59 protein-coding genes and 1 tRNA gene (1 of these 60 cut by a window edge) are annotated in these 52,505 nt (G+C 62.5%); 28 read left to right on the plus strand and 32 right to left on the minus strand.

Annotation, left to right across the window (positions count from 1 at the left end; all coding sequences use genetic code 11):
- Both Q0Y42_RS01550 and Q0Y42_RS01555 read left to right on the plus strand, forming a co-directional pair.
- Positions 1-153, plus strand: partial view of an aldehyde dehydrogenase family protein gene (locus tag Q0Y42_RS01550; RefSeq protein WP_297799414.1) — the end only. 1,323 nt of this gene lie to the left of the window's left edge; 153 of the gene's 1,476 nt are visible here — the last part of the coding sequence; its start codon lies off the left edge, out of view; its stop codon occupies positions 151-153.
- Between the two features lie 69 nt (positions 154-222).
- Positions 223-600 (plus strand): hypothetical protein, encoded by a 378-nt coding sequence (locus Q0Y42_RS01555; RefSeq protein ID WP_297799416.1) that lies wholly within the window; start codon positions 223-225, stop codon positions 598-600.
- Between the two features lie 48 nt (positions 601-648).
- Here Q0Y42_RS01555 and guaA read toward each other — a convergent pair whose 3' ends face one another.
- The 5 genes from guaA to guaB are packed head-to-tail and all read right to left on the minus strand — an operon-like array spanning position 649 to position 6,056.
- Positions 649-2,211 carry a glutamine-hydrolyzing GMP synthase gene (guaA, locus tag Q0Y42_RS01560; RefSeq protein ID WP_297799418.1) on the minus strand — a complete coding sequence of 521 codons (1,563 nt, stop codon included), beginning with the start codon at positions 2,209-2,211 and terminating at the stop codon, positions 649-651.
- Positions 2,208-2,921 carry a 5'-methylthioadenosine/S-adenosylhomocysteine nucleosidase gene (locus Q0Y42_RS01565; RefSeq protein WP_297799420.1) on the minus strand — a complete coding sequence of 238 codons (714 nt, stop codon included), beginning with the start codon at positions 2,919-2,921 and terminating at the stop codon, positions 2,208-2,210. The genes guaA and Q0Y42_RS01565 overlap by 4 nt, the downstream gene beginning before the upstream one ends.
- Complete coding sequence (locus Q0Y42_RS01570; RefSeq protein WP_297799422.1) at positions 2,918-4,189, minus strand: RsmB/NOP family class I SAM-dependent RNA methyltransferase; 1,272 nt, start codon at positions 4,187-4,189, stop codon at positions 2,918-2,920. The genes Q0Y42_RS01565 and Q0Y42_RS01570 overlap by 4 nt, the downstream gene beginning before the upstream one ends.
- Before the next feature lie 11 nt (positions 4,190-4,200).
- Positions 4,201-4,593: an MAPEG family protein gene (locus Q0Y42_RS01575; protein WP_297799424.1), complete on the minus strand. Its 393-nt coding sequence runs from the start codon at positions 4,591-4,593 to the stop codon at positions 4,201-4,203.
- 5 nt (positions 4,594-4,598) lie between these two features.
- Positions 4,599-6,056, minus strand: coding sequence for an IMP dehydrogenase (gene guaB / locus Q0Y42_RS01580; RefSeq protein WP_297799426.1), 1,458 nt, complete (start codon positions 6,054-6,056; stop codon positions 4,599-4,601).
- 215 nt (positions 6,057-6,271) lie between these two features.
- Between guaB and Q0Y42_RS01585 the strand changes: the two genes are divergently transcribed.
- Entirely contained in the window at positions 6,272-6,832 is a 561-nt protein-coding gene (locus Q0Y42_RS01585; RefSeq protein WP_297799428.1) for a DUF2061 domain-containing protein, read from the plus strand.
- A 6-nt stretch (positions 6,833-6,838) separates the two neighbouring features.
- On the opposite strand, the gene Q0Y42_RS01590 is transcribed toward Q0Y42_RS01585, so the two are convergent.
- Both Q0Y42_RS01590 and Q0Y42_RS01595 read right to left on the minus strand, forming a co-directional pair.
- A complete protein-coding gene (locus Q0Y42_RS01590; protein ID WP_297799430.1) occupies positions 6,839-7,891 on the minus strand; it encodes a DUF2332 family protein in 1,053 nt (350 codons plus the stop codon).
- Between the two features lie 9 nt (positions 7,892-7,900).
- Positions 7,901-8,623, minus strand: a complete 723-nt coding sequence (locus Q0Y42_RS01595) for an RlmE family RNA methyltransferase (RefSeq protein ID WP_297799433.1) — start codon at positions 8,621-8,623, stop codon at positions 7,901-7,903.
- Between the two features lie 73 nt (positions 8,624-8,696).
- Between Q0Y42_RS01595 and Q0Y42_RS01600 the strand changes: the two genes are divergently transcribed.
- Positions 8,697-9,158 carry a peptidylprolyl isomerase gene (locus Q0Y42_RS01600; protein ID WP_292051494.1) on the plus strand — a complete coding sequence of 154 codons (462 nt, stop codon included), beginning with the start codon at positions 8,697-8,699 and terminating at the stop codon, positions 9,156-9,158.
- A gap of 61 nt (positions 9,159-9,219) precedes the next feature.
- Here the strand turns inward: Q0Y42_RS01600 and Q0Y42_RS01605 are convergent, their stop codons facing one another.
- The 3 genes from Q0Y42_RS01605 to Q0Y42_RS01615 all read right to left on the minus strand — a co-directional run bounded on the left by Q0Y42_RS01605 (position 9,220) and on the right by Q0Y42_RS01615 (position 11,344).
- Entirely contained in the window at positions 9,220-9,705 is a 486-nt protein-coding gene (locus tag Q0Y42_RS01605) for a hypothetical protein (protein WP_297799436.1), read from the minus strand.
- Positions 9,705-10,325, minus strand: a complete 621-nt coding sequence (locus Q0Y42_RS01610) for an isoprenylcysteine carboxylmethyltransferase family protein (protein ID WP_297799438.1) — start codon at positions 10,323-10,325, stop codon at positions 9,705-9,707. The genes Q0Y42_RS01605 and Q0Y42_RS01610 overlap by 1 nt, the downstream gene beginning before the upstream one ends.
- 62 nt (positions 10,326-10,387) lie before the next feature.
- Positions 10,388-11,344: a M28 family peptidase gene (locus Q0Y42_RS01615; RefSeq protein WP_297799440.1), complete on the minus strand. Its 957-nt coding sequence runs from the start codon at positions 11,342-11,344 to the stop codon at positions 10,388-10,390.
- A gap of 134 nt (positions 11,345-11,478) precedes the next feature.
- On the opposite strand from Q0Y42_RS01615, the gene ligA reads away from it, so the two are divergent.
- The 4 genes from ligA (at position 11,479) to Q0Y42_RS01635 (ending at position 16,183) form a co-directional block, all read left to right on the plus strand.
- On the plus strand, positions 11,479-13,815 hold the full coding sequence (ligA, locus tag Q0Y42_RS01620; protein WP_297799443.1) for an NAD-dependent DNA ligase LigA: 2,337 nt from the start codon (positions 11,479-11,481) through the stop codon (positions 13,813-13,815).
- Between the two features lie 19 nt (positions 13,816-13,834).
- Entirely contained in the window at positions 13,835-14,722 is an 888-nt protein-coding gene (locus tag Q0Y42_RS01625; protein WP_297799445.1) for an exonuclease domain-containing protein, read from the plus strand.
- 17 nt (positions 14,723-14,739) lie between these two features.
- On the plus strand, positions 14,740-15,636 hold the full coding sequence (locus Q0Y42_RS01630; RefSeq protein ID WP_297799447.1) for an exonuclease domain-containing protein: 897 nt from the start codon (positions 14,740-14,742) through the stop codon (positions 15,634-15,636).
- Positions 15,637-15,760: 124 nt separating this feature from the next.
- Positions 15,761-16,183 (plus strand): DUF2147 domain-containing protein, encoded by a 423-nt coding sequence (locus tag Q0Y42_RS01635; RefSeq protein WP_297799449.1) that lies wholly within the window; start codon positions 15,761-15,763, stop codon positions 16,181-16,183.
- Positions 16,184-16,247: 64 nt separating this feature from the next.
- Here Q0Y42_RS01635 and Q0Y42_RS01640 read toward each other — a convergent pair whose 3' ends face one another.
- The 4 genes from Q0Y42_RS01640 to Q0Y42_RS01655 form a co-directional block, all read right to left on the minus strand.
- Positions 16,248-16,937, minus strand: coding sequence for an LrgB family protein (locus Q0Y42_RS01640; protein WP_297799451.1), 690 nt, complete (start codon positions 16,935-16,937; stop codon positions 16,248-16,250).
- Positions 16,930-17,295 carry a CidA/LrgA family protein gene (locus tag Q0Y42_RS01645; protein ID WP_297799453.1) on the minus strand — a complete coding sequence of 122 codons (366 nt, stop codon included), beginning with the start codon at positions 17,293-17,295 and terminating at the stop codon, positions 16,930-16,932. Before Q0Y42_RS01645 ends, Q0Y42_RS01640 begins: the two co-directional genes overlap by 8 nt.
- Positions 17,296-17,310: 15 nt before the next feature.
- Entirely contained in the window at positions 17,311-19,134 is a 1,824-nt protein-coding gene (locus Q0Y42_RS01650; RefSeq protein WP_297799455.1) for an aminopeptidase P family protein, read from the minus strand.
- 94 nt (positions 19,135-19,228) lie between these two features.
- On the minus strand, positions 19,229-20,098 hold the full coding sequence (locus Q0Y42_RS01655) for a 50S ribosomal protein L11 methyltransferase (protein ID WP_297799458.1): 870 nt from the start codon (positions 20,096-20,098) through the stop codon (positions 19,229-19,231).
- Between the two features lie 86 nt (positions 20,099-20,184).
- On the opposite strand from Q0Y42_RS01655, the gene Q0Y42_RS01660 reads away from it, so the two are divergent.
- Entirely contained in the window at positions 20,185-20,817 is a 633-nt protein-coding gene (locus Q0Y42_RS01660; protein WP_297799460.1) for a hypothetical protein, read from the plus strand.
- 73 nt (positions 20,818-20,890) lie between these two features.
- On the opposite strand, the gene Q0Y42_RS01665 is transcribed toward Q0Y42_RS01660, so the two are convergent.
- Complete coding sequence (locus Q0Y42_RS01665) at positions 20,891-21,097, minus strand: DUF3126 family protein (RefSeq protein WP_297799462.1); 207 nt, start codon at positions 21,095-21,097, stop codon at positions 20,891-20,893.
- 104 nt (positions 21,098-21,201) lie between these two features.
- Positions 21,202-22,035 carry a serine O-acetyltransferase gene (gene cysE / locus Q0Y42_RS01670; RefSeq protein WP_297799464.1) on the minus strand — a complete coding sequence of 278 codons (834 nt, stop codon included), beginning with the start codon at positions 22,033-22,035 and terminating at the stop codon, positions 21,202-21,204.
- 158 nt (positions 22,036-22,193) lie between these two features.
- Between cysE and Q0Y42_RS01675 the strand changes: the two genes are divergently transcribed.
- Positions 22,194-22,793 carry a nitroreductase gene (locus tag Q0Y42_RS01675; protein WP_297799466.1) on the plus strand — a complete coding sequence of 200 codons (600 nt, stop codon included), beginning with the start codon at positions 22,194-22,196 and terminating at the stop codon, positions 22,791-22,793.
- A 40-nt stretch (positions 22,794-22,833) separates the two neighbouring features.
- Here Q0Y42_RS01675 and Q0Y42_RS01680 read toward each other — a convergent pair whose 3' ends face one another.
- Complete coding sequence (locus tag Q0Y42_RS01680; RefSeq protein ID WP_297799468.1) at positions 22,834-23,700, minus strand: DUF817 domain-containing protein; 867 nt, start codon at positions 23,698-23,700, stop codon at positions 22,834-22,836.
- A 177-nt stretch (positions 23,701-23,877) separates the two neighbouring features.
- Between Q0Y42_RS01680 and Q0Y42_RS01685 the strand changes: the two genes are divergently transcribed.
- Positions 23,878-24,306: an SH3 domain-containing protein gene (locus Q0Y42_RS01685; RefSeq protein ID WP_297799470.1), complete on the plus strand. Its 429-nt coding sequence runs from the start codon at positions 23,878-23,880 to the stop codon at positions 24,304-24,306.
- A 79-nt stretch (positions 24,307-24,385) separates the two neighbouring features.
- Here the strand turns inward: Q0Y42_RS01685 and Q0Y42_RS01690 are convergent, their stop codons facing one another.
- The 3 genes from Q0Y42_RS01690 to queF all read right to left on the minus strand — a co-directional run bounded on the left by Q0Y42_RS01690 (position 24,386) and on the right by queF (position 26,377).
- Positions 24,386-24,724 carry a hypothetical protein gene (locus tag Q0Y42_RS01690; protein ID WP_297799472.1) on the minus strand — a complete coding sequence of 113 codons (339 nt, stop codon included), beginning with the start codon at positions 24,722-24,724 and terminating at the stop codon, positions 24,386-24,388.
- Between the two features lie 62 nt (positions 24,725-24,786).
- Positions 24,787-25,866 carry a ribosome small subunit-dependent GTPase A gene (gene rsgA / locus Q0Y42_RS01695; protein ID WP_297799474.1) on the minus strand — a complete coding sequence of 360 codons (1,080 nt, stop codon included), beginning with the start codon at positions 25,864-25,866 and terminating at the stop codon, positions 24,787-24,789.
- A gap of 49 nt (positions 25,867-25,915) precedes the next feature.
- Positions 25,916-26,377, minus strand: coding sequence for a preQ(1) synthase (gene queF, locus Q0Y42_RS01700; protein WP_297799477.1), 462 nt, complete (start codon positions 26,375-26,377; stop codon positions 25,916-25,918).
- 269 nt (positions 26,378-26,646) lie between these two features.
- On the opposite strand from queF, the gene Q0Y42_RS01705 reads away from it, so the two are divergent.
- The 4 genes from Q0Y42_RS01705 to Q0Y42_RS01720 all read left to right on the plus strand — a co-directional run bounded on the left by Q0Y42_RS01705 (position 26,647) and on the right by Q0Y42_RS01720 (position 29,633).
- Entirely contained in the window at positions 26,647-27,078 is a 432-nt protein-coding gene (locus tag Q0Y42_RS01705; RefSeq protein ID WP_297799479.1) for a hypothetical protein, read from the plus strand.
- 84 nt (positions 27,079-27,162) lie between these two features.
- Complete coding sequence (locus tag Q0Y42_RS01710) at positions 27,163-28,089, plus strand: nitronate monooxygenase (protein WP_297799481.1); 927 nt, start codon at positions 27,163-27,165, stop codon at positions 28,087-28,089.
- A gap of 40 nt (positions 28,090-28,129) precedes the next feature.
- Positions 28,130-28,822 carry a TorF family putative porin gene (locus tag Q0Y42_RS01715; protein ID WP_297799483.1) on the plus strand — a complete coding sequence of 231 codons (693 nt, stop codon included), beginning with the start codon at positions 28,130-28,132 and terminating at the stop codon, positions 28,820-28,822.
- Positions 28,823-28,940: 118 nt separating this feature from the next.
- Positions 28,941-29,633 carry a TorF family putative porin gene (locus tag Q0Y42_RS01720; protein WP_297799485.1) on the plus strand — a complete coding sequence of 231 codons (693 nt, stop codon included), beginning with the start codon at positions 28,941-28,943 and terminating at the stop codon, positions 29,631-29,633.
- A gap of 31 nt (positions 29,634-29,664) precedes the next feature.
- Here the strand turns inward: Q0Y42_RS01720 and Q0Y42_RS01725 are convergent, their stop codons facing one another.
- From Q0Y42_RS01725 to Q0Y42_RS01735, 3 genes are all read right to left on the minus strand, one after another.
- Positions 29,665-30,852, minus strand: coding sequence for a mechanosensitive ion channel family protein (locus Q0Y42_RS01725; RefSeq protein WP_297799487.1), 1,188 nt, complete (start codon positions 30,850-30,852; stop codon positions 29,665-29,667).
- 124 nt (positions 30,853-30,976) lie between these two features.
- The gene (locus Q0Y42_RS01730; RefSeq protein WP_297799489.1) at positions 30,977-32,140 is read right to left on the minus strand and encodes a cystathionine gamma-synthase; all 1,164 of its coding nucleotides are present in this window, start codon (positions 32,138-32,140) and stop codon (positions 30,977-30,979) included.
- A gap of 4 nt (positions 32,141-32,144) precedes the next feature.
- Positions 32,145-33,548: a cystathionine beta-synthase gene (locus Q0Y42_RS01735; RefSeq protein ID WP_297799491.1), complete on the minus strand. Its 1,404-nt coding sequence runs from the start codon at positions 33,546-33,548 to the stop codon at positions 32,145-32,147.
- Between the two features lie 110 nt (positions 33,549-33,658).
- On the opposite strand from Q0Y42_RS01735, the gene rnr reads away from it, so the two are divergent.
- Together rnr and Q0Y42_RS01745 are read left to right on the plus strand one after the other, a co-directional pair.
- Positions 33,659-35,974, plus strand: a complete 2,316-nt coding sequence (gene rnr / locus Q0Y42_RS01740; protein ID WP_297799493.1) for a ribonuclease R — start codon at positions 33,659-33,661, stop codon at positions 35,972-35,974.
- A complete protein-coding gene (locus Q0Y42_RS01745; RefSeq protein WP_297799495.1) occupies positions 35,971-36,675 on the plus strand; it encodes an NUDIX domain-containing protein in 705 nt (234 codons plus the stop codon). The genes rnr and Q0Y42_RS01745 overlap by 4 nt, the downstream gene beginning before the upstream one ends.
- A gap of 63 nt (positions 36,676-36,738) precedes the next feature.
- Here Q0Y42_RS01745 and Q0Y42_RS01750 read toward each other — a convergent pair whose 3' ends face one another.
- The gene (locus Q0Y42_RS01750) at positions 36,739-37,242 is read right to left on the minus strand and encodes a hypothetical protein (protein WP_297799497.1); all 504 of its coding nucleotides are present in this window, start codon (positions 37,240-37,242) and stop codon (positions 36,739-36,741) included.
- Between the two features lie 211 nt (positions 37,243-37,453).
- Between Q0Y42_RS01750 and rpmG the strand changes: the two genes are divergently transcribed.
- Positions 37,454-37,621, plus strand: coding sequence for a 50S ribosomal protein L33 (gene rpmG / locus Q0Y42_RS01755; protein WP_003164451.1), 168 nt, complete (start codon positions 37,454-37,456; stop codon positions 37,619-37,621).
- A gap of 106 nt (positions 37,622-37,727) precedes the next feature.
- On the opposite strand, the gene Q0Y42_RS01760 is transcribed toward rpmG, so the two are convergent.
- Together Q0Y42_RS01760 and Q0Y42_RS01765 are read right to left on the minus strand one after the other, a co-directional pair.
- Positions 37,728-39,089 carry a PleD family two-component system response regulator gene (locus Q0Y42_RS01760; RefSeq protein ID WP_297799499.1) on the minus strand — a complete coding sequence of 454 codons (1,362 nt, stop codon included), beginning with the start codon at positions 39,087-39,089 and terminating at the stop codon, positions 37,728-37,730.
- A gap of 3 nt (positions 39,090-39,092) precedes the next feature.
- Positions 39,093-39,461: a response regulator gene (locus Q0Y42_RS01765; RefSeq protein WP_297799501.1), complete on the minus strand. Its 369-nt coding sequence runs from the start codon at positions 39,459-39,461 to the stop codon at positions 39,093-39,095.
- Between the two features lie 125 nt (positions 39,462-39,586).
- On the opposite strand from Q0Y42_RS01765, the gene Q0Y42_RS01770 reads away from it, so the two are divergent.
- From Q0Y42_RS01770 to Q0Y42_RS01785, 4 genes are all read left to right on the plus strand, one after another.
- Positions 39,587-40,852, plus strand: coding sequence for a DNA polymerase IV (locus tag Q0Y42_RS01770; protein ID WP_297799503.1), 1,266 nt, complete (start codon positions 39,587-39,589; stop codon positions 40,850-40,852).
- 91 nt (positions 40,853-40,943) lie between these two features.
- Positions 40,944-41,402, plus strand: a complete 459-nt coding sequence (locus Q0Y42_RS01775) for a RidA family protein (protein ID WP_292051655.1) — start codon at positions 40,944-40,946, stop codon at positions 41,400-41,402.
- Positions 41,399-42,544, plus strand: coding sequence for a GNAT family N-acetyltransferase (locus Q0Y42_RS01780; protein ID WP_297799506.1), 1,146 nt, complete (start codon positions 41,399-41,401; stop codon positions 42,542-42,544). The genes Q0Y42_RS01775 and Q0Y42_RS01780 overlap by 4 nt, the downstream gene beginning before the upstream one ends.
- 83 nt (positions 42,545-42,627) lie before the next feature.
- The gene (locus Q0Y42_RS01785; RefSeq protein ID WP_297799507.1) at positions 42,628-42,933 is read left to right on the plus strand and encodes a CsbD family protein; all 306 of its coding nucleotides are present in this window, start codon (positions 42,628-42,630) and stop codon (positions 42,931-42,933) included.
- 63 nt (positions 42,934-42,996) lie between these two features.
- Here Q0Y42_RS01785 and Q0Y42_RS01790 read toward each other — a convergent pair whose 3' ends face one another.
- The 4 genes from Q0Y42_RS01790 to phaP all read right to left on the minus strand — a co-directional run bounded on the left by Q0Y42_RS01790 (position 42,997) and on the right by phaP (position 47,050).
- Positions 42,997-43,563, minus strand: a complete 567-nt coding sequence (locus Q0Y42_RS01790; protein ID WP_297799508.1) for a DUF4287 domain-containing protein — start codon at positions 43,561-43,563, stop codon at positions 42,997-42,999.
- Between the two features lie 108 nt (positions 43,564-43,671).
- The gene (gene clpA, locus Q0Y42_RS01795; RefSeq protein ID WP_297799510.1) at positions 43,672-45,978 is read right to left on the minus strand and encodes an ATP-dependent Clp protease ATP-binding subunit ClpA; all 2,307 of its coding nucleotides are present in this window, start codon (positions 45,976-45,978) and stop codon (positions 43,672-43,674) included.
- A gap of 12 nt (positions 45,979-45,990) precedes the next feature.
- Entirely contained in the window at positions 45,991-46,332 is a 342-nt protein-coding gene (gene clpS, locus Q0Y42_RS01800) for an ATP-dependent Clp protease adapter ClpS (RefSeq protein ID WP_297799512.1), read from the minus strand.
- Positions 46,333-46,579: 247 nt separating this feature from the next.
- Complete coding sequence (phaP, locus tag Q0Y42_RS01805) at positions 46,580-47,050, minus strand: TIGR01841 family phasin (protein ID WP_297799515.1); 471 nt, start codon at positions 47,048-47,050, stop codon at positions 46,580-46,582.
- Positions 47,051-47,361: 311 nt separating this feature from the next.
- On the opposite strand from phaP, the gene Q0Y42_RS01810 reads away from it, so the two are divergent.
- Positions 47,362-48,672: a D-alanyl-D-alanine carboxypeptidase gene (locus tag Q0Y42_RS01810; RefSeq protein ID WP_297799517.1), complete on the plus strand. Its 1,311-nt coding sequence runs from the start codon at positions 47,362-47,364 to the stop codon at positions 48,670-48,672.
- Positions 48,673-48,680: 8 nt separating this feature from the next.
- On the opposite strand, the gene Q0Y42_RS01815 is transcribed toward Q0Y42_RS01810, so the two are convergent.
- The gene (locus tag Q0Y42_RS01815) at positions 48,681-48,899 is read right to left on the minus strand and encodes a hypothetical protein (RefSeq protein ID WP_297799519.1); all 219 of its coding nucleotides are present in this window, start codon (positions 48,897-48,899) and stop codon (positions 48,681-48,683) included.
- A gap of 174 nt (positions 48,900-49,073) precedes the next feature.
- Here Q0Y42_RS01815 and Q0Y42_RS01820 point away from each other — a divergent pair, with 174 nt between their 5' ends.
- The 5 genes from Q0Y42_RS01820 to Q0Y42_RS01840 all read left to right on the plus strand — a co-directional run bounded on the left by Q0Y42_RS01820 (position 49,074) and on the right by Q0Y42_RS01840 (position 51,662).
- Positions 49,074-49,511, plus strand: a complete 438-nt coding sequence (locus tag Q0Y42_RS01820) for an HIT family protein (RefSeq protein WP_297799522.1) — start codon at positions 49,074-49,076, stop codon at positions 49,509-49,511.
- A gap of 57 nt (positions 49,512-49,568) precedes the next feature.
- A tRNA-Thr gene (locus tag Q0Y42_RS01825) sits at positions 49,569-49,643 on the plus strand.
- Between the two features lie 293 nt (positions 49,644-49,936).
- Complete coding sequence (locus Q0Y42_RS01830) at positions 49,937-50,863, plus strand: NAD(P)/FAD-dependent oxidoreductase (protein WP_297799524.1); 927 nt, start codon at positions 49,937-49,939, stop codon at positions 50,861-50,863.
- A gap of 65 nt (positions 50,864-50,928) precedes the next feature.
- The gene (locus Q0Y42_RS01835; RefSeq protein WP_297799526.1) at positions 50,929-51,249 is read left to right on the plus strand and encodes a 2Fe-2S iron-sulfur cluster-binding protein; all 321 of its coding nucleotides are present in this window, start codon (positions 50,929-50,931) and stop codon (positions 51,247-51,249) included.
- Positions 51,250-51,305: 56 nt separating this feature from the next.
- Positions 51,306-51,662: a hypothetical protein gene (locus tag Q0Y42_RS01840; RefSeq protein WP_297799527.1), complete on the plus strand. Its 357-nt coding sequence runs from the start codon at positions 51,306-51,308 to the stop codon at positions 51,660-51,662.
- A gap of 19 nt (positions 51,663-51,681) precedes the next feature.
- Here Q0Y42_RS01840 and Q0Y42_RS01845 read toward each other — a convergent pair.
- Positions 51,682-52,505, minus strand: an 824-nt coding sequence (locus Q0Y42_RS01845) for an FAD-dependent oxidoreductase (protein ID WP_297799529.1), incomplete at its 5' end; no start/stop codon positions are given.

The raw sequence follows: 52,505 nt of genomic DNA on the forward strand, positions 1-52,505 counted from the left end.
GATCAAGGCATCGCCGACGAGCCCATGGCCCCGTTCGGCGGCGTGAAGAACACTGGCTATGGCCGCTTCGGCGGTGACGCCGGCGTCGACGCCTTCACCGTCACGCGCTGGTTCACGGTTCAGGAAACCGGCCGCCCGCCGCAATACAACTAAGCCCTGAACAAAGACGCCCTCCGGAATGATCCGGAGGGCGTCTTTGTTACCGCCTGCTGACGCGCGCTTATGATTGACCCTACCCTGCTTGGCGTATTGAAGCTGTCGGCCCTTGTCGTTCTGTGGGGTCTGATGGCGGCGGCTGTCCTGCCGCTTGCCGCGCTCGGGATATATGTCGTCGCGGACAAACTGAAACTGCGCTGGCTTGCCGATCCGGTACAGAATGCGCTTGGACGCCTGCTTTCGCTCCAGCCACTGGCACGCATTGTCATGAACATTCAGGGCGGTGCTGCCCTGACGGTTCTGGGCCTGTGGTCCATTCTGGCCATGCAGGCAGGTGCCCCCATCGGCAAGGTGATCCTCGGCACTCCCCTTTTGATCCCCTTCGGACTTTGGCGCCTGTGGGTCGGCGTCGGCATGGCGCGACGGCTCAAAACCGACCGATAGGGTACAAAAAAGCCCGCATCGCTGCGGGCCTTCCTGTCGGATCGTGGATTATTCCCACTCGATGGTGCCGGGCGGCTTGGAGGTCACGTCGTAGACGACGCGGTTCACGCCGGGGACCTGATTGATGATGCGGGTGGCCGTGCGGGCCAGAACTTCCCACGGGAACTGGAAGAAGTCGGCGGTCATGCCGTCCGTCGAGGTGACCGCGCGCAGGGCCAGAACCTTTTCATAGGTACGGGCATCGCCCATCACGCCGACGGTCTTGACCGGCAGCAGGACGGCAAAGGCCTGCCAGATCTCGTCGTACAGACCGGCCTTGCGGATTTCGTCCAGATAGATGGCGTCGGCGTCCTGCAGGGTCGCTACGGCGTCCGGCGTGATCTCGCCCGGAATACGGATGGCCAGACCGGGCCCCGGGAAGGGGTGACGGCCCACGAAGGCGTCGGTCAGGCCCAGTTCGCGGCCAAGGGCACGGACCTCGTCCTTGAACAGCTCACGCAGCGGCTCGACCAGCTTCAGCTTCATATAGTCCGGCAGGCCACCCACATTGTGGTGCGACTTGATGACCTGCGACGGACCGCCCGAGGCCGACAGGCTTTCGATCACGTCCGGATAAAGCGTGCCCTGGGCAAGGAATTCCGCGCCTTCGATCTTGGACGACTCTTCATCAAACACTTCGACGAACAGGCGGCCGATGGTCTTGCGCTTGGTCTCGGGGTCCGAGATGCCCGCCAGCGCGCCGAGGAATTTCTCCGAGGCGTCAACGTGAACCAGCGGGATGTTGTAGTGCTCGCGGAACAGGGTCGTGACCTGCTTGGCCTCGTCCTTTCGCAGCAGGCCGGTGTCCACGAACACGCACGTCAGCTGGTCGCCGATCGCCTCGTGAATCAGGACCGCCGCCACCGACGAGTCCACGCCGCCCGACAGGCCGCAGATGACCTTGGCGTCGCCGACCTGTTCGCGGATCTTGGCGATCTGCTCGTCGCGATAGGCGGCCATGGTCCAGTCACCGGTCAGGCCAGCGATGTTGAACAGGAAGTTCTTCAGCAGTTGTGCGCCGTGCGGGGTGTGCGCCACCTCGGGGTGGAACTGCACGGCGTAGATTTTCTTCTCGGCGTTGGCGATGGCGGCATAGGGCGCGCCTTCCGAGGTAGCGATGACCTCGAAGCCTTCCGGAATGGCGGTCACGCGGTCGCCGTGCGACATCCACACCGGCTCTTGCTCGCCAGCGGCGGCGATGCCCTTGAACAGCGGGCTGTCCTTGACGATGCTGATGTCGGCGCGGCCGAACTCGCGGTGGTGGCCGCTTTCGACCTTGCCGCCCAGTTCGGCGCAGATCAGTTGCTCGCCATAGCAGATCCCGAAGATCGGCGCGCCGTATTCAAAGACCTTGTGGTCGACGCGCGGGCTGTCCGCTTCGGTGGTCGAGGACGGACCGCCCGAGAAGATGATGGCCTGCGGCTGCATGGCCTCAAGCGCGGTCGTCGCCTTGGTGTAGGGGTGGATCTCGCAATAGACGTTCAGCTCGCGCAGGCGGCGAGCGATAAGCTGCGTCACCTGACTGCCGAAGTCGACGATGAGCACCTTCTGGTGTTGGGTCGGCTGGGTCATGAATGCGAATCCGTTACGGGCGTTGCGGCGGGGTCTAGGCCGGATACGGCCTGTTGTTCAAGTGCGGGCATGATGGCGTTCAGGCCGTCGCGCTCCAGCGCGGCCACCAGCACATCCCATGCGTCGGCGAGATTGGCGTCCACCTGATCTAGCGTAGAGGTCCAGTCCTCCAGCTTGGTCAGTTCGGCCTTGCCGTCCGACACCCCGCGCAGTGCCAGCAGCGGCACGCAGAAGGTCTGCGTCGCACGCAGGAAGGCATAGGTTTCCATGTCCACCATATCGGCATCCAGCGCCTGATAGGCCTCGCCCGACACCACATTGGCACCGGTGGACAGGGTCGCGGTCGGCACACCCTCCAGACGGCACGGCAGCGGCAGGATCGCGGGCATGTCCAGCAGCGGCGTGATCCCCTTGGGGAAGCCCAGCGGGCTGGCATCCATGTCGCGGTAATCGACGGAGGTGACCTGATAGACGGCGGCGTGATCCAGCGTCGGCGAACCGGAACTGCCCAGCACCACCACCAGATCGGGCATGTCGCCCGTGGCCTCGCGCCGCGCCAGTTCGGCGGTCAGGGACACCGCCCCTTCCACCGGACCGATGCCTGTGATCAGCGGGCGGATACGCGCCTGAAGATTCTGGCCGTATTCGGCAGGTGCCGCCATCACCGGAAGGATGGCGACATCGCCGATGCGCTCGACCCGCGCCCTCATTCAGCGCGCTCGTACAGCGAGAAGAAGAAGCCGTCGGTATTGGTCGATGCGGGCGACAGGCGAAGCTGGTGGCCCTTGGCCTGCGCGGCGATGGCGTGGCCGGTCGTCTCGATAGCGACCGGCTTGAAGTTCGGATGAGCGGCCTCGAACACGGCGGCGGTGTCCTCGTTCTCACGGCTCAGCATCGAGCACGTGACATAGGCGATCCGGCCACCGACCTTCACCAGCTTGGCGGCCTGCGCCATGATGCGGGTTTGCAGGGCGTGCAGACGCTCGACCTCTTCCTCGGTCAGACGCCATGCGTCTTCCGGATGGCGACGCCACGTGCCCGTACCCGAGCAAGGCGCATCGACCAGAACCAGATCGGCCTCGTCGTTCAGGTCTTCCAGACCGCCGCCGTTCTGGCCGATCAGGACCAGTTCGGCCTCGACGCCCGCACGCTCCAGACGCGGACGGATGTTTTCCAGACGCTTGGCGACCACGTCAGAGGCGACCAGACGCCCCTGCCCCATCATCGACTGAGCCAGACCCAGCGTCTTGCCGCCACCACCGGCGCAATAGTCAACGACGGTCGTACCCGGCTTGGCGTCGGCCAGCGCGCAGATGATCTGGCTGCCTTCGTCCTGAATCTCGAAACGGCCTTCCTTGAAGCCTTCCAGCGCCTGAATGTTGGGCGGCGGCTCGGACGCCAGACGCAGGCCCAGTTCCGACCACGGCGTTTCTTCCGGCGACAGTTCGGCGGCGCGAAGCTCGCCCTCGACGTCCTCGCGGGTGGCCTTCAGGCTGTTGACGCGCAGGTCGATCGGCGCGCGCGGGGCCATCAGATCGTGGGCCTCGGTCTTCCAGTTGTCGCCATAGACCTTCTGGAAGTCGGTCATCACAAACTCGGGGATACCGGCGGCAACCCAGCCCGGCAGTTCGCCATCAGCGGCGGTGATGCGGCTGCGCTCCTGCTTGGACAGCGGACGCGGGCCATAGCCGTCACCGGTGTGCAGTGCCTCGATCTCTTCCAGCGACAGGTTGTCCAGCGCGTGCAGGCTGCCGATGACCAGAGCGCGGCCATCCTCGCGGCCACCCATGATCCAGCTCAGGCGGCCACGGGCGCGCAGCACCTTATAGACGCGGTCGGCGATGGCGCGGCGGTCTTTCGATCCGGCATAGCGGTTTTGCTGACCCCATGCCTTCAGCACGACCTCGGCGGGCTGGCGGCCCTGCGCGATGGAGTCGAGGATGGAAGCGGCGGCGGCGAGACGGGCGGCTGGGGTCAATGGACTTCAGTTCAGATAAACGGGGCCGCCAGCACCATGACCAGTCCCGCAAGCGAGACCAGCCACACCAGCGACCGGATAAAGGGGATGCCCAAGGCATAGAGCGGCACAAACACCACCCGCCCCCAGAAATAGAGCGCCGAGCCCCACGCTGTAAGTGCGCCATTGGCCGAAGCCACATGGGCGATCAGCACGGCACCGATAAACAGCGGCAGGGTCTCGAACAGATTGGACTGGGCCCGCTCGAGACGCCCCGTCAGAGGTTTCTCTGACTTGGGCGTCCCGTCACGCGGGCCCGCATTCCATTTCAGACCGAACTCCGCCGTCCTTGCTCCGGCGGGCAGGAAAATCTGCACCAGCGCCAGAACCAGGGTCAGGCTGAGATAGGTGAGTTCGGTCGTCATGATGATTACCCTTGGCGGTAGTTGGGAGCCTCGCGGGTAATCATGACGTCATGGACGTGGCTTTCACGCAAGCCAGCGCCCGTGATGCGGACGAAGCGGGCGCGCTTCTGGAACTCTTCGATGGTCGGACCACCGACATAGCCCATCGAGGCGCGCAGACCGCCGACCATCTGGTGGATGACCGGAGCGATCGGCCCCTTGTAGGCCGTCTGGCCTTCAATGCCTTCCGGCACCAGCTTCTCGGTCGAAACTTCCTTCTGGAAGTAACGGTCCGCAGAGCCAGCGCCCATGGCGCCGACCGAGCCCATGCCGCGATACGACTTGTACGAACGGCCTTGGTACAGGAAGACCTCGCCCGGCGACTCGTCGGTACCGGCGAACATCGAACCCATCATGGCCGCCGAAGCGCCCGCGGCGATGGCCTTGGCCATGTCGCCCGAATATTTGATACCGCCGTCGGCGATGACGGTCGCGCCAGTGCCTTGGGCGGCGCGAGCGGCGTCCATGATCGCGGTCAGCTGCGGCACGCCGACGCCAGCCACGATACGGGTGGTGCAGATCGAGCCCGGGCCGATGCCGACCTTCACAACGTCAGCGCCTGCATCGATCAGTGCGCGGGTGGCGTCGTAGGTGGCGACGTTACCGGCCACGATGGCGATGCGGTTGTTCTCGCGCTTGATACGTTCAACGACGGCGGCAACCGAGGCCGAGTGGCCGTGGGCGGTATCGATAACCACAAGGTCCGCACCGGCTTCGGCCAGCGCCATGGCGCGCTCATAGCCCGCATCACCGACGGTCGAGGCGGCACCGACCAGCAGACGGCCGTGGTCGTCCTTGGCGGCGTTCGGGAAGGCCTGCGCCTTCTCGATGTCCTTCATGGTGATGAGGCCGACGGCGCGGTTATCTTCGTCCACCACGATGACGCGTTCGATCTTGCGGGTACGCAGAAGCTCGCGGGCTTCCTCGCGGCTGGCACCTTCGCGCACCGTGATCAGGTCGCCCGTGGTCATCAGGCTGGACGCCTTGATCGACGGGTCGTTCTCGAAACGCATGTCACGGTTGGTCAGCATGCCGACCAGACGGCCCGTTTCCGGATCGACGACCGGGAAGCCGGTGATCTTCTTGCGGGCGACGATGTCGCGCACTTCGCCGAGGGTGGTGTCGGGGGTGACGGTGACCGGATTGATCACCATGCCGCTTTCATAACGCTTGACGGTGCGGACCTGCTCGGCCTGCTCCTCGATCGTCATGTTGCGATGAAGAATGCCCATACCGCCAGCTTGAGCCATAGCGATGGCAAGGCGGCTTTCCGTCACCGTGTCCATGGCGGACGACAGCAGCGGGATGTTCAGTTTGATGTCTTTGGTCAGGCGCGTCGAAACGTCAACGTCGGCGGGCATGACCTCCGACGGACCGGGTTCGAGCAAAACATCGTCGAAGGTTAGGCCTTCGCGTATCTCCATTGGGGAGCCTCCGTTTTGCGGGTCGCGTATAGAGGGTAAACGCCCGACTCGGCAAGGGCTCGGCTCCATAAAACCCTGTCATCTGGATCACCATTCGCTACAGCCCCTGTAACGCCGCGCGATCACTGCCATAAACCCAGACTCAAATTAGGGGTTATGCTGATAATAGAAATTTATGCTTTGCAACCGCTCGCGGGGCAAACCATTCTAAATCCATGGTCGCCCTGATCCTCCAGACAGCCCGCAAACTGGCGCTCAAGATTGCCAGCTACGGCGTCATGCACCTGATCGTCGCCATCATCGTCGCCTTTGCCATCACCCGCGACATCCGACTGGCACTGGCGGTCGGCATGGTGGAGCCTTTCTTCCAAACCATCGCCTACACCATCCACGACCGTGTCTGGCACGTGATCGAGAAACGCCGCACGGCTTCCGGACTGGAAGAAACCGCAGAGGCGGTTTCCTCACGTCTGGGCATCATGTCACCGCAGGAGCAGATGCGCGTCCACGGCCATCACCACCATGGCCACAGCCACGCCCTACCGTCCTCGTTCAAACAGGTCGCGTTCAAAACGGTAACCTATGGGCTGATGCACTTTACGGTCGCTGTCTGCGTGGCCTTTGCCCTGACGCACAACCTCAGGGCCGCCCTGACCATCGGCATTGTTGAGCCGCTGGTCCAGACCGTCTTCTTCACCCTGCACGACCGTATCTGGATCCGCATCGACACGCGCAAGGCTACAGAGACCGCGCGCGTCGAGCATCGTATCGCCTGATCGGCTTTAGCCCATCCAGTCGTAAGACGCGCCGTGCGGCTGGCCAATGGCCAATCTGCGCGTCTCGCCACCCGGCCAGATGGTTAGGTCCAGCGCAGGGCGACGTTCAGGCCCGCCGTCGTCCGACGCCTCGAACCGCAGCCATGCCAGGGGGGCGTTTGCACTGGCCCCCTCGCCTACGGCTTGCAGGTGATCACGGATGCGCTGCTGGGCGTCCGGCGGAAAATACTGATAGGCGATGGTGTGCATCACCACGCTGCAGACGCCGTGTTCAGCCGCAATGGACAGATGCTGTTCGAGCCAGTCGGCGGCGTCGGCCCTGTCGATCGTGACGGGGTGCTTTCCCGCAATCTCCAGCGCCGCTTCCAGCCGCGAAAGACGCTCGCGCTGATCGGCCCAGACATAGGCCGCCAGCATTTCGCGGGTGCGGGCGTCGGTCGCGTCCAGCGGATTGCGGTCAACGGCCTGACGAGCGACAACCTCCACCCGCGCTTTTGGCGGACTGTCGCCCGTCCAGCGCGGCGACAATTGCACGGCAGAGCCCGCCTCGCCCGCAGTCACATCGCCCAACCGATAACCATAGTGGTCCAACAGGCTGTTCAGCCCCGCGCTGGCCCCCAGTTCATAAAGCGAGAACGGCAAGCCGAACCGATCCGCCAGCACCATCAAACCGGCCATCAGGCCAGCAGATCGCCCCACCTCATTGGTTTGGGGCGGGCCGTCCAGCCATGGATCGAGCCAGTCGCCCTGTGCCTGAAGGACATCGGCCAGCAAGGCCCACAGCGCATCGTCATCGGGGGCCATGGCGGGCGGATAGACCGCACTCCAGTCGGGACGCAGTCCGCTGCGCGCCAGAGCGTGCAAGCCGCCCATCAACCGCAGCGGCAGGGCATCCCCTTCGTGCGAGGGATTGCCCGCCCAGTTGAGGATACGTCGGCCCAAAGGCGTTGCGTCATCCAGCCGCTCTCCCACCAAGCGGCACATGCGTCCGGTGAACGGCGCACCTGCCGCCGTGCAGATGGCGGATTGATTTTCAAACGCGACCTGCACTGACGACATGGGGCAAACCTATTTTTTGTTGAGCGCGACGAGGAAGACCTCGGCGCTGTCCTTCCGGCTCGATTCCGGTTTGAAATATTTCACCGTTTCGAACTCTTCACGCAAACGGGCTAACACGCCGCCCGCGTCGCCACCCTGGAAATTTTTAGAAACGAAATTTCCACCGGGTTTAAGTGTTCTGATGGCGAAGTCCGCCGCGATCTCGATCAGGGCGATGATCTTCAGGTGGTCCGTCTGGCGGTGGCCGATAGTGTTGTGGGCCATGTCCGACAGAACCAAATCAGGGCGGCCGCCCAGAGCGTCGATCAGCTGTTGGTCCACACCCGGCTCTGTAAAGTCGGCCTGAATCAGGTGCGCGCCCGGAATCGGCTCGATCATCAGCAGGTCCACGCCCGCGACTTCCTGCGCGCCACGGTCCAGACACACCTGAACCCAACCACCGGGGGCCGCGCCAAGGTCGATAACCCGACTGCCCTTTTTGATCAGGTTGAAGCGGTTGTCGATCTCGATCAGCTTGAAGGCCGCGCGGCTGCGCCACCCCTCGGCACGCGCACGTTCCGACCATTTGTCGGTCAGCTGGCGTTTGATCCACGCTTGCGACGACGGACGCTTGTCCTTGGCCGTCTTTATCTTGGTGCCGACACTGCGTCCCGCAGCGGTCCCGCCCGTAGGCAAACGCACCATACGACGGCGTTCCTGGGTCTTTTCGGCAGGCTTTTCGTTCTCACTCATACGTCTTTCATAGCGGTCTGAGCGTTTCACCGCTATGACCCCCGCATATTTCCATGAGTCATAGGAGCGCCAGATGGCCGAAACCCTGACCTTTTTCATCGACACCGGCGACAACCAAGAGCGTCCGGTCGTCATCAAGCTGCGCGAAGATCTGGCCCCGAACCACGTGAAGCAAATCACCGAACTGGCTTCGGAAGGCTTCTATGACGGCGTCGTCTTCCACCGCGTCATCGCCGGCTTCATGGCTCAGGGCGGCGACCCGACGGGCACCGGCACCTCGGGCTCGAAGAAGCCGAACCTGAAGCAGGAGTTCAACGACGAGCCGCACGTGCGCGGCACCTGCTCGATGGCCCGCACCATGGACCCGAACAGCGCCAACTCGCAGTTCTTCATCTGCTTCGACGACGCCCGCTTCCTCGACCGTCAATACACGGTCTGGGGCAATGTCACCGAAGGCATGGACGTGATCGACGCCCTGCCGAAGGGTGAGCCGCCGCGCAACCCGGGCAAGATCGTCCGCGCCGAAGTCGCCTAAGCGATTTCCAAGCCGATTCTGAAAACGGGGAGCCTTTCGGCTCCCCGTTTTTTGTTGGTTATCAAGGCTTTTGAAGCGTCGCTTCCACCGGATCATTCGGTGAGATCACCAAGGTCCCGACCAGTTTCCCGTCCTCGACCCTGCCGTCAAAGCCCAGCGCGCCCCCCGCCGAGGCCGCGCCCGACAGCATCACGCGCTCCTCGCTGACCCTATAGTCGTTTGCCAGAACGATCAGCTTTTGGCGCTCGCCCTTGGCGTTCTGGATCGCCTTGGTCTGTTCAAAAACAAAGGCCGCCGGAAAACGGCTGGCGGGCGGTGTCTCTGCACCCTGTGCATCGCCATTGGGCGCGCGCAGCTGGATGTGGCTGAACCGCCAGTCCTGCATCAGGAGCGCCTCCGAATACACATAGTCCCCGTCCAATGCCGCCGACGCCGTATATTGCCTCTTGGCTCCGGTGTTGGGCGCAGTCCCCTGCTCTCCCTTGTCCGGACTACAGGCCATCAGGGCCATACACAGCCCCAACGCCCCCCAAATCGATCCCCTCATCACGGCAGTCTCAGCAATGTCCCCAGCCATCCAATGTGCTGCAAAGCTTCAATGGCCTCGAATAGCGGGATCGCCAAGAGGAAGATCAGACCGTCGCGCAAGGTAATGAGGAAAAAGCGCGGACGGACATCAAGCGACTCGGCATCCCGCCAACGAGAAAAATCGGGACCGAACCGCGGCGTGCGGGCGCAGTAGTCGCGATAGGACTGACCAAAGGCATCGCTCAGCCACGCCTCTTCCCGGCGGATGGTGAAATGAAACACCAGCATCGCCACCGCCAGAAACGCAGTCGCTAGCGTCAGGCTTCCGGTTTGTGCCCCTGCACCGAAAGCCCCCATGAAGCTGAACAGGTACAGGGGATTGCGGCTGATGGAATAAGGCCCGCGATCGACAATCTCGGCCTTCTTGCGCCCACCGATGTAGAGCGAGCACCACGCCCGCCCCACGATGCAGACCACGATCAGGGCGAGGCCGAACGCCTCCACCCCTTCGTGCAGGGGCTCGCCGCCGCGCGAGGCCGTAAAAAGCGCCAGCGCGAGAATGGCCGACATCCCCGCGCCCAGCGCTGCCTTCCGGATTTTCTGGACCCTTTGCAGGTCGAAGCCTTCGGTTGCCGACATCGCTATCTCCGTGTTTGGATCAGCGATCTGGCTTTCCGAAGAATGGCGTTTTTAAGACCGGCTTATCGGTCCAGCCACGCATCGATGCGGCGGAAGCTTTCGATGGCCAGTTCGGTGGACGACTGGAACACCGCCGGATTGATGCGCTCCACGTCATCGGACGGCTTGTGATAGTCCTCGTGGAAGTTCACGCCGAAATACAGGAACGGCAGGCCTGCGCGGTGGAAGGCACCGTGGTCCGAGGCGAACACCCAGTTGTCGGCCCCTTGGTCCTCCGGTCGGTCCTTGCCGAAGGCCAGACGGATCGAGCCATTGGCCGGGATCGGCTCCAGCAGCGGACGGAAATACGGGTGCTGATAGGTGCCCGTCACCCACAGATACCCATCGACATCGGCACGGGCCGTCATGTCGAAATTGATATTCACCGAGATGGACGACAGCGGCACGGGCGGAGCCTCGACGAACTCTTTCGCACCCAATAGGCCCCTCTCTTCGCCATCCAGTGCCACGATCAGGACGCTGTGCTCGGGCGGGCTGTCCTTCAGGCGCTTGGCCAGTTCCAGCATGGTCGCCACGCCAGACGCATTGTCGTCCGCACCATTATAGACGTGGCCGTCGCGGGTGCCGACGTGGTCATAGTGGGCGGTGACCACGATGTATTTGTCCGAAACCCGCGTACCGGGGATCAGGCCGAGGATGTTGACCCCGTTAAAGGTCTTGGGGCCTTCCGGCGAACGGCCTTGGGCCGACCACGGCTGAAGGCGGCCCATGGACGACGGGCCGATGCCCATGGCTTCCAGACGGCCTACGATATAGTCGCGCGCCTTGGCACCGCCTTCGCTGCCCGTGTCGCGCCCTTGCATGTCGTCGGCGGCCAGAATGGTCAGGTCGGACATCAGCTGGGTGTAGTCAACCGACGGCACCGCCGCAGCGACAGGAGCCTGTGAGCGCGGTGCCGTCTCGCAGGCAGCAAGGGACAGCAGGGCGGCAATAGCCAGACTGGAAGAAAGCGCGCGCATAAAAATCGCTCCGAACAAGTGAATTGCGCGCAGCCTAGATGCCCTTCCGCCGTTCTTCCAGATTAGCTTTCTGTCATTTGTTCAGGCGGTGTTAGAAAAGCCGCCTGTTCCCGTTCCAGCCCAGACGAATCCCCATGTCCGATCTGTTCTCCGCTCCCCTTTCCGTCGCGTCGATGAGCGAGGATCAGGCCCGTGAGGAACTGGCGCGTCTGACCGCTGAACTGGCCGCGCACGACAACGCCTATTACGGCGAGGACGCCCCGAGCATCAGCGACGCCGAGTACGACGCGCTGAAGGCCCGCGCGCTGGAGATCGAAAAGAAGTTTCCCACCCTGACCACCGCCGACACCCCGTCGCAAAAGGTCGGTGCCCCTGTCTCCGAACAGTTCGCCGAGGTGCGCCACGGCGTTCCCATGCTGTCGCTGGACAATGCCTTTGACGAGGCGGACGTGCGTGACTTCGTGGCCCGCGTGTACAAATTCTTGAACCTGCCGATGAGCGAGCCGCTGGGCTTCGTGGCAGAGCCAAAGATCGACGGCCTGTCGGCCAATCTTCGCTATGAAAACGGCGTGCTGGTGCGCGGCGCGACGCGCGGCGATGGCAAGACCGGCGAGGACGTGACCGCCAACCTCCGGACCATCGCCGACATCCCGCAAAAGCTGTCGGGCAGCGGCTGGCCCGCCGTGATCGAAATCCGTGGCGAGGTCTATTCCCCGACCGAGGCCTTTGACGCCTTCAACAAGAACGCAGCCCAACTTGGCGGCAAGACCTATGCGAACCCGCGAAATTTTGCCGCCGGATCGCTGCGCCAAAAGAACCCGACCATCACCGCCCAGCGTCCGCTGGCCTTCTTCGCCTATGCTTGGGGCGAGGTGTCGGAGCCATTCACCGAAACCCAACACGGCGCGCTGGAGAAGTTCCGCGAGTGGGGTTTGAAGGTCAATGACCGCTCAAGCCGCGTGGAAAGCGCCCAGGGCCTGATCGACCTCTACAACAAGCTGGGTGAGGACCGCGCCACCCTCAGCTATGACATCGACGGCATCGTCTATAAGGTCGACCGGCTTGACCTGCAGGAACGCCTCGGCTTCATCGCCCGCAGCCCCCGCTGGGCCATCGCCCACAAATTCCCCGCCCAGCAAGCGACCACCCTCCTCGAAGGCATCGACATTCAGGTGGGCCGTACGGGCAGCCTGACACCCGTCGCCCGACTGCATCCGGTGACGGTCGGCGGCGTGGTCGTACGCAACGCCACCCTGCACAACGAGGACGAGATCGAACGTCTGGATGTCCGCATTGGCGACACCGTCACCCTGCAACGCGCAGGCGATGTGATTCCGCAAATCCTCGGCGTCGTGCTGGACAAGCGGCCCGAGGGGACCCAGCCGTACATCTTCCCGACCACCTGCCCCGTCTGCGGCTCCGAAGCCGTGCGCGAGGGTGACGAGGTGAAGCGCCGCTGCACCGGCGGTCTTGTCTGCGATGCCCAGATCGTCGAGCGCCTGAAGCATTTCGTAGGCCGCCGCGCCTTCGACATCGAGGACCTTGGCGAAAAGCAGTTGATCGAGTTCCACAAACTCGGCTGGATTAAACAACCCGCCGATATCTTTGCTTTGGCGACCAACAAGGCCCGCCTTGGGGAACTTGAAAAAATGAAGGGCTACGGAGAAACCTCCGTAGCCAAACTGGTCGCTGGCATTGAGAAGCGCCGCACGATCAGCCTCGACCGCTTTCTGTTCGGCCTCGGCATTCCCGAAATTGGCGAGCAGACTTCGCTGGTTCTGGCCCGTCACTTCGGCTCGTGGGCCGCGCTGAAGGACGCCGCCGTTCAAGCCTCGCAGGGGATCGCTACTGAGGACTGGCACGATCTGGCCGGAACGCATGCCATCTCCCAGCGCGTGCTGGAACAGTTGGCCAGCACCGAGGTGCCCGCCAGCCAGCCGTGGCCGGACGGCACCTTGGACATGAACCTGAAACAGGTTTTCCCCGGCCTCGCCGCCCCTGCCCGCCGCAGCGTGGCGGAAAAGGCGGGCGACTGGGCGGGCGTCGTCCGCCTTGCGCAGATCGCGCGCGAGGAAGGCCCCAGCGACATTCTGAACGCCATCGCGGGCGTGTCGGGTGTTGGCCCTGTTGCCGCTACCGCCCTCGCCCACTTCTTCCGCGAACCGCATAACCGCGAGGTGGTCGAGGCGCTCGAAACCGAACTGACCGCCATCACCGACATGGAACAGGCCCGCACCGACACCCCCGTCGCAGGCAAGACAGTCGTGTTCACAGGGACGCTGGAAAAATTAAAGCGGGACGCGGCTAAGTTACAAGCTGAGAAACTTGGAGCCAAAGTTTCGAACTCAGTCTCCAAAAAAACTGACTATTTGGTAGCTGGGGTCGCAGCTGGCTCCAAGCTCGAAGAAGCCAAGAAGCACAATGTAACGGTGTTGACTGAGGAGGAATGGCTAAGCTTGATAGAACAATGATCCATCAAGGAGCTGCTTTATGCGTGCCGTTGCCATTGATTTCGAAACAGCAAATGAACAACGCTCTAGCCCATGCTCGATCGGTCTGGCGTGGATCGACAACGGAATAATAACTTCAATTGAGCACCACTACATCCGACCTCCAGATATGAGGTTTTCAGGATTTAACATTTCAATTCATGGCATTACGCCAGACCATGTGAGAAATTCAAACGAATTTCCAGATGTTATTGCAACACTTAAATCTAAACTTAACGGACACGCGGTTCTCGCCCACAATGCATCATTTGATGTAAGCGTAATTAGAAGTACATGCGATTATTATGAAATAGAATATCCAGAATTTGACTATCTTTGCACTTTAAAACTGTCTCAAAAAGTTTGGCCCGCCTTAATGTCACACAGATTAAAGGATTTGTGTTATGAATTAGGCATAGAATTTAAGCATCACGACGCATCTGAAGATGCATATGCATGTGCAAATATTGCATTAAACGCAGCTAAAATAACAAACTCGAATTGTTTAAATTCATTATCTAATAATAATGGAGTTATTTTAGGAAAACTTTGGAGAGATGGATATTCGCCTTGCTCATCTCCATCCGCTCCGAGAACCGAAAGTGATATTCTAGGGGAACTTCCAAAAAATTACTTTAACATCAAAACCGAAGATATCGAGAACCGCATATCGAACAAGGTAATTGTATTTAGCGGAGCACTCGAGCGCTTCACCCGCACTGAGGCAAAAATTCTAAGTGAAAGCCTTGGGGCAAAAGTCTCGGGTTCCGTTTCCAAAAAAACGGATTATTTGGTCGTCGGTCCCGGTGCAGGTTCCAAATTGAAGGACGCGGAGAAGCACGGGGTTCAGGTTCTGACCGAGGACGAATGGCTCGCCCTCATCGGGTGATCTATCGGGGTTGAGCTATGCGTGCCGTCGCCATCGACTTTGAAACCGCCAACGAGCGTCGCGCCAGCGCATGCTCGATCGGTCTGGCGTGGATCGAGGATGGACGTGTGGTGGATCGCGAGACCCATCTGATCCGGCCACCGGAAATGCGGTTCGCGCCGGTGAACATCCGCATCCACGGCATCACCCCCGACATGGTCGAGGATTCGCCGGAGTTCCCCGACGTTCTGGCGTCCCTGCGCGAACGGATCGGCACCTGCGACATGGTGCTGGCCCACAATGCGGGCTTTGACATGAGCGTGGTGCGCGCCAGTTGCGACGCCTATTCGCTGTCCTATCCCGAGTTCGACTATCTCTGCACCGTCAAGGTGGCGCAGCGGGTCTGGGCCGATCTGGGCACGGCGCGTCTGAACGCCCTTGGTGACCATCTGGGCATAGCGTTCAAACACCACGACGCGGGCGAGGATGCCTATGTCTGCGCCGAGGTCGCGCTGGCGGCCATGCGTCTGCGCGAGGCGTCGAGCCTGCACGAACTGGCCAAGATCACTCAGGTCGGCATCGGACGGATGAGTTCGGCGGGCTATTCGGCCTGTTCGGCGCCCCGCCCGAAACGCTCGGCCTCTGTCGCCACCGCCAAACCCTATTCGGACGTGTTCCGCCCCGTCCCCGGCCTGCCCCTGTCCATGCAGGGCAAGCGCGTGGTGTTTTCGGGCCAGTTGTCGCGCTTTTCCCGTCAGGAAGCACAGGAGATCGCAGGCCGTTTCGGGGCCCGCGTCATGGCCTCGGTCAATGCCAAGACGGACTGGGTCGTGGTGGGCAATGGCGCAGGTTCAAAACTGGATCGTGCCCGCCATTTGGGGTTGAAGCTGCTGTCCGAAGCGGACTTTATGGACCTTATTACCGTCAAATCTTGACGTAACGTCCGGTTTTATAAAAACAAAACGCTGCAATTTTAGGTCTTGTTTATAACGCAATACCGCAGCACCCTGTGCGTAACGGATCCTCTCCCCGTGATCCGACCAATGGGAAGTACGCACCATGAAGATCAAGATTTTCGCTGCGGCCGCACTGGCGGCCTCTGCCCTCGCCGCTCCGGCCCTCGCGGGTGATCCGACCGGTCTGTGGCAGACCCCGACCAACGGCGGTCAGGTCCGCATCGAGCGTTGCGGCAATGCCCTGTGCGGCACTCTGGTCACTTCGGCGGCTATCCGCGCCAACCCGAACCAGCTCGATGTGAACAACAAGGATGCCACCCAGCGCAGCCGCACCCTGCGCGGCCTTCGCATGCTGTCGGGTTTCACCGGCGGCCCGACCGAATGGCGCGGTGGCTCGGTCTATAACCCCGAGGATGGCGGCACCTATCGCGGCACCATCACCATGACCAATGACAACACCCTGCGTCTGCGCGGCTGCATCGTCGCCCCGCTGTGCAAGACCCAGACCTGGACCCGCGTCCAGTAAGAGTTTTCCTCCCCGGAAAAGCGCGAAAGGCCTCCGCAGAGCGATCTGCGGGGGCTTTTTATTATCAGAGGAAGATCGACAGGACCGACAGCAGCGCCGCCGTCAGCACGGCATTCAGCGCCATGCCCACGCCCGCATAGGCCCCTGCCGTGGGCGAGACCTCGAACGCCCTGGCCGCCCCTGCCCCGTGGGCCGAGACACCAACGGCAAAGCCCCGCGCGCGCCAATCGCGGATACCCAGAAGATTGAGCAGCGGCGTCGCCAGCATGGCCCCGAACACGCCCGCAAAGATCACGATCACCGCCGTCAGGGCTGGAATACCGCCCAGCGTCTGCGAGATGGCCATGCCAACAGGTGTGGTGGTCGCCCGCGGCGCGATGGAGGCCATCACCTGCTCGGGTGCACCGAACATCCACACTATCCCGACCGAGGAGACAATCGCCGTCACCGCCCCAGCCATCAGGGCCAGTGTGATCGGCACGGCCAGACGCGCAATGGTCCGGCGGTTGGCCCAGATGGGCACGGCCATCGAGACCACCGTCGGCCCCAGAAGGAAGGTGATCATCCCCGTCGCCGAGGCATAGGTGGCATAGGGCGTTCGGCTGGCCAGCAGAGCAGCAATAATGACCGGCGTGGACAGCAGCACCGGATGCAGTAGCGGCGGGCGACCAATCTTCTGCACCATGCGGTCCATGGCCCAGAAGGTCACTACCGTCACCGACAGCCAGATCAGGGTCGTGAAGAGATCAGGCATCGCCCGCCTCTTCCTGCGGTGCGAACCGCTTCATCGCCCATGAAAAGACGCTGGCGGTCACGGCAATGGTCGCCACCGTCGAAACCAGCAACGCCACCAATATGCCAAGGCCGTGGCGGGCGATCATGTCGCCCTCCTCGATCAGGCCCACGGCGGGCGGCACGAACATCAGAGGCATGTGCGCCGTCAGCCAGCCCGTCACCTTGGTCAGCGACGTCTGCTCGCGGCGGAACACAGCCAGCCACACCAGCAAAAGCCCCATACCGATAACCGAGCCCGGCAGGGGCAGTCCGGTGAAGCGATGAATCGCCTCACCGGCCAGCTGGCACACCAGCAATAGGGCGATGGCACCCAGCATCAGGATCGACGGCCCTTACAGCGGGCGCGTCTGCTCCTTCAGCCAAGCGAGAGCGGCCTCGTCCTTCTGGACGCCTTCGGCCAGCAGCGGGCCGACCTTGGCCAGAACCTCGGCGTGGTAATCATCGACATACTGGCGCTCCTGCGGCGTCAGCAGGTTCACGTCGATCAGCTTGCGGTCCAGCGGGGCGAAGGTCAGCTGCTCGAAACCGTGGAAGGCACGCTCGCCACCTTCCGGCACCGATGGCGCGGTGACGACTTGCAGCGTCTCGATACGGATGCCCCATTCGCCTTCGCGGTAATAGCCCGGCTCGTTCGACAGGATCATGCCGGTCAGCAGCGGCTGGGTCGTGCCCCAGTTGGCGATGCGCTGCGGGCCTTCGTGGACACCAAGGTATGAGCCGACGCCGTGGCCCGTGCCGTGGTCATAGTCAAAGCCGGCATTCCACAGGTGCTGGCGGGCAATGGCATCCAGATGCATGCCCGAAACGCCCTGCGGGAAACGGATGGTCGCCATGGCGATGTGGCCCTTGAGGACAAGGGTGAACATGCGGCGCTGTTCGTCCGTGCCTTCGCCGATGGCCATGGTGCGGGTGACGTCGGTCGTGCCGTCCAGATACTGGCCGCCGCCGTCCACCAGCAGCAGGCTGCCCTGCTCCATCTTGCGGATCTTGGCCCCGACCGGCTTGTAGTGCGGCAGGGCACCGTTAGCGGCGACTCCGGCGATGGTGTCGAACGACAGGTCTTTCAACTCGCCCGTCGCCTCGCGGAAACGCTCAAGCGCTTCGACCACGCCGCGCTCGTCCGGCAGTTCTTTCTGCGCGACCGTATCCACCCAGTGCAGGAAGCGCGTCAGCGCGGCCCCGTCACGGATGTGGGCGCGGCGGCTACCCTCGATCTCGACCTCGTTCTTGCAGGCGCGCGGGATGGCGCACGGGTCCATGGCGCGGACGATGGTGGCTCCCGCCTCTTCCAGCGCCTCGAAATAGAAGGCCGAGGAGATCGACGGGTCGATCACCACCTTCTGGCCCGACAGCGAAGCGAGGGCTTCAGGCAGGGCTTCGGGCGCTTCCAGCGTCACCTCATTGCCCAGCCATGCGGGCAGCCCCTCGGTCACCTTGGCCGGATCGAGGAAGACACGGGCCGAACCGTCGGCGCGCAGGATCGCCTGCCCCAGCGGCAGTGGCGAGCGGATCACGTCACCGCCACGGATGTTGAACAGCCATGCCAGCGATGATGGGGCGGTCAGCACGGCGGCGTCAGCGCCCTTGGCGGCGATGTCCTTGCCGATGCGGGCGCGCTTGGACGCGGCGCTCTCACCGGAGAATTCTTCGGGGTGCGGCACGACGGGTGCCTGCGGCTGGCTCGGGCGGTCGGTCCATGCCAGATCAATCGGATTGGCTTCGACCGCCTTCAGCGAACCGCCGGCCTTTTCAACCGCGGCACGCAGGCCTGCCAGCGCGTCGGGGCTGTGCAGACGCGGATCATAGCCGATCACCTGACCGGACTTCACATTGGCCGACAGCCAGTCGTTCAGGCCCGCCAGCGACTCACGCTCGAACAGGGCCTCATCGGTCTGGGCCTTGACCTGAACCGTATAGCGGCCATCGACGAAAACCGCCGCCTTGTCCGACAGCACCACGCCCGCGCCCGCCGATCCGGTAAAGCCCGTCACCCACGCCAGACGCTCATTGGCATCGGGCAGGTATTCGTTCTGATGCTCGTCCTCGTGCGGGACCAGCAGGCCATCAAGGCCCTGCCTTGCCATTTCCGCGCGCACCAGCGGCAGGTGCTTTGCGCCAAACGAAGGATCGGTGGTTTCGTCGAAATGCTGTCTCATGCCCCATGACTACGCCTGCCGACCGACAGGTTCCAGAGGCAGAACGACGCGTCGCCCAATAAAAAACGGGGGCCGAAGCCCCCGTTCCAGAACCTTAGGCCTTACGCAGTTGCAGGGCCGACCAGGCGTCGTGATGGATGGTCTGTTCCACCACGAAACCCAGCGGGCGATAGGCATCGAGGATGCGCTCTTCCTGCGTCTTGAGCAGGCCCGACAGGATGGCGACGCCGCCCTTCTTCAGCGACTGGGCGATTTCCGGAGCCAGTTCCACCAGCGGCGCAGCCAGAATATTGGCGAACACCAGATCATACGGCATGTGCTGGGCGACGCGGGCGTCGTTCAGGCCGCTGGCGAAATAGAACTCGCACTTGGCGTCGTTGATCTCGGCGTTTTCGTTGGCGATGCGGGCCGAGGCCTCGTCGATGTCGGTGCCGACGGCGATCGGCGTGCCGGTTTTGGCCGCAGCGATGGCCAGAACGCCCGTGCCGCAGCCGACGTCCAGAACCTTCTCAAAGGTCTCGCCCTTGCCCAGCAGGACATCGAACGCCTCAAGGCAGCCGACAGTCGTGCCGTGGTGGCCCGTACCGAAGGCGGCACCGGCGTCGATCTTCAGGGTCACGCGGCCCTCTGGAATCTTGCCCTGATCGTGCGCGCCGTAGACGAAGAAGCGACCGGCCTCGACCGGCGGCAGGCCCGACAGGCTCATCGCCAGCCAGTCCGCATCGGCCAGCTTTTCAACGATCACTTCCAGACCCTCGACGGCGCGCATATGGGCCTCGATGCCCTTGGCCTCCTCGTCGGTGGTGGGGAAGGCGTCGATGCGCCAGATGCCCTTGTCCTCATCCTCTTCGAGGATCGAATAGGTCGCGCCTTCCAGCAGGACGTCAGCGTCGATGGCGGCCGCCGCAGCCTCTGCAGGGGCGCGCAAACCGCGAGCAATCACTTGAAGAGCAGATTCCGACATTTCCAAAAACCAACGATATGATAACAACAGGAGATTAAAGCGGGTGGACTGAGTCCCGCCACTGATAGCCAAGGTTTGGGGATTACATGGCCAAAGCACCGACGGAAAAGCCCGCCACGCCCAAGGCGGCAGCAACCACTTCCAAGCCCAAAGCGGCTACGAAGTCGACCGCTTCTGCCGCAAAACCGGCTGCGGATGAAGCAAAAACTCCAAAGTCCAAGGCTGCGCCCAAGGCCGCCGCCGCAAAATCGGCAGCCCCCAAGGCCGCCGCAGCGCCGAAAAAGCCCGCTGAAAGCAAGGCCGCTGCGCCTAAGCCGACGGCCGCAAAGGCTCCCGCTGCCAAGAAAGCTGCAGCACCCAAGGCCGCTCCGGCCAAACCCGCAGCCCCCAAGGTGGCTGCAAAACCGGCTGCACCCAAGAAGCCCGCTGCGCCTAAGGCGGCTGCGCCCAGGGCCCGCACCACCGGCACCAAGTCTGCGGCGGCACCCAAGACCGAACTGGCTGCGACCGTAGAGGAAAAACCCGCAGCCCTGGTCGCTGCGCCCACGTCGGGCGACGGCGTCGATGGCAAGCCCACCCCGACCGAGGCCGCGGCTCCGGAGCCCAAGCTGGTCGCCACCGAAAACGAGCCGACGCCCGAGCCCAAGTCGCCCGCGACCGCACCGAGTGCTCCGGTCAAGAAGCCGGGCTTCTTCGCCCGCCTGTTCGGCCGTAAGTAAGGCGCGTTACGCCAACAAAAAGGGCCGGTAGCAATCCGCTACCGGCCCTTTTCTATTCCGTCTGCTGGAAAGATCAGTCCGCCAGATCTTCCGACAGGATGGCCATTTCGAACATGAACGAACCGGCTTCGTCTTCGTCTTCGAAGATCACGCCAATGAACTCGTCATCGACATAGACTTCGGCCGAGTCGGCAACCTTGCGAGCCTTAACCTTGATGCCACCGTGGTTGAAGGTGCGCTTCAGGTGGGTCTCGACGCGCTTGAGATCGGATTCTTTCACGGGGATGGCCTCGGTTTGAATGTTAGCGGCGGAACCTAAAGGGCAAGGGCGAGGATGAAAAGCCCGCATCGCGCCCGTCCACAGGCATCCGAGCGAACCGTGATTTAGATCACATAGTCATAGACCACATCCGCAAGGGTGTGATCCATGGTACGGGCCGGAGCCGCCTCGGTCGGGCAGTTGACCAGTCGTGCCGGAACGCCAGCCACGGTGCAGCCGCTCGGCACGGGTTTCAGAACCACCGAACCCGAGGCCACCTTGGCATAGTCGCCGATCTGGATATTGCCGAGAACCTTGGCCCCTGCCCCCAGCAGGACACCGCGCCCGATCTTGGGGTGACGGTCGCCGCGTTCGGCACCCGTCCCGCCCAGTGTGACGGCATGCAGCATCGACACCTCGTCGCCGACGACAGCCGTCTCGCCGATCACAATTCCGGTGCCGTGATCCACAAAGACGCCCGAACCGATCTTTGCGGCGGGGTGGATATCCACCTGAAACAGCTCGGAAATCCGGCTCTGGAAGTGGAAGGCCAGAGTGTCTCGGCCCTGCTCCCACAGCCAGTGCGCGACGCGCCACGACTGCAGGGCCTGATAGCCTTTGAAATAGAGGAAGGGTTGCAGCATCGACCGGATTGCCGGATCGCGCTCTTCCACGGCCAGCAGGTCGGCCTCGGCAGAGCGGACGATCGACGGATCGGCCTGCATGGCGGCCAGCGCCACCTCGCGCACCGTCATGGCTCCCAGTTCGGAATCGCCCAGCTTGCGCGCGATCTGGAAGCTGAGCGCGCCCGACAGATCATCGTGGGACAGGATGACCGAGTTCAACTGCGACGCCAGTTGCGGTTCGTCACGCGCGGCATCCTCTGCGGCACAGCGCAGCGAGGCCCAAACGTCTCTGGGGCTTCCAGTTACCGGCGATACGATTTCCAACTTGGCCATGCTTCGTCCTTCGTCAGCCTGTATCTTACGCCGCGCAGCCCCTCGATGCCAGTTTTGCGCGACATTCGACCTGGATCGGGTGGCAAAATGGCCCGCCTGCCGATCTTTATTGGAATAGGGATATGGCAACGAAGGCTGCGATTACCTAGCTGTGGGACATGACCGACGTATCCGCGCCCGAACTTTCCCTGCCCGTCCGCTCCGAAGAGCTCCTGAACCGCTTGGCCACCCGACGCTCGGCTCCGGCACAGCAGTTGGCCGCCCCCGCCCCGACAGGTGAAGAGCTCCAGACCCTGCTGACGCTGGCCCTTCGGACGCCGGATCACGGCAAGCTGACACCGTGGCGTCTGGTGGTGCTGGGCGCACAGACCCGCGCCGAGATCGTTGAAAAGCTGACGGCCATGACCCCGCGCCTGCCCGATCCGGTCAAGGGCAAGGCGGTGCTGAGCAAGCTGGCCAATCCGCCGCTGACGGTTCTGGTCGTCTCCTCGCCGGTGCAGGGCCACAAGGTTCCGGTCTGGGAACAGGAACTGTCGGCAGGCGCGGTGTGCATGAACATCGAACACGCGGCCAATGCTCTGGGCTATAACGCCAGCTGGATCACGGACTGGTACAGCTTTGACGCCGAGGCTCTGGCCCTGTTCGGCGTCAAGGAAGGCGAGAAGGTCGCGGGGTTTATCCATATCGGCACCCTGCCCGTCGCCCCGCTGGAGCGGCCCCGTCCCGCGGTTTCGGATCGGGTCGAAATCCTGCCCTGACGTTTCAAAAGGCCCGCCCGTCGCGGGCCTTTTTCTATGCTCATTCGCGGATTTCATCTTCCGGCGTCGGTCGGTGGACGATGGACACCAGCACCACCGTGACAATCATCAGCAGGAACCAGCTGCCGAATTTGGACACCGACACCATGTGCCAGCCCGCTGCCTGATCCGGATAGGTCCACGCCCGCCCGAACGTGGCAAGGTTCTCGGCCAGCCAGATAAACAGCGCGACCAGAAAATAGCCAAGCAGCAGCGGCATGGAACGCCGACGCCTGTCGGTGCGAAACCAGAACCGCCCCCGCCAGAAAATCAGCGCCGTCGCGGCAAACAACACATACCGCACATCCCACAGCCAGTGGTGGGCGAAGAAGTTCACATAGATCGCCCCCGCCAGCACCCACGTCTGCCACAGCGGCGGATAGTCCCTGACGCCGATGTGAAAGACGCGCTGGACCCGCGCGATATAGCTGCCGACCGCCGCATACATGAAGCCCGAGAACAGAGGCACCGCCCCGATCCGCAGCAGGCTGTCCTCGGGATAGATCCACGACCCGTGATAGGTCTTGAACAGCTCCATCACTGTTCCGGCGATGTGGAACAGGAATATGGTCTTGGCCTCATCGAGGGTCTCCAGCCGAAAGGCCAGCATCAGCCCCTGAATGACAACGGCCCCCACCACCAAAAAATCATAGCGGCTGATGACGCTATCCGCTGGCCAGCACAAATAAGTCAGCAGGATCAGCCCCAACAGCGCCCCGCCGAACAGACAGGCCCACGCCTGTTTGAACCCGAACCAGACGAACTCGAACAAACCCCTGCGAAGCGGCGAAACATCCGCCCACGCCTCGGCCCTAGCCAACAGGCGTCGGCCCCATGATTCCAGCGGTATGGTCTGTATCTGCGACATGGCCCGCACCCTCTCCCGCGCGCGCTACCACGGCCAGTGGAGTTGGTGTGGAGAAACGATGCAGACGCAAATGCCTTAAAAACAATCGAAGTCTGAATGGTTTCTGTCATGCCCCGTCGCAAAGCCGTTCAGCTTCGCAGGCCCATAAGGGGATCGCACCACAACGGAGCTACCCCAATGACCAAGTTCAACAACACCGCCGTCTTCACCGCCGCTCTGGCCGGTATGGTTGCCCTGTCGGCACCGCTGGCGGCATCGGCAGCACAGGTCCAACGCGGACCGGCCGACCGTGCACCTGCCGCGAACGAGCGTCATGTCACGCCGTCGCGCAATGCGCCGACCGTGAGCCGCCCGCAGCAAGCTCCGGCTGCCCGCCCTGTTGTCCGTCCGGCCCCGACTCCGTCGCACCGTCCGGCCGCCCGCCTGCAAACGGGGACCTATCGCGTGACCACCACGGTCAATGTGCGTGAACGGGCCTCGACGCAATCGCGCCGGGTTGGCCAAGTCCGCGCTGGCCGCACGGTTCAAGTCGACCGCGTTAGCGGCAACTGGCTGCACATCCGCAACCAGGGCTGGATCAGCGCCCAATACGCCGTCCGCCGCTAAGGCATGACGCAAAGGAAAAGGCGGCCACCGCGAGGTGACCGCCTTTTATGGTTCAGACTGTCGATGACCGCGAGGGCGATTACTCGCCGGCTTCGTCTTCGTCGTCGTTGTCTTCTTCCGCCGCATATTCCTCGGCGGTGACGTATTCCGGACCTTCTTCGTCCAGAACCCACAGGCCCATGAAGGACTCGTGTTCCGGCGTCAGGTCTTCGTCGATCACGTCACCCTTGTGGATGCTGATGCTGCTGTATTCGAACTCCAGCTTCAGATCGTCGGCCAGTCCGACCAGCTCGTCCGCCATACGACGGGTGTAGCCGATAACCTCGGCCTCGCTGCCGAACTCTTCGGTCAGGGTATCGACTTCGGCGTTTTCATCGCCTTGCGAGGCCGTGATCATCACGCTGGTATAGACGGACATGGGAATCTTTCCTTGAGGGATTTGACGGCCCCCATAGCCCGCCAAACAGGCCACAAGATGGCCTAGATGTCCTTGCGCCCGCGATAGTCACGCTTGGTGGCGCGATATTTCTTCTGCTGGACGATCTGGCGACGGCGTTCCGCATCGTGGGCGGCGCGTTCGGCCTTTTCCTTCTTGTTGTTCATTTCCTGCGTCAGCTTCTGGAAACTGTCCCAGCGTTCCGGCGACAGCGTCCCGTCCGCCAACGCCGCCCGCACGGCACAGCCCGGCTCGGTCGTGTGGCCACAGTTGCTGAAACGGCATTCCTGAACCAGCTGCTCGACGTCGTCGAACACCTCGCTGACGCCCTCATCGGTGTCGATCAGGCCGACTTCGCGGATACCGGGCGTGTCTACCAGCATCCCGCCATTGGGCAAGACGATCAGCTGGCGGTGACTGGTGGTGTGGCGGCCCTGATCGTCGGATTCGCGGATGGCGCGGGTGACCATCACATCCTCGGCCATCAGGGTATTTACCAGCGTGGACTTGCCCACGCCCGAAGAGCCGATCAGCACACAGGTCTGGCGCGGTTTGACCCACGACAACACCTGATCCAGCCCCGTCCCGTCCTTGGCCGAGACGGTGATCACCGGACAGTTGGCATCGAGCGCCGAAACCGCCGCGATCTGTTCGGACGGATCATCGACCAGATCGGCCTTGGTCAGCACAATCACCGGCTGGGCCCCGCTCTGGCGCGTTGCAGCCAGATAGCGTTCGATACGGCGCAGGTTCATGTCCGCATTCATCGAGGTGACGATGAAGGCGACATCGATATTGGCGGCGATGATCTGGGTCAGACGCGAGGCGTCCTCGATCGCGCGGCGCACAAACGAGGTCTGGCGCGGCAGGATGGTGTGGACCGTGCCCAGACCGTCCTTTTCATTGATCGACAGCGAGACCCAGTCGCCCACGCACGGCTGGCCCACATCGTCGGCCTCGTGCAGCAGGCGTCCGGCAGCGCGGGCGCGAACCTCGCCCTTGTCGGTCACCAGAATATAGCCACCCCGCTGTTGCAGGATGACGCGCGCGGGCATGTGCCCCTCGCGCGCCACGGCATCGAATGCTTCGGCAAAATGGTCGGACCAACCGTACTGCTCGATCATCGACGGGCGATCCGGTTAGACACAGCGACAACCAAGCGCGCGGCCCGCATCAACCGCGACCGCGATAGGTCGGCACGCCCTGTTCGGGGATCCACACGCCTTCCGGTGCCGGACCCGACTGCCAGAACACGTCGATCGGGATACCGCCGCGCGGATACCAATAGCCGCCGATACGCAGCCACTTCGGCTGCAACAGGTCGTTCAGGCGACGGCCGATGGAGACGGTGCAGTCCTCGTGGAAGGCGCCGTGGTTGCGGAACGAGGTCAGGTACAGCTTCAGCGACTTGGACTCGACCAGCCAGTCACCGGGCACATAGTCGATGACGATGTGGGCAAAGTCCGGCTGGCCCGTCACGGGGCACAGGCTGGTGAACTCGGGCGCGGTGAAGCGCGCGACATACATGGTGTCGTTGTGCGGGTTCGGGACCCGCTCCAGCACGGCCTCTTCGGGATTGGTCGGGGCCGCAATCTGCGTACCGAGCTGCGACAGGCCGTCTGTGTAGTGCGACATGGAATACCGTGGGTCTGTTTTGTGGCTTGCATCGATCCGGCGAACACGGCCGATCTTCGACGCAGGGGTGTTGGTGTTCACATAAGATGAGAAGCTTCCCGGTTCAAATCATTGCCGTGATCGGCATGATTTTCGAGCTGGTTCTGTCAGTGCGACCGACTAAGCGAGGTTGGCACCGTCGCGATTGCGGGCTTCACCAACATTTACAGAGCCACGCTTGCTCTGCGGTCGTCACTTTCAGCATGGTGCCTATCCATACGGAGGCCACCATGTTGGATTCAAAATCCAAGGCTATTCTTCTTGCAACGGCTGTCGTGACCGCTGCGGGCACAGTCTCGACGGCTGTCGCGCAAGATCAAGTGCGCCAACAGCCACTATCCGGGCAAGCTGCGGATCTGCATTACAACGCCATTCTGGAAACGCGCTCGCCGAGTGACATTCCCCGCTTCTCCGTCCCGCCTCGTCTGCCGGAATCCGCACGTCCGCAAAGAGCGGTTCGCGAAAACGTCAACGGAGCCGCAACTCTAATCTGCGGCGCATCGCCGGACGGGGTGATCCGAGCCTGTAATGTCGAAAGCGAGACGCCTGAGGGTTATGGTTTCGGAGAGGCCGCCAAGGTCGCGCTCTATTCCGCACGGCTGATCCCGCAAGAAAGCGGTGACCGCGTCTTCCGCATTCGACTGCCCATACGCACCCACTAAGGCCATAACCGCAAGGGCCAAGGATTACCCGCGCCGCCACATCCATGTTATCCGTAGCGAAACAAAACGCACCGGAGGACACCCATGGCCATTCCCGCTTCCCTGCAAAAGGGGCTGAAGCTGCCCGTGATCGCTTCGCCGATGTTTCTGGTGTCGGGGCCGGATCTGGTGGTCGAGGCGTGCAACAGCGGGATCATCGGCACCTTCCCGTCGCTGAACCAGCGCACGACCGAGGGTTATCGGGAGTGGCTGAAGGACATCAAGTCGCGGCTTAACCCCGATGCAGCGGCTTTTGGCGTCAACCACATCGTTCACAATACCAACGACCGCCTGATGGCCGACCTTGCCGTCACCATCGAGGAAGAGGTGCCGCTGGTCATCACCTCGCTGGGGGCCGTGGCCGATGTGGTAAAGGCGGTTCAGGGCTATGGCGGCAAGGTATTCCACGACATCGCCACCGTGCGCCATGCCCGAAAGGCTGCCGAGGCGGGCGTGGACGGCCTGATCCTTGTGGCAGGCGGCGCCGGTGGGCACGCAGGCATCATCAACCCCTTTGCCCTGATCAACGAGGTTCGCAGCTTCTTTGACGGGACCATCATTCTGGCGGGCGCAATATCCACCGGACAGGACGTCGCCGCCGCCCTGATGATGGGGGCCGACTTTGCCTATATGGGCACCCGCTTCATCAACACGACCGAGGCACAGGCCGACGCCGCCTATCAGCAGATGATCATCGACAGCGGCGCAACGGACATCGTCCATACGCCCGCCGTATCGGGCATTCCGGCGAACTTCATGACCAAGTCGCTGATCGAGAACGGGATCGATCCCAAGACCCTGCCCGAGCACAAGCTGGACATGGGCGCGGAAGCCAAGGCGTGGAAAACCGTCTGGTCAGCGGGTCACGGCGTCGGGGCCATCCACGACATCCTGCCGACCGCGCAGCTGGTGGACAGACTGTCGCAGGAGTTTTCGTCCGCATGCGCACAATTTGACACAAAGCGGCGATAGGCCAAAGTCCCGCCTTTCGAAAAGACGTACCGGAGTACCTATGCGCCTGACTGCCTCCCCCGCCCTTGTTCTGGCCGCGGGCCTGATGATCGGCCTGCCCTCGCTGGCACAGGCCCAGTCCGGTTCATGGGATTTTGCGGTCGGTGCCAATACGGACAACCGCTCCAAGGCGGCTTCCAAGTCCGAAGGTGATCCGTCCGTCTGGGGCGAGGCGATCTGGACCAATGACAGCGGCTTTTTCTACGCCGGTCCAGCCTTTGAAACGGTCAAGAGCCGTGGCTCCGACCTTGAGGTCGGTGTCAGCGCCGGTATCCGCCCGCAATGGGCCGGCTTCGATTTCGACCTGAACGCCGCCCACAAATGGCGTCTCGATTCCAATCCGGGCGTGGATGACGACGCGTGGGAGTTCACCGCCGACATGTCGCGCTCCATCGGTCCGGCCAGCGCCCGCCTGCGCGTACAGCACTCGCCCGATGGTGCCGGTCCGGTGAAGGAATGGACGTGGGTTGCCGCCCGCGCTGGCTGGGATTTCACGGACAAGCTGAACGCCAGCGCCGAAATCGGCTATCGCGACCAGAACGGCTCGACCTCCTATACCGGCTATAATGTCGGGGTGTCCTATGCCCTGACCCGCGCGCTGGAACTGGACCTGCGCTGGCACGGCACCGACGCTGACAGCAGCGACGAACAGTACAAAGACAAGCTGGTCGCAGGCATCGCCTACGCCTTCTAAACGCCTCTACGGAAAGAGCGACAGAACGCCGGTTTACAAAATCTAAGTAGTTTCAACAACTTGTAGCCCGTTTATGGCAAAGCTACCCCGCGCGCTTACATTGATACGCGGAGTATGTATGCGTCTGTCCTCTTCCCTGATTGCCCTGGCAATCGCCGCCACCACCCTCGTTCCGGCCGGCCTTGCCCACGCTCAATCGGGCACGATCAACTTTACCGTCGGCGCAGCATCCGATAACCGCCAGCGCGACATCTCCAAGTCCGAAGGCAAGGCTTACACCTGGGGCCACGCAACGTGGAACTCGGCTGCCAACGGTGTCTATGCACAGGCCGCCTATGAGACGCTGGACATGGGCGGTGCCGACCTCGGCCTGGCCGCCTTCACCGGCGTGCGCACCGAGTTCGCTGGCTTCAACGCCGATCTGCAGATCAGCTACAAGGCCCTGATCGACGCCAATGCCGGCTTCGATGGCGACACCTTTGAAACCAAGGTCGATCTGACCCGCACCGTCGGCAAGACTCGCACCCGCCTGCGCGCCGAGTACTCGCCGGACGGTCTGGGTGTCACCGAACAGTGGGTGTGGGTGTCGGCCTATGCCGCCTATCCGATCACCCGCAAGCTGTCGGTCTCGGGCGAGATCGGCTACCGCGATCAGGAAAACAACGTCGACTACACTGGTTATAATGCCGGTGTGACCTATGCCATCACGCCGAAGCTGGGCGTGGACGTGCGCTGGCACGGCACCGACGCCAACCTTCCGGTCGAGGCCCACAAGGACAGCGTCGTGGCTGGCCTTACCTACAGCTTCTGATCATGGAAAAGGGGGCCAACGGCCCCCTTTTTTATGCCTCGCGGCCCAGAGCCGTGAACACGGCGGCCATGTCGGCCCCTGTCGGTTGCTGGGCCAGCCTGAGCCCGAATTCCGGCAGGATCGCCAGAAGGTGATCGAAAATATCGGCTTGAATGGCTTCATAGTCCGCCCACGCCGTTGTCGACGTGAAGCAGTAAATTTCCAGCGGCAGCCCCATCTCTGTAGGGGCCATCTGCCGGACCAGTTGCGTCATATGCTGGCTGATGCGCGGATGGTTTTTAAGATAGTGCTGAACATAGGCGCGGAATGTGCCCAGATTGGTCGCTCGGCGCGTATTGACTGGGTCACGACCGCTCTCGATCAACTGGCGGTTCCAGTCATCCAGTTCCTGCGCCTTGGTCGCCAGATAGTCGTCGATCAGCATGATACGGCGCATTTTCTCGCGCTCTTCAGACGTTAGAAACCGCACGCTGTTCTGATCGATCAGCAGAGAACGCTTGATGCGACGGCCACCGCTTTCCTGCATCCCGCGCCAGTTCTTGTAGGGTTCGTTGATCAGTCTCCACGTGGGAATAGTGGTGATGGTCTTATCCCAGTTCTGAACCTTGACAGTATGAAGCGCGATGTCGATCACATCGCCATCTGCGCTCATCTGGGGCATCTCGATCCAGTCCCCTACCCGCAGCATGTCGTTAGAGTTCAACTGGACCGACGCTACCAGCGACAGAATGGTGTCCTTGAACACCAGCATCAGCACCGCCGCCAGCGCCCCCAGACCCGAGAGCAACAGCAGCGGCGACCGGTCGATCAGCGTTGCGATCACCAAAATGGTGGCAATGGCAAAGAAGACCAGCTTCACCACCTGCAAATAGCCCTTGATGCTCTTGCGGTGCGCGCGTTCGGTGCGGTTATAGAGGGCATTGGCCATGTCCAGCGCGCTGGCGATCGCCAGCACAACGGCCACAATCGTGAACGCCCCCACGACATTGCGGATCAGATTGGCCGCGACCGGTGCCAGATGCGGTACAGAGCCAATGCCGAACTGGATCACCAGCGAGGGGACAACCCGCGCCAGATTGCGCACCACAGGACGCAGCAGCACATCCAGATCATCCGTCTTCAGCCCGACGATCTTGAGCAGGACACGCGTCAGCAGACGCCTGACAACAAAGTCGGCAATAAAGGCAATCAGGGCGAGGATAAGGAGACCAACTGCCATTTCGGCAGCGGGATATTCGGCTAATCGGGCGCGCAGGGCGTCGTATTGCAGCATCCCTAAAGACTAGGGGCCGGAGTTCCTTTCGTGAACCCCGGCCCCTTGAAGCATCACACAGATGTCAGGATCAGGACAGGGCCTGATCCAGATCGGCGATCAGATCGTCGATATCCTCGACGCCCACCGACAGGCGGATCAGGCTGTCGGTCACGCCGCTGGCCTCGCGGACATCCTTGGGGATGGAGGCGTGGGTCATGATGGCCGGATGGTTCACGAGGCTTTCAACACCGCCCAGCGATTCCGCCAGCGTGAACACACGCACGCGCTCCAGAACGCGCTTGGTGCGTTCCAGATCGCCATCGATCACCACCGACACCATGCCGCCAAAACCGCCCGTCATCTGGGCCTTGGCCAGCTCATGCTGCGGGTGGCTTTCCAGCCCCGGATAGATGACCTTCTTCACGCCCTCGCGGGTTTCCAGCCACTGTGCCAGTTTCAGGGCATTGTCGCAGTGCGCCTTCATCCGAAGCGCCAGCGTTTTCAGGCCACGGTTCACAAGGAAGGCGTCGAACGGGCCCATCACGCCGCCGATGGAGTTTTGCAGGAACTTTAGTTCGGCCGCCATTTCCGGCGTCTTGGCGATCAGCACACCACCGACCACGTCAGAGTGGCCGTTCAGGTATTTCGTCGCCGAGTGCATGACGATGTCCGCGCCCAGCGACAGCGGCTGCTGGCAGTAGGGCGAGGCAAAGGTGTTATCGACCACGAGGATCAGGTTATGCGCCTTGGCGATCTTCGACAGAGCGGCGATGTCGGCCAGCTTCATCATCGGATTGGTCGGCGTTTCGACCCACAGCATGCGGGTCTTCTCGGTGATGGCCGCCTCGACCGCCGCCAGATCGCTCAGGTCCACATAGCTGAAGTCCAGCCCCATGGAGCGACGGCGCACACGCTCGAACAGGCGCCACGAGCCGCCGTACAGGTCATCGCCCGTGACGATGTGCGAACCAGCATCGAGAAGTTCCAGCGCCGTAGACGTCGCCGCCATGCCAGAGCCAAAACCAAAAGCCTGAACGCCGCCCTCAAGGTCCGCGATACAGGCCTCGAACGCCATGCGGGTCGGGTTCTTGCCGCGGGCGTACTCAAAGCCCTTGTTCACGCCCGGGCTTTCCTGCGCGAAGGTCGAGGTGGCGTAGATCGGCACCATCACCGCGCCGGTCGACGGGTCCGGCTCCTGTCCCGCATGGATGGCGCGGGTCGAAAAGCCCTGATGATTTTTCTTGTCAGTCATAAGCTTAACGGTTCAGGCTGAGGTGGTTGATAAGGTCGGCGCGGGTGATCAGGCCGACGAACTTTTCGCCGTCCAGCACGATGGCCACGCGATCACGGTCAAACAGCGGGATCAGGGCGTCGAGATCCTCGGTCACCTGAACCGTATCCAGATCACGGGTCATGGCGGTGTTCACCGTCTTGGCGAAACGTTCCTTGCGGGTGATCTCGTCGGTGTTCATCAGGTGCACGATGTCGCTTTCGTCGACGATGCCGACCAGACGACCGTCCTGAATGACCGGAAGCTGCGACACGTCGCTGCCGCGCATGCGCTTGAAGGCGGTGTCGATGGTGTCTTCCGGACCGACGACGACCACGTCACCCTTTTCGTATTTGCGGGTGATCAGGTCCGACAGGTTGCCCTTGATCTCGCGCTCGGTCAGGCCCTGATCGGCCAGCCAGGTGTCGTTATAGACCTTGGACAGATACTTGGCGCCGGTATCGCAGACGAAGGTGACGATGGTCTTGGGCTCGGTCTGCTCCTTGCACCAGCGCAGGGCGGCGGCGATCAGGCAGCCCGACGACGAGCCGGCCAGCACGCCTTCCTTCAGCAGCAGCTCGCGTGCTGTCGCGATCGATTCCGCATCGGGGATCGAATAGGCCTTGTCCACGAGGCTGATGTCGGCGGTGTCCGGCACAAAGTTTTGCCCGATACCCTCGACCGTATAGGAGCCGTCGGGGCCGGATTTGCCCTCGTTGACGATTCCCGCAAGGCCCGAGCCGACCGGGTCAGCCAGCAGAATTTCTGCCTTGGAGCCCTTAGACTTTAGATATCGTGCGATACCGGTGATCGTGCCGCCCGAGCCGATACCGGCCACGAAGGCGTCAATCTGGCCGCCGGTCTGTTCCCAGATCTCCGGTCCGGTCGATTTGAAGTGGGCTTCGGAGTTCGCGTCGTTGGCGAATTGATTGACGTAATAGGCACCCGGAATCTGCTGCGACAGGCGCTCGGCCATGTCGGTGTAATATTCGGGGTGGCCGTGCGGAACGTCCGAACGGGTCAGGCGAACATCGGCACCCATGGCGCGCAGATGCTGGATCTTTTCCTTCGACATCTTGTCAGGAATGACCAGCAAGACATTGTAACCCTTTTGTTTTCCGACCAGCGTCAGGGCCAGACCGGTGTTACCGGCGGTGGCTTCGACGATGGTGCCGCCCGGTTGCAGCAGGCCCGATTTCTCGGCGGCCTCGATCATGTTCAGGGCGATGCGGTCCTTGATAGAGCCGCCCGGATTCTGGCTTTCCAGCTTGATCAGCAGGCGACACTTGCCGGTGTCCAGCTTGGTCACCTCGACCATCGGCGTGTTGCCGATCAGGTCCAATAGCGACTTCGACGGTCGGGACAGAGAAGGCGTGTCGGTCAGCGACATGGGATTGTGCTCCAGATAGCGATTAAACCAGAGGCTGAGCCGAGCGAGCTTCGCGGTCAACTTGTGCAAGTTTTCACCTTTTCGTCGAAAAGCGCGTTATTGAGGGCGTAATGGCTAAAACTCCCAAGCGCCCGACCGCGGGCCTCCCCGATAAAGACACCCTCCTCGCCTTCCTGCGCGAAGCCGGAGAGGCCGAGAAATCCGACATCGCCCGTGCCTTTGGCCTGAAGGGCGTGGAACGGCGCATGCTGCGCGAAATGCTGCGCGAGCTGGAGGCCGAGGGCAAACTCGGCAAGCGCGGCCGCAAGGGCTTTGCCGAGGCCGGCACCCTGCCCCCCGTCGGCGTGGTCGATGTGGTGGCCCGCACCGACGACGGCGAGATGATTGTCCAGCTGGTCAAGGGCGACGCCGATGCGCCTCAGGCCGTGCTGGTGGCCGACAAGGACCGTCGCGGCCCGGCTCCAGCCATGGGTGACCGGCTGTTGGTGAAATTCAGCCGTGTGGCCGATGGCTATGAAGCCCGCATGGTCAAGAAGCTGGACTCCGAAGGCACCAAGATGCTGGGCGTGGTCCGCAAGGGCCACCGCGAGGTCCGCATCGAGCCGGTGGACAAGAAGGACAAGGAATTCCTCGTCATCCCCGCCGCTCTGGCCGAGGGATTGAAGGAAGGCGATCTGGTTCTGGCCGCCGCCGAGAAGCGCGAGGGCCGTTATGGTCCCAAGCGCGGCAAGGTGCTGGAACACATCGGCCGCGAGGACGATCCCCGCGCCGCCTCCATCATCGCCATCTATCAGAACAGCATCCCCGTCGGCTTCTCGCAGGCCGTCGAGGACGAGGCGAACAATCAGGAACTGCCGACCCTCAAGGGCCGCGAGGACCTGCGCCACATCCCCTTCGTCACCATCGACCCGCAGGACGCGCGCGACCACGACGACGCCGTCTATGCCGAGCGCGACACCGATGAAAAGAACCCCGACGGCTGGGTCGTCTGGGTCGCCATCGCCGATGTCGCCGCCTATGTGCGCCCGAACACCGCGCTGGACCGCGAGGCCCGCGCCAAGGGTAACTCGACCTACTTCCCCGACCGCGTGGAGCCCATGCTGCCGGAAGTGCTGTCGAACGGCCTGTGCAGCCTGAAACAGGGCGAGAACCGCGCCACCATGGCCGTGCGTATGGTGTTCGACAAAACCGGCAAGAAGATCGGCCACAAATTCACACGCGGCCTGATGCGGTCGCACGCCAAGCTGTCGTATGAGCAGGCACAGGCCGCCATTGACGGCCAGCCGGACGACACCACTGGCCCGATCATGGATACCATCCTGTATCCGCTGTGGAACGCCTATGCCTGTATGCTGAAGGGCCGCGAGCGCCGCGCCCCTCTGGCCATCGAGAGCCTTGAGCGCCGCGTGCAGATGTCGCCCGACGGCGGCATCAAGGCCATCCTGCCGCGCCAGTCGCTGGAAGCGCACCGCCTGATCGAAGAGATGATGGTGCAGGCCAACGTCTGCGCCGCCGAAACGCTGGAAAAGGCGCGCATTCCCCTGATCTACCGTGTCCACGAGACGCCCAGTCAGGAAAAGATCTTCAACCTGTCCGACTTCCTGCACACCATCGGCAAGAGCTGGGCCAAGGGCGAGGCCCCGACCACCAAGCGCTTCAACAAGCTGCTGGCCGAGATCAAGGACACCCCGCACGCCGAGGTCGTCAACGAAGTGGTCCTGCGCACCCAGATGCAGGCCTTCTATACGCCGTCGAACGTGGGCCACTTCGGCCTGAACCTCGACCGCTATGCCCACTTCACCTCGCCGATCCGACGCTATGCCGACCTTATGGTCCACCGTGGCCTGATCCGTGCGAACGGCTTTGGCGATGACGGCCTGACCGACCGCGAGATGGCCGAGCTGGAAGGTATCGCCGAACACATCACCGACACCGAGCGCCGCTCGATGGCGGCGGAACGTGCGGCGATGGACCGCTATATCGCCGCCTTCCTCGAGGACCGCGTGGGGGCCGTGTTCACGGGCCGCATCACGGGCGTCACCCGCTTTGGCCTGTTCGTGCGTCTGGATGAGACGGGTGCCGACGGACTGGTGCCGGTGTCGTCGCTGGGTGACGAATATTTCGTCCACGACGACCGCACGCATGCTCTGGTGGGTGAACGTTCGGGCAAGCGTTATCCGCTGGGCCTGAATGTCGAAGTGCTGCTGGCCGAGGCAACGCCGATCACGGGCGGTCTGGTGTTCCAGATGATGTCCGATCCGGCCCCGCGTGACCCGAACGCCGCCATGCCGCGTCTGGGCATGCGTGGCCGCAACCAGAAGGGCGGCAGCTTCAAGGGTAATGGCAAGGGCAAGTCCGCCCGCGCCCGTAACGGCGGCAAGCCTCTGGGCGGCCTGAAAGGCGTCCGTAAGGGCAAGCGTAAGTGAGCGAACCGTTCGACGCACAGATGGACCTGCGGGACGCCGCCAACGTCGGGAGCCGCCAGCGCCCCCGCGATGCGGCGACCCTGATCCTGACGCGCGGCGGACGGAACCTTGAAGTCCTGATGGGCCGACGCGCCGACAGCCATGTCTTTATGGCCAATAAATGGGTCTTTCCCGGTGGCCGTATCGACCCGTCCGACTTTCGCGCCGGATATACGGGCGATCTGAACAGCGAGACGGCACGGCGGCTGGAAAAGGAATTGCCCGCCCGCCGTGCCCGTGCGCTGGCCCTGACGGCCATCCGCGAGACGTTCGAGGAAACGGGCCTGATCCTTGGCCGCAGCGCCCCTGTGGCCTCGGTGGTCGGGCCGTGGCGGGAATACCGTCAGGCCGGTGCCCTTCCCGACCTGTCGTGCCTGACCTATATCGCCCGCGCCATCACGCCACCGGGCCGCACGCGCCGCTTTGACGCGCGGTTCTTCACCGCTCCGGTCGAAGCCCTGCGCGATCCGGACAATATCGTCAGCTCGGGCGAACTGGACGAAATCGCATGGCTGCCGATCAAGGACGCCATGGCGCTGGAACTGCCGTCCATCACCCGCTTCGTTCTGGGCGAGGCCTTGGAGCAGATGGAAAACCCGAACCGCCCTATCCCCTTCGTGCGGATGCTGCATGGCCAGCACCGCATCGAGCGGCGCGACTGACTCCATCGAAAAAGCCGCCGGATCATCTCCGGCGGCTTTTGATTGATCGGCTGTGGCTATCGCCTATTCGACAACCGGACGGGTCAGGTCGAACTCGACACGGAAGTGGCGGCCATTGGGACGGCGCAGTTCATAGACATAGGTCTGGGTCGGGTGGACTTCGACGGCCCAAATGTTGGTGTTGGACGCCGAGGAATCGTTTGCGGTGAACAGATCGATCGATTCCTGATCCACCGGAAACTCCTGACGCTTGGGCGAGCCGTTGTTGGCCGTCTCGCCGCCGTACCAGTGCAGGGTGTGGGCGGTGCCGTCAGGGTCACGGTGGTCGTGCTTCAGGCGCAGGCCGTTTTCGGTGCGGGTAATGAACCATGTGCGCGAATGGTCATCACCGACCCAGAAGGGAATGCGAATCTCGTTCGCCTCGCAGTCACGCACATGCATCAGCAGGCGTTTTCCGGCGAAATCACCGTCCGTCGGGCCGGGATTGATGACTTGGCCCTCGAATCTCTGGCCGCACAGCGTTTGCAGATTCGCGAAAAAAGCGTCCTGTTCCGGCACTGATTCCATAGCGGCGGTCGGTGAAGCGGTCGCTAAAACGCTGAAAACAGCGGCAGAAATGGCGAAAGCGGGTGCAATTTGGGTCAATTTCATGCTAAAAGCGTAGCTCATGACGGCGAGTGCTCAACGTGGCATTCCGCCCGTTGACTTTGGCGCGTGGCGGAGTATGTTCCGCGCCTTCCATTTCAAGCGGCTTTCGCCGTCGCAGAGGTTTATTCCGATGGCCAAACCGGCTTCGATCAAGATCCGTCTGAACTCCACCGCCGACACCGGCTTCTTCTATGTCACCAAGAAGAACGCCCGTACCATGACCGAAAAGATGGTCGTGAAGAAGTACGATCCGGTCGTGCGCAAGCACGTCGAGTTCAAAGAAGGCAAGATCAAGTAAGACCCTGCCCTGCGTGATGCAGGGCGGCTCTTTCAGCCTGATAACAAACGCCCGTCTGATTTTCAGGCGGGCGTTTTTCTATGTCCGGTATCCAGCCTGAGACGGATCAGGCGGCGCGCACCGCGACCTTATCGCGACCCAGCTTCTTGGCTTCATAGACGCCCTGATCGGCGCGCTTCAGCAGGCTCTCGGGCGTATCCCCCTCGACCGAGGCGGCGACGCCGACCGACACCGTGACGTTCAACTGCTCGCCCGTTGAGGCAATGCGGAACGGCACCTGACTGACATCGCGACGGATACGCTCGGCAATCCGCTGGGCATCTTCCAGCGACGTTCCCGGCATGACGACCACGAACTCCTCGCCACCCAGACGGCAAGGCAGATCGACCGCGCGCACCCTGGTGGCCACCCTCACGGCAAATTCGCGCAGGACCTCGTCGCCCGCATCGTGGCCAAAGCTGTCGTTGATGGCTTTGAAATGGTCCAGATCGAGGATCAGAACCGCAATCGAATCCCCGCCGTGGTTGGCCCGCGCCACCATCGAGCTGAGCTGGCTGGCCATGTAGCGACGGTTATGCAGGCCGGTCAGCACATCGGTGACCGCCGCTTCCAGATTGCGCTCCAGCCGCTCGCGCAGAAACTCGGCGTAACGCTTGCGGCGCACCTGCGTCACCGTACGCACGGCCAGTTCCTCGGGATCGACCGGCACGGTGACGATGTCGCTGGCCCCCAGTTCCAGCGCCTTGACCAGTCGCTGGCGGTCCTCGGCATCCACCACCGTCAGGATCGGCAGGTTGCGCGTATTCTCCCGCGCCCGCAGATGGGCCAGCAACCGCAGACCGTCAAAGCCCTTGGTCACCGTATTGATGATGATCAGGTCCACGCCGCTCATGGACGCGCCCAGGTCACGGCTGTCGGGCCGGATGTGAACGGGGCGATGCATCTTGCCCAGTTCGTACATCATACGCTGGGCCTGATCCTCGTTATCATCGACGATCAAGATACGCCCGCCCGTGCCGCGAAGTCGTTCCACGCCCGCATCGCCGATGCCGATGCGGTTGACGCTCTGTTCGCGCTCGCGCAGTTCGTCGATGACGATCATCAACCGTGTCAGGCTGCGCACCCGCGCCATCAAGATGATGTCGTCCAGAGGCTTGCTGAGGAAGTCGTCCGCCCCCGCTTCCAGCCCCTTTATACGGTCAGGCCGCCCGTCCAGCGCTGTGACCAGAACCACAGGGATGTGCCGGGTAGAGGGATCGTCCTTCAGCCGCTTGCACGTCTCGAACCCGTCCATATTGGGCATCATGACGTCGAGCAGGATCAGATCGGGCTGCTCGGCACGCGCTAGTTCGATGGCCGCCGCGCCGTCACGGCACGTCAACACATCATAATATTCAATGGTCAGCTTGGCCTCGAGCAGACGCACGTTGGTATCAACGTCGTCCACCACCAAAATGCGTGCGCTCATGCGCTAGCCTTCCAGATGCTGCCTGACAGTATCCAGAAAGGTCGAGACCGAGATGGGTTTGGAGATATAGGCCTCACAGCCGCCCTGTTTGATACGCTCTTCGTCGCCCTTCATAGCAAAGGCTGTGACCGCAATAACAGGAATATTGCTAAGTTCTTCATCATCCTTGATCCATTTCGTGACTTCCAGGCCGGAAATTTCCGGCAACTGGATATCCATAAGGATCAGATCGGGATGATGGGTGCGCGCAAGGTGAAGCGCCTGCATACCCTCGCGGGTTTGCAGGGTTTCGTAGCCCTGAGATTCAAGCAGATCATGAAAAAGCTTCATGTTCAGCTCGTTATCCTCGACGATGAGGACTGTCTTGGACATCCGACACCTTGGTTGTTGTAACCAATTCCCCGCCTCCTTCCCCCATTTGGGGTATAGGAGCCTCTCTAGGATCAGCTTGGCCGCACTGTCTTAAACTGACGTGAAGGACCGGAATTTTTCGAACCATGACCTCGGCTATCCAGTCCCTGTGCCGTGACTGCCTCTGGACCGGAGAGGCCCAAGCCCGCCGCTGTCCGGCGTGCGGCTCGCCGCGCATGGTCTGTCATGCCGAGCTGGGCCAGCTGACCATGGCCCATCTGGACTGCGATGCCTTCTACGCCTCGGTCGAAAAGCGCGATCGCCCCGAGCTGCGCGACAAGCCCGTCATCATCGGCGGTGGCAAGCGCGGGGTCGTCTCCACCGCCTGCTATGTCGCACGCCTTTATGGCGTCGGCAGCGCCATGCCGATGTTCAAGGCGCTGAAAGCTTGCCCCGAAGCGGTCGTCATCAAGCCCGACTTCGCCAAATACCAGCATGAAAGCGCCCGCATTTTCGGCGCGGTCGCAAAGCTGACCCCGCTGGTACAGACCCTGTCGCTGGACGAGGCGTGGATCGACCTGTCGGGGACCGAGCGTCTGAACGGTGGCTCGGCGGCATGGCAGTTGGCCCGCCTGCAAAAATGGATCGAGGACGAGGTTGGCCTGACCGTCTCCATCGGCCTCGCTCCCAACCGCTTTCTGGCGAAAATCGCGTCCGAACTGGACAAGCCGCGCGGTTTCTCGGTGATCGGCAAGGCCGAGGCCAAGGCGCTGCTGGCACCGCGTCCGGTCAAAATCCTGCCCGGCGTCGGGCCGGTGTTCAGCCAGCAGCTACGCTCGGACGGCTTTGCCACCGTGGGTGATCTGGCCAATGCCGATGTGAAGGACCTAATCCGTCGCTATGGCGAGAGCGGCCTGCGCCTGCACGAACTCAGCCACGCCCGCGACAGCCGCCCCGTGAACCCCGATCATGACCGTAGGGGCATGAGCGCCGAGACCACCTTCAACGAGGACCTGACGACGCAAGAAGCGCTGGAGGCCGAGTTGTGGCCGCTGTGCGAAAAGTTGGCCAGCAAGGCCCGCCGCGACGGCGTCTCCAGCCGCGTCATCGTGCTGAAGCTGCGCCGGACGGACTTCAAGATTATCACCCGCCGCATCACCCTGCCCGATCCGGTGCAGACGGCGCGGGCCCTGTTCAACGCGGGCCGCGACCTGCTGAAGCCTGAATTGGGTATACCCTACCGGCTGATCGGCATTGGCATGGCCGAGGTGGTCGATGCCCACGACGCCCCCGCCGGACTGTTCCAGACAGACGAAGCCCGCGCCCTGAAAACCGAAACCGCCATCGACGCGCTCAGGGCCAAATTCGGCTCCGATGCCGTCGTGGCCGGACGCGTGCTCAAGAAACCCTGATCGATTTCGATCAACTCGGGTGACGTAGGGGCAGACAGACACCCTGCCCCGCGCTAAATCCCTGTCCGACCCCCATTATCTGGAGATTGATATGAGCATCGAAGCCCGCCTTACCGAACTCGGCATCACCCTGCCGGAGCCCGCCAAGCCGGTTGCCTCCTATGTCTCCTATGTCCGCTCGGGCAACACCCTGACCATCTCGGGCCAGCTGTCGAACGATGCCAACGGCGGCATCAAGGGCACCGTCGGCGTCGACGTCACGCCGGAAGAGGCCCAGAAGGCCGCCCGCCTCTGCGGTCTGAACCTGATCGCCCAGATCAAGGCGGCTCTCGACGGCGATCTGGACCGCGTGGTCCGCATCGTGAAGCTGGGCGGCTTCGTGCAAGCTGGTCCGGACTTCGAAGCCATTCCGGGCGTTATCAACGGCACCTCGGACCTGATGGTCGAAGTGTTCGGCGATGCCGGCAAACACGCCCGCTCGGCTGTTGGCGTGTACAAGCTGCCGCTGGGCTTCGCCGTTGAAGTGGACGCTATCGTCGAGGTGAAGTGAGCCTGAAGCTTCAGGTTCACGGCGGGGTCGCCAGTGTCGGACGCGAGGCTTGGGACAGTCTCGCAGCTCCGACGGGCGACCCTTTCGTCACATACGATTTTCTGGATGCCTGCGAGGCGTCCGGCAGCGCCGTTCCCGAACAGGGATGGGCACCACGCCACCTGACTTTGCACGCCGAAGACGGCACCCCCGTAGGGGCCATGCCCCTCTATCTGAAGGGGCACAGTCAGGGCGAATATGTTTTCGACCATTCATGGGCCGACGCCTATCAACGGGCCGGTGGTCGCTATTATCCCAAACTGCTCTGCGCCATTCCCTTCACCCCCGCCACGGGGCCGCGCCTGTTGGTGGCGCTGAGTGCCGATCCCGACACCGTCCGTCAGGGACTGATCCAGGGGGCCGTCATGCTGTGCGAGCAGATGGGCCTGTCATCCCTGCACGTGAACTTTCCCACCGAGGCCGAATGGTCGCTGATGGGCCAGCACAGGCTGATGCAACGTCAGGACATCCAATTCATCTGGCGCAATCAGGGCTGGGCGACATTCGACGACTTCCTTGGTGCCCTGTCGGCCAGCCGCCGCAAGACCATCCGCCGCGAACGGCGCGAGGCGCAGGACGGACTGGATATCCGCATCCTGTCGGGCGATGAGATTACCGAAGCCCATTGGGACGCCTTCTTCGCCTTTTACATTGACACGGGCGACCGCAAATGGGGCCGCCCCTATCTGACGCGCGACTTCTTTACCCGCATCGGCCTGACCATGGCCGACAAGGTGGCGCTGGTCATGGCGTTCAATGGCGAAACGCCTGTCGCGGGCGCGATCAACTTCATCGGACGCGACGCCCTTTACGGTCGGCAGTGGGGCACCTTGATCGACAAGCCCTTCCTGCATTTCGAGCTTTGCTACTATCAGGCCATCGAATTCGCGCTGAAAAACGGCCTGTCGCGAGTCGAGGCGGGCGCGCAGGGCGACCACAAGATCGCGCGCGGCTACCTGCCCTCGCCCGTCTATTCGGCCCACTATATTTCCGATCCGGCACTGGCCGATCCGGTCGCGCGCTACCTGAAACAGGAAGGCCCCGCTGTCGCCGCCGAGCGCGACGCCATGACGCGGGAATTATCACCGTTCAGGCAGGCCTAATTCGTTAACAAACCGGAACCCTCGCCTCCGCCGAACGCTATTACGGGCTGTCCCCCTTTTTCTCCCCCCGAAGGAAACAACCCATGACTGATCAACGCATCGAAGGCGCATTTGACGAAGTCGAAGGCAAGGTGAAGAGCGGCCTTGGCAACCTGACCGGCGACACCAAGCTGAAGGTTGAAGGCGCTGCCAAGGAAGCGACTGGCCGTGCGAAAGCTGCCTATGGCCGCGTGATCGACGGTCTGGACGGTCTGGCTGACAAGGCTCCGGCCGACCTGCGCGAACCGGCCAAGAAGGGCATCGAGTTCGCCCGCAACAAGCCGCTTCTCACCACCGGCATCCTCGCCGGTGCCGCCATCCTGCTCAGCGGTCTGGGCCGCAAGCGCTAAGCGCGCCAACGACTGAAACCATCAAGCCGGGTCAGACAGTGTCTGGCCCGGCTTTTTGCCGGCTCATCCATTTTCAGCGGCCAGCGCGAAGAGACGGGCGACCTCGTCGTCCACCGATGCCGCATCCGGCAGCTCGACGACCGACACCAGTCGCTCCGACCAGCTTTCGCTACGCGCCGGAGCCTTCAATCGTCCAGATGCCTCAAGCGACAGCTTAAGCCCGAAAACCGCCCCGCCCGATTTCAGCGGCCGCATGGCGGCAAACTGCACCTTGCGGGAAAATGCGGTGTAGGTTTTGCGTTGGGTCTGGACCACATCCGGTATGGCGTCGGCCAGCCGCTCGACGGCCTCCAGAACCGCCACATCGCGCCACAGGTCCTTCCGCAAAGTCTCGGCATCATCCCAATGTCCGCCCTCCTCCGGGAAGGCGACATTTATGATCATCGATCCATAGTTCTGGCTGACACCATGATGGTCCTTCAGCCATTTCAAACGCGCTCTGTGGGTCGTCTCCGGACAGGCGCGCATGATGTCGGCCCACGCTTCAAGCGACTTGCCGGTCTTGACCGGAAGGCTGGCCGCGAGCGAGGCGAACCATTTGCGCTGCCGCTCGGTCATATCGCTTTTCATACGCGCCGCTCCTTACCCTAGACGAAGCATTGCGCCGCGCTCGGCTCAAAGAAAAGCCCGCTCCGAGGAGACGGAGCGGGCTGAACGTTTTGGGCGAAGAGACAGACCTTAGGCCGTTTCTTCTTCCTCTTCCTTGGAGGCAGCGCCGCCGCCAGCGGTGATGTCGAAGGCGATCTTGCCGTCCTTCAACTCAACCCTGACATGGCCACCTCGGCTGAGGTCGCCGAACAGGATGTCGTTGGCCAGCGGCTTTTTGATGTGTTCCTGAATGACGCGAGCCAGCGGACGTGCGCCATACAGTTCATCAAAGCCGTTCTTGGCCAGCCAATCCGCCGCATCATCCGAAAGCTCGATGGTGATGTTGCGGTCGGCCAGCTGGGCCTCCAGTTCGATGACGAACTTGTTGACCACCGAACGGATGGTGTCCGAAGCCAGCGGCTTGAACGCCACCACGGCATCCAGACGGTTGCGGAACTCGGGCGTGAACAGGCGCTGGATGGCCTTTTCGTCCTCGCCCTCGACCTTGGAGCGGCCAAAGCCGATGGCATTACGGGCATTGTCCGCCGCACCGGCGTTGGTCGTCATGATCAGGATGACATTGCGGAAGTCGACCTTCTTGCCCACCGCATCCGTCAGCGAGCCATTGTCCATGACCTGCAGCAGGATGTTGTAGATGTCGGGGTGCGCCTTCTCGATCTCGTCGAGCAGCACGACCGAGTGCGGGTGCTGGTCCACGGCATCGGTCAGCAGACCGCCCTGATCATGACCGACATAGCCCGGAGGCGCGCCGATCAGACGGCTGACCGTGTGGCGCTCCATATATTCGGACATGTCGAAGCGCTGCATCTCGATGCCGAGCGTGGCGGCGAGTTGCTTAGCGACTTCGGTCTTGCCGACGCCGGTCGGGCCACTGAACAGGAAGGAGCCGATCGGCTTGTTCGGATCACGCAGACCCGCCCGCGCCAGCTTCATCGCCGCCGAGACCTGTTCGATGGCGTCTTCCTGACCATAGACCACGCGCTTCAGATCGGCTTCCAGCTCGCGCAGGGCCTCGGTGTCGGACTTGGACACCGACTTGGGCGGGATGCGGGCCATCTTGGCGATGACGGCCTCGATCTCCTTGGTGCCCAAGGTCTTCTTGCGCTTGTTCTCCGGCAGCAGCATCTGCGAGGCACCGGCCTCGTCGATCACATCGATCGCCTTGTCCGGCAGCTTGCGGTCGGTGATGTAGCGGGCCGACAGGTCCACCGCCGCGCGGATGGCCGCATCGGTGAACTTCAGCTTGTGATGTTCCTCATAGGTGGACTTCAGCCCCTTGAGGATCTTCACCGTGTCTTCGATGGTCGGCTCGTTGACGTCGATCTTCTGGAAGCGACGGACCAGAGCGCGATCCTTTTCGAAGTGCTGGCGATATTCCTTGTAGGTGGTCGAGCCCATGCAACGCAGCGTGCCCGACGCCAGCGCCGGCTTCAGAAGGTTCGACGCATCCATTGCCCCGCCCGACGTCGCACCCGCACCGATGACGGTGTGGATTTCGTCGATGAACAGGACGGCGTTGTCGTGGTTCTCGAGTTCCTTGACCACCTGTTTCAGGCGCTCCTCGAAATCACCGCGATAGCGCGTTCCGGCCAGCAGCGAGCCCATGTCGAGCGAGAAGATGGTCGCGCCCTTCAGCACGTCCGGCACTTCATTGGCTTCGATCTTGCGGGCCAGCCCCTCGGCGATGGCGGTCTTGCCAACGCCCGGATCGCCGACCAGCAGCGGGTTGTTCTTGGTCCGGCGGCACAGGATCTGGATCGAGCGGTCGACCTCGGCCTGACGCCCGATCAGCGGGTCGATCCGGCCTTCGCGCGCCTTTTCATTCAGGTTGACGCAATAGGCTTCCAGCGCCTCGCTGCCCTGTTTGACGACCGAACCGTCTTCGGCCTCTTCAAGGCTGGTGGTGCCGCGCGCCGGACGGTTCTCGCTGGAACCGGGCTTCTTGGCGATGCCGTGGGCGATGAAGTTGACGGCGTCATAGCGGGTCATGTCCTGCTGTTGCAGGAAATAGGCCGCATGGCTTTCGCGCTCGGAGAAGATAGCGACCAGCACATTGGCCCCCGTCACCTCTTCGCGACCCGAAGACTGTACATGGATGACCGCGCGCTGGATCACGCGCTGGAAGCCAGCGGTCGGCTTGGCATCATCGCCATCGGCCGTCGCCAGCGCAGCCAGATCATTGTCGACATAATCGGCCAATGCACCACGAAGCGCCGTTAGGTCGACGTTACACGCCTCCATCACGGCAGCCGCGTCGCGGTCGTCGATCAAGGCCCAAAGCAGATGCTCCAGCGTCGCATATTCGTGCCTGCGCTGGTTGGCGTAGGTCACTGCGCGGTGGAGCGTCTCTTCGAGAGGACGGGAAAATGACGGCATGAAAGGCTCCTCTCAGTCCTTTTCCATGGTGCATTGAAGCGGGTGTTGATGACGACGCGCGGTCTCGCTCACCTGGGCGACCTTGGTTTCGGCCACTTCGTATGTGTAGACCCCGCACACCCCGACCCCGAACTGATGGACGTGCATCATGATGCGGGTCGCGTCTTCGCGGCTCTTGTGAAAGAACCGCTCAAGGACATAGACGACGAATTCCATCGGCGTGTAGTCGTCGTTCAGGATCAGCACTCGATAGAGCGAGGGCCGCTGAACCTTCGGCTTTGTCTCGGTGACGACGGCAGCTCCGGCACCATTTCCGGCACCCTGCCCCTGTTCACCTGACCGCTTGATTGGCATTCGAAGTCCGTCTGTTAGTCGTTGTTACTCGAAGATAGGTGATGATGCCCTGATTTGAAGCCTCGTCCAGTCAACGATGATGTGACCCAGCTTAAGCGTAAAAGCGTTACTGCTCTGCTTAACCCCGACAACAGCGTTCGGTTTCAAATACAGCCAAGCCTATTGCGCGCCCTCCCATACGGCAGACAAAGAAAAGCCCCGCCGCGGATCGCGACGGGGCCTTCTGACAGTCGAACGCTATGGGAGGTTAGCGGGCCGACTGGAAACCTTCGACAACGGCGCTGACGCGCGAGTTGATCGGCTGGAAGCTATCCTTGACCGAGGCGGTCAGGGTTTCAGCGGTCTTGTTCAGGTGGGCCAGATAGGCTTCGGTCGACGACTTGGCCCATGCGGTCTGCAGTTCCAGCAGTTCCTGCACCGAACGGGCTTGGCTCAACGATTGCGCGGCTTGGACGTTGTCTTCCCAGGTCTTCTTGCCATAGGCCAGAACCTGTTGGGACAGGGCTTCGGCCCCCTTCTGGGCGGCGGCAGCGCTCTCGACCACAGCTTCAAGGTTCTTCTTGCCGTGGGCGTTCAGCTCGGTGAACGAGCTCATCGAACGCTCGACGCCGTCCTTGAAAGCCTTGGCGCTGGCGTTCTGGATGGTTTCGGCTTGGGCCTTGGCCTTGGCAGTGGCTTGTTCGACAGTCTTCTTCACGGTTTCGGTCGCTTCGGTCATCTCTAAGATCTCCAACGTCGCATCGGGGGGGGGTTAACGCGCGCGGGACGGTCCCGCTAAAAGAACAGCGATACCTATTTCGCACATGCGAGATCGGAAATCAAGGATTTTGTGCGCCGCAACATAAGATGTCAAAACCGGCAAAACGGGGGTACCCTCAACCGGAATGGCGGGTTAAGAAGATCACTCGCGCCATAGGTTGACGGCTTGTTAACTGTGTCGAAAGACCTGTCGGTGATGGTGCAAACTTGTCGCGCGCTTCGACCTTCCCCCACACGAAGCGCCACAGTGAAGAGGCTTAAGTGCTGCCGATGAAAACTACCGCTCTTCGTAAGCCGTTCCTGTTCACCGCACTGCTCGCCTGTTCGGCGCTGGTTCCGACTGTCGGTGCCAAGCCGCCGGTTGCACAGACGGGTGACAACTCCAAATACGCCGCCATCGTGCTGGATGCCTCCAGCGGCGAAGTCCTCTTCTCGCGCTTTGCCGACGAGACCCGCCGTCCGGCCTCCATCACCAAGGTGATGACCCTCTACCTGACCTATGAAGCGCTGGAAGAAGGCCGCGTGAAGCTGACGGACCAACTGGTCGTGTCGCCGCGTGCCGCTTCGCAGCCGCCTTCGAAACTGGGCCTCGCCGCCGGTCAGACCATCAGCCTCGATGACGCCATGCGCGCGACCGCCGTCCGCAGCGCCAATGACATGGCCGTCGCCATTGCCGAACACATTGCCGGTAACGAGGCCGAGTTCACGGCCCGCATGACCGCCAAGGCCCGCGAGCTGGGTATGCGCAACACGCGCTTCACCACCGCCAACGGCCTGCCCGACACCCGCCAGCACACGACCGCCAGCGACCTGGCGATCCTGAGCCGCGCCGTGATGCGCGACTATCCGCAATACTATCGCTATCTCGGCCTGCACGACTGGTACTACAACGGTCGCGACTACCGGAACACCAACGGCCTGCTGGCCACGGGCCGCGGCTATGACGGTATCAAGACCGGCTTCACCAATGCCTCGGGCTATAACCTTGCCGCCTCGGCGGTGCGCAACAACAAGCGCATCATCACCGTGGTCATGGGTGGCCGCTCGACCGCCAGCCGCAACGCCCATGTGGCCGAGCTGACCGACACAGGTTTCGACCTGCTGCAACGCAAGTCACGCGGTGAGCATTTTGCGTCGAACCAGGCCTTCTTCGAAGCCCAGGGCTTCGGCATTCCGGCCCAACCGGTTCAATATGCGTCCGAAGGTGAAGGTCGCCCCTACACCGCCGTAGAGGCCACCCACGTCTCGGCACCGTCCACGGTCCCGACCCCGACCGAGGTGACCCCGCCGCCGTCGGCCCGCCGACCGGAGCGCCGCAACACCGCCTCCACTCCGGCTGCCCCCAGCGGTCGCTGGAGCGTTCAGGTCGGTGCTTTCCGCGAGGAAACCGTGGCCCGCAGCTGGCTGGACGACGTCAGCCGCCGCTTCCGTAGCGAACTGTCGAACGCCCGCAAGGACGTTCAGTCGGCCAATGGCTGGTATCGTTCACGCTTCACAGGCATGACCGAGGATAAGGCCAAGGCGGCTTGCGAAACGCTCGCCGCCCGCCGCGTCACCTGCATGGTGATCCAGCCCTCCTGATCCGGCCCTTAGGCTAGAAACGTCACCCGACCGGGGGCGGCCCGCGCAATCGCGCACAGGTCTTCGGTCGGACGCAGGATCATGCCGTGCAGGGTCAACTGCGCGCCATCGGCCAGATTGCTTGCAATTTTGATGAGATCTTCGGTCGGGCGCACATCCGCATGCAGCACCAGCCCGCCTCCAGCCTTGGCGATCTCGCAAAGGTCCTCGATTGAACGTGTCTTCATTTCGGTGAATCCCCCATCACTGGAGCGGGACAATAAGCATCGCTCCGCAGATAACGATAGCAGTAAATTGCGAGTTCCAAACTATTCGGACTTCAGCGAAATTTAGACGCCCGCCCGCTCTGGAACATGTGCCCGTTCCGCTGTTAGTCTGATCGCAAATCTGAGGAGCCTTCCATGAGCCTTCACGGCACGTACGACACCGAAAACGTCTTTGCCAAAATCCTGCGCGGCCAAATCCCGAGCGTGCCGGTTTGGGAAGATGACGACGTCTACGTCTTCATGGACGCCTTCCCGCAAAGCGAGGGCCATACCCTGGTCATCTCCAAGACCTCGCAGGCCCGCAACATCCTCGAGATCGAGGCCGAGGCTCTGGCCAAGATCACGGCGGCAGTCCAGCGCACCGCCCGCGCCGTCGATAAGGCCCTCTCGCCCGACGGCATGATCGTGACCCAGTTCAACGGTGCCCCCGCCGGACAGACAGTATTCCACCTGCATTTCCACATCATCCCGCGCTGGGAAGGCAAGGCCATGGCCGGTCACGGGCAGTCCAGCATGGCTGACATCGAAGCCCTGAAAGCGACTGCCGAGCGTATCCGTAACGCTCTGGACTGATCATCCCTCACGCCCCCTATTGCGTCTGACAGATTCTGTCCGCATAAGGCGGGCCGCGCCGGCGTAGCACAGCGGTAGTGCAGCGGTTTTGTAAACCGAAGGTCGGGGGTTCGATCCCCTCCGCCGGCACCATTTTTCTTCAGTGTTTTCAATAGCTGCGTCTGTTGAACAGTCTGATGCACAGCTGGATTAAATGGGATCTAGTTGGACGAAATCTGGCAGACAGTTCCGAAATAGTCCCGAAGGCACTTCTTTCGATATTCCTGCATTTTGACAAAAGCCCGCGCCGGTACATGGCGCGGGCTTTTGTCGTTCCCAGCGTACCTCACGCGATGACGCGCCTATCTCGGAACCTTGTTTCCGAAGCGTGACTTTATTGACCGAACGTCGGCCGGACCGCCTCCCTCGGACAATTCAGGACGCCCATGACAACGCACACGGAATACGAAGTGGCCGTGATCGGTGCCGGCCCCGCCGGACTAACCGCTGCACTCTATCTCGCCCGCTACCATCGCAAGGTCGTTGTCATCCACGATGGTAACAGCCGCGCCCTGCGCATTCCCCTCACCCACAATGCCCCAGGATTTCCGGATGGCGTAAACGGTATCGATCTGGTGGACCGCATGACCGAACACGCACGCGAGTTCGGTGCCAAGTTCGTGGAGGAACGGGTCGAGACCGTCCGCAAGCAGGACAAAGGCTTTGTCATTCAGGTCCAGAACGGCGGGCAATGGCATGTCCGTGGCGTCGTCCTCGCCACCGGTATCCTGTTGAACGAGGTCGACCTGCCCCGCCCGATTCATGAACAGGCCATCAAGGACGATGTCCTGCGCTATTGCGCCATCTGTGACGGCTATGAGCACACCGCCAAACGCATCGGCGTGATCGGTTGCGACAGCAACGGCGCGGGCGAAGCCCTGTTCCTCAGTCGCTATTCATCGGACATCACCCTGATGCCACTCAGCTTTTCAGAGCTTGAGCCGAATGAGATCGAGGCGCTGGATCGCGAGGGCATCACGGTCAAACACGGCGCGCTCGACCGGATCATCCCCTACTCCGACAGGATCGAGGTCAAACTATCGGATCAGGATGCGCTGGAGTTCGACGTCATCTATCCTGCGCTCGGCTGTTCCCCACGGGCAGAGTTGGCGGCGGCGCTGGGGATTGAACTCACGGAATCGGGCTGCGTACCGGACAGGTTCGTGACCGGCCCCGACATTGCGGGCTTCTATGCGGCGGGCGATGTCGTTGACGGGCTGGACCAGATCAGCGTCGCCATGGGCCACGGCGCGCTGGCCGCCACCAGGTTGCATAACTGGCTGCGTGCGCAGGATGGCGAGGCTCTTCCCTAAGGTAGCGCTAGAGTTGAAAGCGGCATGGCCCTATAGGCCAGTGGCTCTGCCACGAGGTCCCATCCATGCCCTTCATCACCTTCATCCAGCCCGACGGCTCCGAACAGGTCGTCGATGCCGACAGCGGTGCTAGCCTGATGGCCTATGCCACCCGCGACGGCGTGCCGGGGATCGAGGCTGAGTGCGGTGGGGCTATGTCGTGTGCCACCTGCCACGTCCACGTCCTGCCCGAATGGCAGGCCGTCACCGGCCCCGCCTCGGACATGGAACGCGGTATGCTGGACTGGCGCGACAACTACGCCCCCGCCGCCAGCCGCCTCTCCTGCCAGATCATCCTGACCGACGAGATGGACGGCATGAAGGTGGCGGTGCCGGCGGAAGATTGAGCCGATTGCGGCGTTACCGGGTGCCCGCTAGGCTACGCCTTCAGGAGGGCTTCATCATGAAAATCAAACACCTTGTGGTTGCGCTCACGGCGGCACTCACGCTAGCCGCTCCACTGGATGCCAAGGCTGATCCCGACATCCAGATTTACCGCGAGTCAAAGATCGACGAAATCAAGAACGAGCTGATCAGACTCTACATCAGCGGCGTCGAGAACGGTTTCAAATGGGCAAATGCCTCGGCCGAGCTCACTCACGGCGTCAAGCTTTACTGCGCCCCTCCCGAACTGGCCCTGACTGAAGACCAGATCGTGTCCATTCTCGATCGGTACATCGAGAAGGAGTCTCCAGAAGACTCCGATCCTCTCGGTATGATCCTTATGTTCGCCCTCATGGACGTATTCCCCTGCAACTAAGCTGACAGGGAGGTTGCGATCAGGCCACGACCGCGCTCTTGATCGGTGCCGTTTCGTCGGCGAGGATTTCGGGGTTGATGGCCAGAGCCTTGCCGATGGCCTGTTTGCCGAACATGAAGGACTGGGCCGCGTTGACGGCTTCGACGCAGACGATTCTGTCGCCTTTCAGGTGGAAGACCGCGAAGTTGCCGGTGTCGGGATCGCCGCGCACCACCTGACCATCGGAGCCGAATGGCAGGCCCGCAATCTGGAGCTTGGCGTCGTATTGGTCCGACCAGAACCACGGCACCTCATGCACGGGTTGCGGGCGGCCCGTGATGGCGCTTGCGGCCTGTTTCGCCTGTTCCAGAGCATTGGGCACACTCTCCAGACGGAACATCATGTCTTCATAGTGCGGCAGCGGGCGGCGGGTCACATCGCCCACGGCAAAGACGTTGGCATCGCTGGTGCGGGCGTCGAGGTCGACGATGATGCCGTCATTGCATTCCAGTCCGGCCTCGCGGGCCAGATGGTCATTGGCGATGGCACCGATGCCTACCAGCACCGCATCCGCTTCCAGTACCTGACCGTCGCCCAGAGTGACCGTGTGGGCCGACACCGCCGTCACCTCGACATTGGTGCGGATGTCGACGCCCTCTTCGGAATGGCGACGGGTGTAGAAGGCCGAAAGGGTCGGCGAAGCCACGCGTTGCAGCACGCGGTCCATACGCTCCAGGATAACCGCAGACGCACCCAGCGCCCGCGCCGAGGCCGCAGCCTCCAGCCCGACATAGCCGCCGCCGATCACCACCAGCTTGCGCCCCTGTCCCAACGCCGCCTTCAGACGCTCGGCGTCCACCGTCG

The organism is uncultured Brevundimonas sp., assembly GCF_947305955.1.
In the GTDB taxonomy this organism is placed as follows: domain Bacteria; phylum Pseudomonadota; class Alphaproteobacteria; order Caulobacterales; family Caulobacteraceae; genus Brevundimonas.

What these genes read in the sequence shown, in the direction of transcription:
- Q0Y42_RS01555 (WP_297799416.1), top strand. Translation starts at nt 223, where the DNA reads ATGATTGACCCTACCCTGCTTGGCGTATTGAAGCTGTCGGCCCTTGTC.
- guaA (WP_297799418.1), bottom strand. Translation starts at nt 2,211, where the DNA reads ATGACCCAGCCGACCCAACACCAGAAGGTGCTCATCGTCGACTTCGGC.
- Q0Y42_RS01565 (WP_297799420.1), bottom strand. Translation starts at nt 2,921, where the DNA reads ATGAGGGCGCGGGTCGAGCGCATCGGCGATGTCGCCATCCTTCCGGTG.
- Q0Y42_RS01575 (WP_297799424.1), bottom strand. Translation starts at nt 4,593, where the DNA reads ATGACGACCGAACTCACCTATCTCAGCCTGACCCTGGTTCTGGCGCTG.
- guaB (WP_297799426.1), bottom strand. Translation starts at nt 6,056, where the DNA reads ATGGAGATACGCGAAGGCCTAACCTTCGACGATGTTTTGCTCGAACCC.
- Q0Y42_RS01585 (WP_297799428.1), top strand. Translation starts at nt 6,272, where the DNA reads ATGGTCGCCCTGATCCTCCAGACAGCCCGCAAACTGGCGCTCAAGATT.
- Q0Y42_RS01590 (WP_297799430.1), bottom strand. Translation starts at nt 7,891, where the DNA reads ATGTCGTCAGTGCAGGTCGCGTTTGAAAATCAATCCGCCATCTGCACG.
- Q0Y42_RS01595 (WP_297799433.1), bottom strand. Translation starts at nt 8,623, where the DNA reads ATGAGTGAGAACGAAAAGCCTGCCGAAAAGACCCAGGAACGCCGTCGT.
- Q0Y42_RS01600 (WP_292051494.1), top strand. Translation starts at nt 8,697, where the DNA reads ATGGCCGAAACCCTGACCTTTTTCATCGACACCGGCGACAACCAAGAG.
- Q0Y42_RS01605 (WP_297799436.1), bottom strand. Translation starts at nt 9,705, where the DNA reads ATGAGGGGATCGATTTGGGGGGCGTTGGGGCTGTGTATGGCCCTGATG.
- Q0Y42_RS01610 (WP_297799438.1), bottom strand. Translation starts at nt 10,325, where the DNA reads ATGTCGGCAACCGAAGGCTTCGACCTGCAAAGGGTCCAGAAAATCCGG.
- Q0Y42_RS01615 (WP_297799440.1), bottom strand. Translation starts at nt 11,344, where the DNA reads ATGCGCGCGCTTTCTTCCAGTCTGGCTATTGCCGCCCTGCTGTCCCTT.
- ligA (WP_297799443.1), top strand. Translation starts at nt 11,479, where the DNA reads ATGTCCGATCTGTTCTCCGCTCCCCTTTCCGTCGCGTCGATGAGCGAG.
- Q0Y42_RS01625 (WP_297799445.1), top strand. Translation starts at nt 13,835, where the DNA reads ATGCGTGCCGTTGCCATTGATTTCGAAACAGCAAATGAACAACGCTCT.
- Q0Y42_RS01630 (WP_297799447.1), top strand. Translation starts at nt 14,740, where the DNA reads ATGCGTGCCGTCGCCATCGACTTTGAAACCGCCAACGAGCGTCGCGCC.
- Q0Y42_RS01635 (WP_297799449.1), top strand. Translation starts at nt 15,761, where the DNA reads ATGAAGATCAAGATTTTCGCTGCGGCCGCACTGGCGGCCTCTGCCCTC.
- Q0Y42_RS01640 (WP_297799451.1), bottom strand. Translation starts at nt 16,937, where the DNA reads ATGCCTGATCTCTTCACGACCCTGATCTGGCTGTCGGTGACGGTAGTG.
- Q0Y42_RS01645 (WP_297799453.1), bottom strand. Translation starts at nt 17,295, where the DNA reads ATGCTGGGTGCCATCGCCCTATTGCTGGTGTGCCAGCTGGCCGGTGAG.
- Q0Y42_RS01650 (WP_297799455.1), bottom strand. Translation starts at nt 19,134, where the DNA reads ATGAGACAGCATTTCGACGAAACCACCGATCCTTCGTTTGGCGCAAAG.
- Q0Y42_RS01655 (WP_297799458.1), bottom strand. Translation starts at nt 20,098, where the DNA reads ATGTCGGAATCTGCTCTTCAAGTGATTGCTCGCGGTTTGCGCGCCCCT.
- Q0Y42_RS01660 (WP_297799460.1), top strand. Translation starts at nt 20,185, where the DNA reads ATGGCCAAAGCACCGACGGAAAAGCCCGCCACGCCCAAGGCGGCAGCA.
- cysE (WP_297799464.1), bottom strand. Translation starts at nt 22,035, where the DNA reads ATGGCCAAGTTGGAAATCGTATCGCCGGTAACTGGAAGCCCCAGAGAC.
- Q0Y42_RS01675 (WP_297799466.1), top strand. Translation starts at nt 22,194, where the DNA reads ATGACCGACGTATCCGCGCCCGAACTTTCCCTGCCCGTCCGCTCCGAA.
- Q0Y42_RS01680 (WP_297799468.1), bottom strand. Translation starts at nt 23,700, where the DNA reads ATGTCGCAGATACAGACCATACCGCTGGAATCATGGGGCCGACGCCTG.
- Q0Y42_RS01685 (WP_297799470.1), top strand. Translation starts at nt 23,878, where the DNA reads ATGACCAAGTTCAACAACACCGCCGTCTTCACCGCCGCTCTGGCCGGT.
- Q0Y42_RS01690 (WP_297799472.1), bottom strand. Translation starts at nt 24,724, where the DNA reads ATGTCCGTCTATACCAGCGTGATGATCACGGCCTCGCAAGGCGATGAA.
- rsgA (WP_297799474.1), bottom strand. Translation starts at nt 25,866, where the DNA reads ATGATCGAGCAGTACGGTTGGTCCGACCATTTTGCCGAAGCATTCGAT.
- queF (WP_297799477.1), bottom strand. Translation starts at nt 26,377, where the DNA reads ATGTCGCACTACACAGACGGCCTGTCGCAGCTCGGTACGCAGATTGCG.
- Q0Y42_RS01705 (WP_297799479.1), top strand. Translation starts at nt 26,647, where the DNA reads ATGTTGGATTCAAAATCCAAGGCTATTCTTCTTGCAACGGCTGTCGTG.
- Q0Y42_RS01710 (WP_297799481.1), top strand. Translation starts at nt 27,163, where the DNA reads ATGGCCATTCCCGCTTCCCTGCAAAAGGGGCTGAAGCTGCCCGTGATC.
- Q0Y42_RS01715 (WP_297799483.1), top strand. Translation starts at nt 28,130, where the DNA reads ATGCGCCTGACTGCCTCCCCCGCCCTTGTTCTGGCCGCGGGCCTGATG.
- Q0Y42_RS01720 (WP_297799485.1), top strand. Translation starts at nt 28,941, where the DNA reads ATGCGTCTGTCCTCTTCCCTGATTGCCCTGGCAATCGCCGCCACCACC.
- Q0Y42_RS01725 (WP_297799487.1), bottom strand. Translation starts at nt 30,852, where the DNA reads ATGGCAGTTGGTCTCCTTATCCTCGCCCTGATTGCCTTTATTGCCGAC.
- Q0Y42_RS01730 (WP_297799489.1), bottom strand. Translation starts at nt 32,140, where the DNA reads ATGACTGACAAGAAAAATCATCAGGGCTTTTCGACCCGCGCCATCCAT.
- Q0Y42_RS01735 (WP_297799491.1), bottom strand. Translation starts at nt 33,548, where the DNA reads ATGTCGCTGACCGACACGCCTTCTCTGTCCCGACCGTCGAAGTCGCTA.
- rnr (WP_297799493.1), top strand. Translation starts at nt 33,659, where the DNA reads ATGGCTAAAACTCCCAAGCGCCCGACCGCGGGCCTCCCCGATAAAGAC.
- Q0Y42_RS01750 (WP_297799497.1), bottom strand. Translation starts at nt 37,242, where the DNA reads ATGGAATCAGTGCCGGAACAGGACGCTTTTTTCGCGAATCTGCAAACG.
- rpmG (WP_003164451.1), top strand. Translation starts at nt 37,454, where the DNA reads ATGGCCAAACCGGCTTCGATCAAGATCCGTCTGAACTCCACCGCCGAC.
- Q0Y42_RS01760 (WP_297799499.1), bottom strand. Translation starts at nt 39,089, where the DNA reads ATGAGCGCACGCATTTTGGTGGTGGACGACGTTGATACCAACGTGCGT.
- Q0Y42_RS01765 (WP_297799501.1), bottom strand. Translation starts at nt 39,461, where the DNA reads ATGTCCAAGACAGTCCTCATCGTCGAGGATAACGAGCTGAACATGAAG.
- Q0Y42_RS01770 (WP_297799503.1), top strand. Translation starts at nt 39,587, where the DNA reads ATGACCTCGGCTATCCAGTCCCTGTGCCGTGACTGCCTCTGGACCGGA.
- Q0Y42_RS01775 (WP_292051655.1), top strand. Translation starts at nt 40,944, where the DNA reads ATGAGCATCGAAGCCCGCCTTACCGAACTCGGCATCACCCTGCCGGAG.
- Q0Y42_RS01785 (WP_297799507.1), top strand. Translation starts at nt 42,628, where the DNA reads ATGACTGATCAACGCATCGAAGGCGCATTTGACGAAGTCGAAGGCAAG.
- Q0Y42_RS01790 (WP_297799508.1), bottom strand. Translation starts at nt 43,563, where the DNA reads ATGAAAAGCGATATGACCGAGCGGCAGCGCAAATGGTTCGCCTCGCTC.
- clpA (WP_297799510.1), bottom strand. Translation starts at nt 45,978, where the DNA reads ATGCCGTCATTTTCCCGTCCTCTCGAAGAGACGCTCCACCGCGCAGTG.
- clpS (WP_297799512.1), bottom strand. Translation starts at nt 46,332, where the DNA reads ATGCCAATCAAGCGGTCAGGTGAACAGGGGCAGGGTGCCGGAAATGGT.
- phaP (WP_297799515.1), bottom strand. Translation starts at nt 47,050, where the DNA reads ATGACCGAAGCGACCGAAACCGTGAAGAAGACTGTCGAACAAGCCACT.
- Q0Y42_RS01810 (WP_297799517.1), top strand. Translation starts at nt 47,362, where the DNA reads ATGAAAACTACCGCTCTTCGTAAGCCGTTCCTGTTCACCGCACTGCTC.
- Q0Y42_RS01815 (WP_297799519.1), bottom strand. Translation starts at nt 48,899, where the DNA reads ATGAAGACACGTTCAATCGAGGACCTTTGCGAGATCGCCAAGGCTGGA.
- Q0Y42_RS01820 (WP_297799522.1), top strand. Translation starts at nt 49,074, where the DNA reads ATGAGCCTTCACGGCACGTACGACACCGAAAACGTCTTTGCCAAAATC.
- Q0Y42_RS01830 (WP_297799524.1), top strand. Translation starts at nt 49,937, where the DNA reads ATGACAACGCACACGGAATACGAAGTGGCCGTGATCGGTGCCGGCCCC.
- Q0Y42_RS01835 (WP_297799526.1), top strand. Translation starts at nt 50,929, where the DNA reads ATGCCCTTCATCACCTTCATCCAGCCCGACGGCTCCGAACAGGTCGTC.
- Q0Y42_RS01840 (WP_297799527.1), top strand. Translation starts at nt 51,306, where the DNA reads ATGAAAATCAAACACCTTGTGGTTGCGCTCACGGCGGCACTCACGCTA.